This is a genomic window from Desulfovibrio sp. JC010, assembly GCF_010470675.1.
Classification (GTDB): domain Bacteria; phylum Desulfobacterota; class Desulfovibrionia; order Desulfovibrionales; family Desulfovibrionaceae; genus Maridesulfovibrio.
Map to the genome: position 1 here is coordinate 1 of NZ_VOIQ01000021.1, position 57671 is coordinate 57671.

Genomic DNA, 57671 nt, shown 5'->3' on the forward strand with positions numbered 1-57671 from the left:
CGGAAAAACGGGATGTGGCGGAAGCCATATCTCAAGCCCTCGGCGGTCCTGCCAGACCGACCGGAGCGGCTTTCCATGTCAACGGCGACAGCATCACATGGCTCTGGGGTCATTTGTTGCGGCTCACTGATCCAGAAGAACACGATGAGCGTTACAAGCTCTGGGATCTTAAAACCCTGCCCATGAAATGGCCGGTCAGCTATGTCCCGGAGCAAAAGCACGCCGCCCATCTGAAAAAAATCATCGAAATGGCCCATCAGGCTGACGAGCTGATCAACGCTGGCGACCCGGACCCGGAAGGTCAACGGCTGGTTGATGAAGTCATCGAGTTTGCCGGATTAACCGGCAAGCCGACCAAACGACTCCTGATCAACGACAACAACGGCCCGGCAATTCTGAAGGCCCTGAAAGTCATGGAGGACAACAACAGATTTCACGGGCTGTCCATGTCCGCGCTGGCCCGTGCGGTCTGCGACCAGCGTGTCGGCTATAACCTGACCCGCTGCTATTCCACCATGGCCCAGAAAAAGGGCTATCAGGGTGTTCTTTCTGTGGGCCGGGTCCAGACTCCAATTCTGGGACTGGTGGTTGCGCGTGACCGCGTCCATGAAGGCCACGAAAAGCAGGCTTACCACGTTGTCAAAGCCCGGATCGCTCTGGCGGATCAGGTTGTAGAAGCGGAATTTATTCCAGCAGCGGAAGCACCCGTGGACGATAAAGGACGGATCATTGATGCTGAATTTGCCAGCAAGATTGTGGGCGATATTCAAGACAAATCAGCAACAGTCCTTTCCGTGCAGACCACCGAGCGTAAAAACGATCCTCCACTGCCGTATAACCTGCTGGCTTTGCAGGCCGATGCCGCCGGGCTCTGGAATTTCAAGCCCAAAAAAGTCTTGGAAATCACCCAGCGACTGCGCGATCAGCACAAAGCCATCACCTACAACCGCAGTGACTGCCGTTACCTCAACGACGAGCGACACGCCGAGGCTGCGGAACTCTTGTTTTCCCTGACTCCGGCCTTCGGAGACATGGCTGAATACGCCACCCCCAAGCTCAAATCAAAGGCTTTCAACTCCAAGAAAGTCACCGCGCACCATGCCATAATTCCGACCATGAATGTGCCGGAGCTGGAAAAGCTCACGCAGGATGAACGGCGAATTTATGAACTGATCGCCAAGCTTTACATCGCCCAGTTCTATCCCCCGGCGGAGTTTGTAAGCACCAAGGTTGAACTGGAAATTGCCGGTCACACTTTCAGGGCTGAAGGCAGGGTCAACAGCTCACCGGGCTGGAGGATGCTGGATGAGCTGGCCCGCAAGGAATACGAAAAAGCTGAACGTCAACGGGATTTGTACCGGCTTCAGCAGGGTGGTTCCGGCCCAGTGAACTCCGCCGAATTCGTGCAGGCTTTCACCAAGCCTCCCGCACGCTACACCATGAAAACTCTGCTCAAAGACCTGACCTCAGTCGCCAAATACGTGACCGACCCGGAAATCAAAAAACTGCTCTTGGACAAAGACAGCGACAAACAGGACGAAGCTGGCGGGATCGGAACTCCGGCCACCCGTGACGCTCATATCGACACCCTCTTCAGGCGCGGCTTTCTGGGCGAGGACGGCAAGAAGGTCGTCAGCACCGAGCTGGGCCGCAATTTCCACAATGCCCTGCCGGAATTCGCTGTGAAGCCAGACATGACCGCGCTCTGGCATGAGAAGCAAAAGCAGATTGAAGCCGGAGAACTAAACCATCTCAAGTTCATTGAGGAAGTGGAGAGTTCGGTTGCTCAGGAAATTGAACGCGTTAAGCGCGAAGGGCTAAATATCAGGGTTCAAGGGGTGCAATGCCCCAAATGCAAAACCGGAATTCTGCGGTCCCGCAAAGGCAAAACAAAATTCTGGGGCTGCTCAAATTATCCCGACTGCAAAGCGACCTTCCCTGATAAATCCGGCCAGCCGGATCTCACGTCCAAACCTGCGCAGAAGCTGGAACCGTCCACGGAACACATCTGCCCGGAATGCGGTAAGGGCCTGATCCGCAGACCGGCCAAGCGCAAAGGGCTGTTCTGGTGGGGATGCAGCGGCTTCTCGGATTGCAAATTCCGCTGCTTTGACGAGAAGGGAAAACCAAAACTTGAAAAATAAACCAAGGAGAAAAAATGCACACAAACAATGAAATTAAAAAACACATGGACGCACAGGCCCGGCAGATTGACCGGGAACTGAGCGAAAACCCCGGTGCGGCCATGGAAGTGGATCAGGAGCTGGCCGACCACATGGGGGCTTTTGAGGAAACCGCGCTCAGCCTTGAGGATGCGGAAGATGCTTCTTTTGATCCTTTTGAGGAGGAATAGACATGGCAAAAGAAAAAACACCCTACTATCAGCGGTTTGCTGAAGAAATCATCGAGAAGTTGAAGGACGGCACAGCCCCGTGGATCAAGCCTTGGAAACCCGGTGAATATCAGCCCGCCTTCAATCCGGTTTCCGGCACTGTGTATCGTGGAATCAACCAGCTCATGCTCGGTTTGGATGATCTGAATGATCCCAGATTCCTGACCTATCGGCAGGCGGAATCCAAAGGCTGGCAGGTCCGCAAGGGTTCAAAATCCCGATCTATTGTTTTCTGGCAGATGTCCCGCCAGATTGCGCTCAAAGACGATAACGACAAGAACATTCTGGATGAGGACGGCAACGCCCAAACGCAGACAGTCATGCTTTCAAAGCCGATTATCCGCTTCTCCAATGTCTTCCACGCCAGCCAGATTGACGGAATCCCGGAATGGGATGGCCGGGAGATCACATGGAACCCCGACGACCGGGCTGAAGTCATTCTCCAGAACTCCGGGGCCAGCATCACCCACGACCAGCGCAACAAGGCATTTTACAGGCCGTCCTCGGATGAGATTCACCTGCCGCCGCATGCGGCCTTTGGCAACTCTGATCAGTATTACAGCACAGCCCTGCATGAGCTGGGACACTGGACTGGACATGAATCGCGCCTTGATCGGGAATTCGGGCCGTTCGGTTCCGAGATTTATGCCAAAGAAGAACTACGTGCCGAGATCGCAAGCTGGATGATTAGCGCGGAACTCGGCCTCAGCCACGATCCCGGCCAGCATCTCAGCTACGTTGATAACTGGGTCAAAGTGCTTGAGGAAGACCCTTTTGAAATTATCCGGGCCTGCCAGAGCGCGGAAAAAATCAAGGATTACACGCTGGATTTCGAAAAGGACCGCAGTCAGCAAAAAACAAAAGAAGAAGGCATATCCATCTCCACATCGGACAAGGCCAAGCTTGAGCAGCGGGAATCAATGTACGGACTCCCGGCAAAGGGGAGGACTTATCTCAAAGTGCCGTTCTCCGAAAAAAATGAAGCCAAAAAACTTGGGGCCAAATGGGATAAGGACAAGAAAATGTGGTTCGCTCCTGAAGGCACTGACCTTGACCAGCTCGCCCGCTGGATGCCCAATGCACAGGCTCAAGATCCTGCCACCAAACCTGAACAACAGAACAAGAACACCGTGAAGAATATTGCAACGGAAAAGACCTATCTGAACGTGCCGTATAAACAGAAGTGGCTGGCCAAAAAGCACGGAGCACGCTGGGATAAATCAGCTAAGCTCTGGTTTGCGCCCACCGGAACCGATCTCGGCCCGCTGGCTGAGTGGCTGCCGAAGGAAAGGATCATTGCGCCGGAAACAAACGCAGTTCAGGAATTCGCCAAGGCCATACAAGAGGCCGGGCTTGATCTTCAGGGCCAGATGCCGATCATGGACGGAACTCTGCACCGTGTACCGGTCATAGACGGCAAACCCAATTCAAAGGACGGCGCATACAAGGGCTTCCTTGACGGCCATCCCGCCGGATTCATCCAGAATCACAAAACCGGCCTGAAAATGAATTGGAAGGCTGAAGGCACCAAGCTGACCGAAGAGCAGAAAGCCCAGCTCAAAGCACAGGCTGCCCAGAAAAAGCTGGAACGCGAAAAGGCCATTGCCGAACAGCGTGAAAAAGCCTCAAAACGTTCCTACGCCAAGTGGACCAACGCCCAATGGGCCACCAAACAACAGGCATACTTGAGCAAGAAGGGAGTCCCCAACTACGCGGTAAAGGTCAACGAGCACGGTGATCTGCTCGTGCCGGGCCGTGACGTTGAAGGCCATATCCACACCCTGCAAACCATCACCCCGGACGGCAAGCTCTTTGAAAAAGGCGGCTTGAAAGCAGGCATGTTCCACACCATCGACCCCGGCGAAAAGATCGCCAAAGGCGGTCCGATCCTTGTTGCAGAAGGCTACGCCACAGCAGCCAGCGCACACATGGCAAGCAATATGCCCACTGTCGCAGCGTTCGACGCTTCCAACCTAGAACCGGTCGCCATGGCCCTGAAAACCAAATACCCCAAAAGCACCATCGTGCTGGTCAGCGACAACGACCATCACCTCAAAAACAATGTCGGGGTAGAAAAGGCCGAGGCTGCAGCCAAAACCGTCGGTGGTTTGTTGGTAACACCCAAATTCAGCGAGGCCGAAAAGTCGCAAGGCCTGTCAGACTTCAATGATCTGCACCAGTCTCGCGGACTTGGAGAAGTACAGAAACAGATCTCCCAGACCATCAAGATGGCGAAATCCATGAAGGCTGGAGAATTGCCGCTGGCTATGGCGATGTAAGAATTAATTAGATGGGCTCTGAGGGGGGACCATCTGTATTTTGAAAAAACTCTACATATAAAATATATACACCAACATAAATAAGTTTATTATTACTTACGTATAGTAAACAAAAAAGTGGCTCCATACTAATGAAGCCACTTAAGGTTTTAATTAATCATATTTCTTGGATTTTAAAAGCCTATACTCTCGCAGAATACGGGCAATCTTGTCCAAGCATCCAGAAACAGCGGTAATCAACGTAGCAATAGCAATGATCATTTCAACTTGGAGTTGCATATTGCATTTCCTCATTGAGATTTTGCCCGTCTTCTAGTCAGACTTTCTCTGCTGAGCTCTCATGGTCTCGACTCCGCTTCTTCTCTTTGTCCAGTATTTATCTGGAGGCTCAGTGCGGGTAATAGAATCTGAGTAGATTCTCTTTTTAATTTGTATAAGAAGGAGTTTTTTCTTCCGTTCTTAGAAGTTAACACAGGGATGCCTTTTTGAATAAAAAAGAGACCTTAGCTATCAGCTCAATTTCTGTCAGAATCTTTTAGCAGCCGCCATGGTCCTGACGCCACCACCCTACCTACCCCCTGAATCAAAGAAACAGGGCCTGTGGTCAGCATATTGAAATCTGCTAATGAAAAAATAAACGGACCTGAAGTCTTGGTCAATTTAAAATTCAAGATATTTTTGTCATAGCGAAAAAGGCACTGCCCGTTTCTGCAAAAGGATTATCACCCAAGCCAGCCGCTTGATGCAGTTCAACAATAATTTTCTGAGTATGCTTGATAGCCTTTTGAGCGTTCTCTTTCGTGGCATATTCTTCCCAGCTAGCCCCTAGCGTGAATCTATTTATTTGTTCGTTGGGAACGCATACATCTTTAGTTACGTCTTCAATAGTTGTTTTCCCATGAGCCATGGTGTCCCTAAAAGAGAATATTTCCTTAATCGTTGAATACGGAGCCACATCGAAGTTAACTTCAAGATTTAATTGATTACAAAATTTTTCATATTTTTTAAATTTTGGAATATTTCGTTCAATTTTATTCCATTTTTTATCTCTTAATGCTCCAAAATGATTGAAATATGCTTCAAGAGTAAATGCACAAAAGACAATGCAACTTATTCGGTTATACAAGGCACCTACATCGCTAGCCTGTGCCTGCTCAAGCATTTGCTTTGCGCCAATAAACATATACGCAAAAGTATTCGTTTCACGTTCCCCAACAACTCTATAATTCTCCATACCTGCCTCGAAAAAGATTGAACATGACCTATGTTTTAAGCTCTTATGCGGACTTTCCCCTGACCATGAGCCTATTCTTCAACGTGTATAGAACATTGCAAGACGAATCAACACGCCAAATCATTTTATCCAATTTCAACGAAAACGAAAAACGCAAGAGCTATCCGACTTCAATGACCTATACCAATCTCGTGAGATTGGAGAATTGCCGTTGGCTATGGCGATGTAAGGTTTAATTAGATGGACTCTGGAGGATTCTTGCTATTTACATATTTTTTAATTATCCACCGCAAATGTACGCATATAAAATATTCAATAGAGTCAAAAAAAAGAATATTTCATGGACAAACTGTATAAACGCTCTAGCCTCAATCGTCACAGTAATAGCCCTATGTATCTCTCTACAATTCAATAAAGAAGTAATCACCGAGATGAAACGAGAAAGGCTACTCACTAACACCCCTTTGATTTCCCCGGTCGATATTAATTATCTTGTCTCGAAACCAAACAGTTCATTTCCTGTTCCCGATGGGTGGAGCCTAAAGTTCGATTGGGAGCCCTTAATTTCACCAGAAAAAACAGACAGCAATTCTCATAGAGTCGCAAAAAAAGTTGGCAATAAATATAATTCAACAACTTTGGTCTTTAAAAATATTTCTGAATCCCCAGCACTAAACCTAGAAATAACAATGACATCCTATTTATTTAGGATCAAACCTATCGATAAAATATTTTATGGAGAGACGCCCGGACTATTTAGTACTGAGGACTATATTACTGAAAATGGTCAAATCATGTGGAAATATAGGACAAATGCCCTTATGCCACATGAAGCCATAACTATCCCAATTTCCAACATATACCTTCACTTTTGCTCTTCATACATATCTCAAAGACATAGAGAATACGTAGCCTCAAGGGCGTGTTCTATTAATCCTATAATTGAAGAACTTCCGCCAATAGATGTTAGTTTAATTTTCAGGGACTCTTCACAAGCAAATATGACCCAAGAATTTAAATTACAACATAAATTTGAAATAGGACGTCCTTCGTCAAATCCGTATTTTGACCCAAAAAACAAATCAAACAGCACAGATAATCCTGTCGCTGTTGGAAAAATATTTACAGAAGATCGTTTGTTAGCAACAGAATTTAAGCAATAAAAAGTGCCTTCAATGAAAACATGAGACTACAGATAATTTAATTCATATTTTTATCTAGCTCTGGAAAATCAATTTTAAAAAAAATATCACCAACATTTTCAGCAAGCTCAGCCAAAATCTTCATTATAGCAATATGATCTAGAGTCGGCTTTATAAGCAATAAATTTGTCGTAATATTCACCAAACTCAAAGCCGTCGAAGAAGCAGGGTCCGTCATTCCTGAATCGCTCGGACCTACAAGTAAAACATCCTTTTCTGACTCACACATACCCAATTGATTCCGCAAGGCCTTTGGCCCAGCATGGATATTTTGGCTTGCCCACTTATAATAAGGTCTAAAATGGTCTGACCCAACACTTTGCTCAATATCTGCAAAGTTCACTCTTCCTTTCTTAGATACAAATTTAGATGCCCAACCATACTGCCCCTTGAACTCTTTACCATACTCAGCAACAATTTCGTCATAAACTTTTTTACAGGAATCTATCTCGCCTTGTGTTGGCCCTTCAGCATTTAGCCGACTCTCAAATTTTTTTTGCTGAAGCATGCCTTTGTATGATTCTATCACATCATGGTCTAAATATCTTTTGGCGCATTCTTGACCATTGGCAGTTATAAATGATGAAGTAACAGCAACCTCATGAAGAGCACGCCATCTAGCATGAGCTCCGTCAGCATATCCTGACTTAAGTAGACAAAGAATTTCATTGGCTATATGACACGCTCTTGCATGGAGTCTTACTATAGTGCCAAAGAGGAAATCTTTTTGTTTTACAAACTCAGCCCCATACATTTTATTACATGTATTCCCAGCATCAATACAAATCAAAATCAAAGACTCTAGAGAATCGAATCCATCATCCCATTTACGATAGTTATTCTCTAAAAATTTAGTATTTTCCTTTCTTCTCTCTACTAATTCATCTGACACATAAGATATTATCGTTCCTTTAATTTCGTCAGCTATGTCATCCGTAACCTTTGACAAAAAATCTTTATCTTTTGCTTTTTCTAAAATTTCTTCGGCTTTTTCAGGATAATTTTCGACATGTTCCATTAATGCCTGTATTAACATTTCGTGACATTCTTTCATTCTCCCTCTCCTCGATAGGCAGTTACGGCGAATTCAATCACTATCGACTAAGACCTCGGTGCTGTCTAGCAATCCCATTCCCCTCAACCTTCACATTCCGCCCAAACATCATCCGCGCAAAACTCTGCGCCACTTGCCTTGCCCCAAGATCATTCACGCTGAAGAAAATTTTATCGCCATTGTCCTTAACCATTGCTCCGTTCTTCAGCGTGTAGAGAATATTACCAGACGAATCCACACGCCAAGTCACTTGATCCAAATTACGTTGATCAGGATCGTTTACGCGCTTGGCCTCTTCGGCCTGCAACTGAAGCATCTTGGAAATGGACAGCAGCCTGCGTTTGTCTTTCCAAGCCAGACTTAAATCTGATTTGAACTTACTCTGCTTGATCTTCAGATCTGAAACTTTTGAGGCCGTGCCAGCAAATTCTGGAGAGGAGTTACTTTGAATCGGCTCCTTCTTTGACCGCAAAACTTGCAAAGCTGTTTCATCGCCGTTTTCAGCCTTCCATTTCAAAAAACCATTCCAGCGATTAAAAGGTATTTTATGACGCAATTCCGCACGCTTCTCAGCCATTTCTTGTTTTAAAATTTCCATTGCCGCCGTCTTTCTGCCGGTAGCAATAGCAATTAAGCGGCTGCGGTCTTTGGGCCTCAGCTTGTTGTCTTTTCTTATGGCTTTGACCTTGGCATCCCAATCAGAATTGATCTGCTTCCAACGGCCATCCTGTTCTTCGCGCAATGCTTCATAAACCTTTTTCCTATCGGCTATAGCGGCCTTATACTCAGCGTAAAGTTCGCCACGCTGCTTATGCAGAGGACGGGCTACGTAGCTGTCTTTCTCCATCACCACGAACTCTGCGGGCTTTTGATAGTGGCCGAGTAGGGCTTCGAGTTTGGATTTGCTAAAATCACGGTCAAGTCGGCTGGCCTTGATGGCCGTTTTAGAATGAAGGTCTTTAATGATACAACCGTTGCCGCGCAACCGGACCTCGACGCCGATCTGCGCCAATGATTCATGAAACTCCTGCCAGCCATGCGAAGAACGCAAGGACTCCAAAATGAAATCCTTGCGCTCCTTTACATATGAATCAAAAGACTGCTGGCCGGAATGGGATTCATAAGTAGCCGCACGGTCGTTATTGCGTTTGGGCAGCAATTCTTTTTGCCTGCCGTTATCGAGCTTCAGACCGAACTTTTGTTCCAGCTCACGATGCAGCCGATCACGCTTATGAAAATCCCGGTACGGTTCATGTCGGGTCAGCTTCTCCGGGTGAATCATGTTATATGCGATGTGCATGTGCAGATTGTTGGTATTCTTATGCACTCCACAATGCCGCTGGTACTCCTCAAAGCCCAAAACCTTGGAAAACACCTGCTCAATTTCTTTAAATTTTTCAGCCGTAAGGACGGACTCATCTTCCGGCCTGAAGGACACGATTAAGTGATAGGTCTTTTCCTTACGGGTACGCTTATTCAGATCCTGAGTATCAAGCACTTCCTGAATCGCCAAATCATAGTCATCTCCGGCCCAACAACCTGCACACCATGACATGAGACTCTTTTCGCCCTTATGCTTGGCGTCGGCAATATATTGGGCCAGCCTCCGGTAATTATCGTTTTGCGGCTTACAAGCAATCCTGCGGCTAATCATATAGACCTCACCTTCTGGACTATTTGCCGTTGAGTCTGACCTATTTCTCTAAGTAGCTTCTCAGCCGCTTTTCGATTGTCGTCATCGTCCAAAATTAGCATTTTTAAAAGACCACCCAGACGGCCTTGATCTCCATTAAGCTTCAGAAGCTCCCGGCGAACCTGCTGGTCGGTGCTGCTTCTTATTTCATGGCCCAGACATGCTGCCTTGGCAAAGGCAGACAGAGACAAGCTGCACTGCTCTGCGCTTGAACAGATTTGCTCATATTCCTTTTCCGAAACATAGGTTTTGATAACTTTCTTTTTGCTGGGCACGGATCGCATTTCTCCACGGTTATCTTTTCAATTGCGTTGAACCGAAGGTGAATAAGCCAACCTCAGCCCAAGGCTGAGCAGGACGTAAGGTACACCGCTTTGAAAAAGTGGGCCTACCTTACCTGTCCTGCCTTCGGACTCCGTGGCAACATATGTCTTTTTTTGTCTTTTGAGAACGATTTCGAAGAAATCTATCATAATATCAATAAGTAACGCATAAAGACAAGGAGAGACAAAAAAGGACATGGAAAGACAGATAAAGACAAAATTTCTCAAAAAATATTACAGCCCAGTCTTTGGAGATTTATATGTAGTGGCGGTAAGAAAACATACAGGGAAGCTAACTTTAAAATAACAAGACCTCGAACCGAAGTCCGAGGTCTTGTCAATCATCTGCTAATTTGCCGGGTTTAAAAAATCAAATCAGGCCGAAAATCATACAGACTAACACTTCTCAAGCAATTTCTTCTGACTATCGGACCCACATTTCCGCGCCACATGAAACATCGCCTTAGACAATGGAAACTCAAAATAAAAATCCTTATATCGCTCAAGGAGATGAGGATACAAAGCAGTCATATAACCATTGCCCCGGATATATGGATGTAGCCATGCCCATGAAAGCATCCACCCTTCAGGAATATCTGAATATCGCTGCCCATAATCAAACTCCAGACATCCCATCACGTAATAAGAATGACGGTATCGTTCCTTCAAAAACAATACTAACTGGAGATTGTTATCGTGATACTCTATTTCGTATGGCGCAAAGTCATACCGGCTCTCCCTTTTAAAATAGTAGCCAAGAATTTGTGCGGCCTTTTTCAAGCTTTTTTGAGAATTATATTTAACGCATACTGCATACATATTACGATCATACCAGAGTACGGTAGGTAATTTTTTGAGGTAAGGTATACGGGGAGTAAGCATGTCATATTGGTTCTGCCCCCATGGTAATTTCATTTATATCTCCGTGCTCGTAGCTAAATCCTGTGCTGGACGAAAAATTATCTAACTCGAAAATTCGTATCATCTGAAATTGAACTTAATACATCTGACAATGACTCCACAAATTGCCTGAGTTCATTTCCAGTTAAACTTATATACCAAGGATCAGCGGGGAGCTTCCAGCAATTATTCAGCCCGAACTTTACGCCAGCGATGACCCCGGAGTTGCCTATAAGTTCAATATCAGAATGTGCGAGCGCGTTACGAAAACAGAACAGGAAATCCCTCAAACTGAAACCTTCTGGGCCAAAATTACGCACGCATTCAGGCCATATTCTTGGATCTAAACCAGCTAAAGGAGTATCGTCGATCAATTCATTAAAATCTTCGTATTGAAATACAACCAATCCCAGCAGAGAATTAATTATCTGGGTTATTTCATATACATCACGGTCGTAGCTAACTTTAGATGCGACGACATAATCCATATTTTTTCTTGTACGCCGTGCATACTCCTGAAGCATTTCGTTGTCTGGATATTCAACCACAATCTACCTCTTTCTATTTGTGTTTCATCCAATCTGCTTGCTGTAGCAATTCTAAAACCCCAAAAAGGCTGGAAACGACTTGGTGCAACAATTGAAAACCTTGCTGAACATAGGGGGATGATCTGTCTATCTGTATCAGGCTAAATGCTTCTTCAATCTTGCTACTTGGCAGGTGAGCATCTGCATGCCGCAATTCATACACCCCCACAAGTGGTGCAGTAATTTTTCGAACCAAATCTCTATCATACTCCGAAGCCAACAAATTTTCTAAAGATTTCAGAGATCCCCAGTTTACTTTTTTCGGTGGTGTTACAATTGTCTGCATAGCTTGGGCGTCAAGACTGTCAGCAGTCAATCTAGCAAGAACCTTAGCTAAAGCATAAAATGATTGTTCATCAATTGATCTAAAGCGATGAATCCTTGGCAACAGTTCAGGAATCAATTCATGTTTTCTAAATAATTGAATCTTCATTTTTTCTTGAGCAAGTGAATTTATTAATTCAAACACCTTAGGCAAAAACTCTTCTGGAGCTTTGGTATCGGCAGGAATAGCTTTGACTTGTGAAGCTAAAAGTTCACTAGAAACACCTCCTTCCGGTACCAAATTATATCCGGCCCATATTTGCTGTTGCCATTCAGGAAGTCGTCCAATGTCTTTGGCATAAACATTTACATAGGCAAGATCATTCACTCCAAAATGGACACCATAACCATAGGAACATGAAACTCTTCCTGTTTGAGCAGTAAAAAAGGATAGATTACCGCCTCTCACGTGACTTAATGCCATTATGACCTCAGGTTTAAACCACAACCATTTTCCCGCATCAATAAGATCTTGCCCACAAATCTTGTTGCCTTCGGCATCAATGACAAAAAAAGTTGTTGGAATAATACTATCACCTCGAACCCTCGGACTGCTTGCGCTGGGTAGAATAATTTCATTTCGCCACAATTCTCCCACTACCCTAAAAAGACTTCTCCCTTCAAATCCTCTTTCCCAAGATTCACTATACGTATTCTCTTCCGTTGGAGGACCGGATATGTCTGGAACATCATCTGATTCATCTACATCTGTGCGGGACATATGAAATACAGCCATTTTAGCCCCAATTGGCTCACCTCCTTCATGAATCTCAATAACTCGACCTTCCCATTGGTCCAGTTCAGCCGTTTCGCTGCTAGATCCATCCGGCCATGAAATATGTGAAGCACCATCACAAACTACATCCCTTTCAAAATAGTGAGTCATGTATAAGGCCATCCCCCTAGCGCAAAGGTAATCCTTTAAATACTGAGATTTAATTTCTAGGGCTACGGGTGCATCCTCGTCAGAAGTCCTAAGTCTTGCAACTTCTGTATAGCCTTCTTTTGGACACACCCAAGAGTTACCTTCACGAACTAAACTTAACGAAAGAACCAAATCTTGGTTTAAATGCCATATATTAGGGGTTTCACCATATGTATTTTGATCTAAGACTAAATGAACACCTTCAAGATCATTCCCGTATCCCTTGTACACTTCAGCAGGGATATACTTATCTTCATCAATCCATCCAGAATGTTCATTGCTTATGCCAATATCCATCCAACCAAGTTTTTTTGCGTCTTCAATTTTATTTTGAGGAATAGCGATAGAGCCGCTACCAAAAAACTCTTTCTTATACCCAACGTACCCGTATTCCCCTTCGTCTACTTTGGTCTCAATAGCCCTTAATGGAATCCACACAGATTTACTAAAATTCTTGCGGCGGATGTCTTTCATTTCAAACCAATCTTGATTCATCATCTACTTCAACTTTTGTTTTTTCATAAAAATAATTTCAGAATTATTGCATTGTTCACTGATAAATACATGGCATTGATGGGACCATAAAAAATTCACCTTACTGATCCTTTCATTCCCTTGCTTCGTTTCAAAAGACAACCATGATTTAGCTGTCAATAAAATATAAACCATATACTTTTAGCAACTAATATTTTATCAATATCACCCAACAATGGGAAATTCCGTACCCCTAAAAGAAACGGGGATGCTTATTTGATTTAAGCATCCCCGTTTCTTCGTTTTATCTCGCAATGAGGTATTTTCAAGATTATCAGGCAGCACCGGATAAGTCCTGCCCCAAGTTTTTTCGCTCATGAAAATCAAACCTCACCCATCTAAAAATAATTATTTCAATCCCCAGCAAAATAAATTAATTTTTTCTTAGGCAAAAAGTCTGCCCATTTTAAAAAAAATTTACTTTTTTTCCCAAAACCGGGAGAGGACCGGGAGAGACCCGGAAAAACAAAAAGTAAAAGGGTGCTAGACTAAACGTCTAACACCCTGTATTTACTGTGGTAGGCCACCAAGGACTTGAACCTTGAACCAACGGATTAAGAGTCCGCTGCTCTACCAATTGAGCCAGTGACCCGCGTGTGAAAAAGGGTTTAGAAATATTCACTGCGGATGTCAATCGGTTTTTTATTTTTTTCTTTAAAAAAGGCAACTAAATGCGCTTTAAGCTAATTTGTTTAATTTTATTGAGTTTCATTACAACCTTTGCGCTTATCACCCCGCAAACGGCTCTCAGTGCCCAGAATCAGAATCCCAATCTCGATACAAAGTGGAAAATTTTCAAGCTCAGCAAGGATGACCAAAAGGAAAGCGGGCTGAAAACAGACATTCTGGCGGCACTCATACTTGAACCTAAAAACGGCTGGTATACATACTCCCACAATCCGGGCAAGCTGGGCATGCCCACGACCTTGAAAATCACCCTGACCCCGGACAACACCATTCTCCCGGCTATCTACATGCCGGGTAAACTCAAGAATGATCCCTTGAACAAAGGTAAAAATGTCGCCACCTATTCGGAACCGACCCCGATTCTGATTCCTGTTCCGCCGTCCATAAAATCTTTCACCCTCAAGGCCAGACTCTCCCTGCTCATGTGCTCAAAGACGGCCTGCCAGCCTTTTAAGACCGATCTTAAATTCTTCGGCATGGCTCTTTCCCCGGACAAACTGCCTCAGGCCAATCTGCAGCCGTGGTGGCCTGAATTCGTAAAAATGCGCAAGGATGCCAAACCCATCAAAATTTCCCTGAAAAATATCGCAGCCAAGGTCGAGGGGAAAAATACAGCCAAGACAAAACAATCACAGCCGCAGAAAACTGCTCCACCTGTGCAGGAAGTAAAAACAGCGGCATCAAATGAGACCGTGTCCGAATCAACATTTTCATTTGATTCACTCACCCCCCGCTCTTTTACTCCGGGCCTTGAAGTGACCGACCTGACCACCGCCATTCTTTTCGGGCTGCTGGCCGGTTTCCTGCTTAACTTCATGCCCTGCGTACTTCCGGTGATAAGCCTGAAACTCTCCACTCTGCTGGCCGGGGCCGGGCACGCAAGCGCGGAAGAACAAAAACGTGGTTTCCGGGAACACAATATTTTCTTTGCGCTGGGAATCCTGCTCTATTTCGGTGTCCTCAGCGGAATCCTCGGTATGACCGGGATGGCCTGGGGGCAGATTTTTCAGAAGCCCCCGGTAGTCATCGGGCTGACCGGAGTAGTCTTTGCCCTCAGCCTGAGCCTTTTCGGACTGTTCAATCTGCCCATTGTGGACCTCAAGCTCGGTTCCGAAAACAGCGGCCCGCGCAGGCAGGCCCTGTTCACCGGAATTCTGGCCACCTTGCTGGCCACCCCTTGCAGCGGGCCGTTTCTCGGCGGAGTGCTCGGCTGGGCCATGATTCAGCCGCATTACGTAATCAGCTCGGTATTTCTAAGTGTCGGCGCGGGTATGGCTCTGCCATATATATTGATGGCAATCTTTCCGGCTCTGGCAACCCGCTTTCCCAAGCCGGGCGCATGGACCATCTGGATCGAACGGGCCGCAGGATTTTTCCTTGCCGGGACCTGCATCTATTTGTTCAGCATCCTGCCCGAAGATATGTATATCCCGACCTTGATTTTCCTTTGGTTCACCTCTGTGGGCGCATGGATGTGGGGGCTTTCAGCCGGTGCGGACAAAAAATCTGTCATGTATCTGCTGCGGATCGGCGCACTGACAATCTGCATTGGAGCAGGATTCTGGGCCGCAACACCGCAGGAACGCACCACCCACTGGATCGGCTTTGAACAGGTCGATTTCACCGCCCGTATTGGCGATGAACCGATGCTGGTGGAATTCACAGCAGACTGGTGCCCGTCCTGCAAAGTACTGGAGCAGACAGTATTGACCCCGGCCAACCTCAACCGCTGGCAGGAAAAATACAACCTGACCTTCATCAAGGTGGACCTCACCGCCCCGGACAAGGTGGCCGATGAATTCCTGCGCGCGCTTGGCAGCCGTTCCATTCCGCTGGCTGCAATCTTCAAGCCCGGTAAGGACTCTACATCACCCACGGTAATCCGGGACCTCTACACCACGGGGCAGATGGATGAGGCATTGAGCCAGACTTTGAAATAAACTTTACGGAAGCCGCACAGTCAGTTATCAGGTGGCTCAACAGCAACATTAAAAACTACATATATAAAGGAAGCACATGCTTAATTTTCAGATATTCATTCCCACCCGCATTGTTTTCGGTCCCGGCAAGCTGGCAGAACTGGGAACCCTGCCTCTGCCCAAAGGCAAGAAAGCTATGGTCGTCATCGGTGAATCCGGGGCCATGATCGAGAACGGATACCTCGATAAGGTTCAGGCCGCCCTTGCCAAGCAGGATGTATCCACCGTTGTTTTCGATAACATCTCCCCCAACCCGAAATCCGATCAGGTTGACGAGGCTGCTAAAATCGCCCGCGAAAAAGGAATCGACTTCATTGTTGCTCTCGGCGGCGGATCCACCATCGACGCATCCAAGGCCATCGCACTTCTGACCACCAACGTGGGTAAATGCTGGGATTACATGCAGTCCGGTTCCGGCGGAGGAGTCAATCCTGAAAACCCCGCAGCACCGCTCATCGCCATTCCCACCACAGCGGGAACAGGCACTGAAGCGGACCAGTGGGCGGTAATCAACAAATCCGGCGGCATTGAAAAAATCAGCCTCGGCAATGATTCCACGTTCCCGGCCATCTCAATTGTAGACCCGGAGCTCATGGTCAGCGTGCCCCCGCGCACCACCGCCTACACCGGCATCGATGCATTTTTCCATGCGGTAGAAACCTTCCTTTCCACCGCGCACCAGCCCATGAGCGACATGCTCGCCCTTGAAGCAGTGCACCTGAGCAGCCACTACCTGCCCATGGCCATTGCTGAAGGCGACAACATTGAAGCCCGCACCGTCATGGCCTGGTCCAGCACCGCCGCAGGTATGTGCGAGACTCTTTCTCGCTGCATTTCCCAGCATTCACTTGAGCATGCCTTAAGTGCAAAATACCCGGAACTGCCGCACGGTCTCGGCCTTGCCAAGCTTTCCATCCCTTATTTCAAGCGTCTGATCCCGGAAAGCCCGGAGCGTTTCGAAGATCTGGCCATGGCCATGGGTTACGATACCCAGCAGTTTGATGAGAACCAGCGCGCTACCGTTTTCCTCGAAGGCTTGCGCTCCCTGCTCGAACGGGCCGGATTCAACGAGGAGTCCCTCAAGGATTACGGCGCAAAAGAAGAAGACGTTGCCGAGTTGGTGGATATCGCCGAGCAGACCATGGGCAAACTTTTTGAGTTCACACCTGCGAAAATGGAACGCGAAGATCTCGAATGCATCATGTCCGAAGCTATCGCGGGGTAGAGGGAGTGATTGACATTTGAGTGTGGTCTTTTATAAGTATAACCACAGACAATTAAAGAATTTTGATAAGCTTCAAAGTGTAGGTAGATGGGGATCGGAGGAAAATACCGCACAATGACTAAAAAGCAGAAACAAATCGTTCAGTGTCCATTTTGTGATAGCAACCGTCTCTACTTCAGGCGGGGGCTGGTTTCTGACGTGCTCATTTCCCTGATTGTTCCGGTCAGATCATACACCTGCGGCTCATGCAGCCGCAGCTTCCGCCGCTATGGCAATTACTTCACCAGCAAACAGGCCCTGATCCATATTTTCGGCGCGCTGGCAATACTCGCTTTCATTAATCCGCAACTGCTGCTCCCGGAAAGCTGGCTGCTCAAAGAAGAACAGGTTGAAACTGTTCCTGTTGAAGAAGCTGCTGAGATTGAAATAATTGAAACCCAGCCGGAAAACGAACTTCCCCTGCTTTCCATGGCTATTGCCAATGCCACCAACAGTACGGTTCAGCTGGAAAACGGAACTGTTGCAGTTGCAACCTCAAATAGCACTGCCAATGCTACGCTTGGAAATGCGACACAGGCTAATGCCACCGCAAAGACCATTCTGGCTTTCAACGGTACGGACGTAAGCAACGCCACAGTTGCAGCCAGGCAGCCCGAAGAAAAAGCCAAAGAACCGGAAAAAGAAATCCACGGTTTGCAGGAAGGCAAGCTCAAATCCATCTATTTCAAGGAAGTGGACGGCAAAACCAGAATCAGCCTTGATCTCGGTGGTGCCCCCCTTTCCTACACGTCCTTTTTCCTGAAAGATCCCAACCGCCTTGTGGTGGATATTCAGGGTAAATGGGATTACTTCGGCCCCACTGTACTCAAGCCTGAAAACCCCATCTTCTCGCGCTTCAGGATCGGCATCTATGACGAAAAAATCCGCATGGTCATGGACCTCAAAGGCCAGACCCCGGCCCCGGTCATCACCAAGACCGCAAGCGGACTTGATATTGATGTGAAATAGAATTTTCAAAATAAAGAATCTCAAACTCCCCGTGACCATCAGGTTGCGGGGAGTTTTTCATGCGAAACTTCTGCTAAATCCTACTCAATACAAATAATATCGTAATCATCCCCGGTAATGCACTCCGCTCCGTCAGCGGTCACTTCAAAAGTATTCTCCACCCCGACCATACCAATTCCGGGAATGCCCTGCTTCGGCTCAAGAGCGAAGACCATTCCTTCCTCGATGGGTATGTCAAAGCCCTTGGCAATGGGCGGAAAACCGTCAATGGTCAGACCGATGCCATGCCCGATAAAAGGCACCTTGCATTCCCCGATACCCATAAAACCTTCCATGAACCCTTCTTTTGCAGCCTGCTCCATGACCTTGGCGTAAACTTCGCTGACAAGGTTTCCGGGATAAAGGTGATCAGCAGCAAGGGCCTGCATGTCCTGACAGAAATACTGGGCATCCAGCACCCCCGTGGGAATGGAGCTTTTGGGTCCGGACCAGTAAACCTGTGTTTTATCGGTGTGATACCCCTCCATGACGAATCCGCAGTCAACTGAAAGAGGCGCGCCTTTTTCCCAGAATTTATCACCGCTGCCCATAAAAGGAGAAGCGGGATGCACCCCGCGTAAACCGAGGGGGCCATCAAAGGAACTGGGATAGATGCCGGAATCACCGGCGGAAATATGGCCGAGAAAAATCTCCGCGCCAAAAGTCTGCATGCGCATATGCCCTTCATGCCCCAGCTCAAAAAAGATATTCCAGAGATATTTGGATATCTCCATTTCACTCATGCCCGTCTCAATAAGTTCCGGCAGAACTTCCACCAGCGCGGTATTATGCAGGTGCCCAACTTCACGCATGATTTCAAGTTCCCATTCAGACTTCAGCGCACGCGCGCGGGCCATTACCATATCGCCGGGAACGAACTTATATCCGGACATGCGTGAGGTAAGCATTTCGCCAAGCTGCCATGTCAGCCCTGCAGTATCCGCCGCGATAACCTCACTCAAAGGCTGCCCGGCCTGCTTTGCCAGCGGAGCGAGATCTTTAAAAGACCTGAAACCGACAATATTTTTAATGGCACTTTCGATATTTGCCCGATCGCATGATTTACGCACAAAAAAGACAGGCTCGCCTTCCAGCGGAAGCCAGACCGCACCGTTGACAAAGGAACCGGAGAGGTAATAAATCTGCAAGCGCGAAAAACAGAGCATCCCCCCGGCCTGCGGAGCTACTTCGGGAAGGAAACGGCGGCATTTTTCCCAGCGGGCTTCCAGCTCACTGCGCGGCACAACCACATTGGATTCGAACTCAGACATGGGAAATACTCCTTGTATGTATCGATTTCATATAAAAAGAGGTAAAAGAGAGCTTTGCAAGTAACCGGGCTTTACTGTAGCATGCGAAAATCAATTGGACGGAGAGACCAAAAACATGCTTATATTTGACGAAAAAAAATTAGCCGCACTTCTTGACGAGGTCAAGGTCATAGCCGTAATCGGCGCGGTAGATAAACCCGGACGCCCGGTGGACCGGGTCTGCCGTTATATGATTGATGCAGGCTACGAAATCATCCCCGTGCACCCTAAAAGGGAGAATGTCTGGGGACTTAAGACATACAAATCCGTTACCGACATTCCCGTTCCGGTTGATCTCGTGAACCTTTTCAGGGCTTCCCAGTTCTGTGCGGATCATGCCCGTGAAGTACTGAGCCTTGAAACCCTGCCCAAATGTTTTTGGATGCAGGAAGGAATTTTCAGCCCCGAAGCACGCGAACTGCTCGAAGGCAAAGATATCACAGTAATCGAAGACCGTTGCATAATGGTTGACCATAAAAATTTAGCAGGCAATAAATAATGAGCAAGGCTTTTGAATGCCAAATGTGCGGCCACTGCTGTCAGGGCGAAGGCGGCATCATCATGACCGCCAAGGACCGCAACAGACTCGCCGACCACCTCGGCATATCCGAACAGGAACTGATTGAGAAACACAGCGAAACCGTTAACGGTAAAATCCGCCTTAGGTCCCGCGAGGACGGATACTGTGTATTTTATAATGAAGGCTGCGGAGTCCACCCCGGCCGCCCGGACATCTGTAGAGCATGGCCCTTTTTCCGGGGCAATCTAATTGATGAAATGAGCTGGGAGATGATTCAGGAATACTGTCCCGGCGTGAACAATGAAGCCGGCCACGCCAAATTTGTTGAAGAAGGCAAGGAATACATCCGCGCTGAAGGCTTGCGCCAGCACGATCCCGATGTGGCCCCAAACGCACTGATTACTGACGAAGACTAATTTCCGCTATGAACACAAGACAGGCACAGAGCATCTTAAAAGTCGGCCCCAATGCCAGCGAGGAGGACATCAAACGTTCTTTCCGCAAGCTGGCATTCAGCATGCACCCGGACTTGAACCCCAGCCCTGATGCCGCCAAAAAATTCCGCCAGCTCAACGAAGCCTACGTATTCCTCAAAAACGTTGCCGGAAACACAGGTGCCGGAAAAGCTTCGGCGAACAACCGTTCATACACCCGCCGGAAACCGGACTTCAAATCTCAATCGGACCGCAAGACCGCCCGCGAAGGAGCCAGCGCCTACCGCGCCCAGCAGTCCAAAGCCAAGACCGAAGCACGCAGCGACAACGGCACTTCCAATGCCCAGCAAAGTCGGTACTTTTTCCAGAAGGAAGAAGACGTGCTCAAGGATATTTTAAACGATCCATTTGCCCGTCAGGTCTTTGAAGATATCTACAGCCAGATCAGCAAGGATAAACCTTTTCAGAAACCTTCCGCCCCGGTCAAAGAGCGCAAACTCAATCTGAACTGGGGTGACAAGACCGCATCCGTGGATGTCTCATCCGGTCTCGGATCAGGTGTAAAAGCATGGTTCAAAGGTCAGCTGGATGACGAGCAGACCATCTATTTCCCGGCCTCAGCCTTGCATCCGGGCCGCAGCGTACGCATCACCCTGCAACAGGGCATCCGCAAAAAAAGCAAAACCCTTGAAATCACCCTGCCCCGCGATTTCGTCATCGGCAGGCCCATCCGGTTGAAAGGACAGGGTCGCAAGCTCGGTCCGTTCAAGGGCGATCTTTATCTGCGGATTATGGCCAAATAGGAATTTTCTGACATGTCTTATGAGAATAAAACGTTACAGGTACTAAAATTCATATACAGATTTACAACCACCTATGCCGTTACCGGGTATTGCCTTTTTCGATTCTTTGTTACTGGAGATGTAACGCTTGACTATTGGTGGATTTTTTTGATGGGTATTTTCTTGGGCCTGTTGGCAGATTTTTCATTCTTTTGCAAAGCCCGTCTCGAAAAGCTTAATGTGGATAATTATCCCAGCAAGAATGCAATGGTGTCGGATAATTTAAAAATGTCACGACATTATTTCTTCAAACTAGGCGACGGGCTTGAGGATAAAGATTTTTTTGATGGCTTTAAATAAATTATCAGTCCTATTTCCGGTCTTATGACGGCAACTAATACTATCCGTCTCATGTAAAAAAACTCTCCATCTTCTGATCTTTTCACTTGTTTTCCCTCGATTTTTTGACTAGCTCCTATATATAGAACAGAACCGTTATATACTGCCCTGTTATGGCAGCCGTTCTTCTGGGCTCAACTCTGTGCCCGGAAAATATACCCTCATTAAAAGTTACAGACTTCTGCGGTTCAATAAGTATTTAACAAACACAAGGGGGCCCCTCTCATGCTGGCTATTCTTGATTACAAGGCCGGAAACCAGACCAGTGTACAGCGTGCACTGAATAAACTCGGCATTGCCAACGAAATCACCAACGACAAGGATGTGCTGTCCAAAGCAACCGGCATCATCTTTCCCGGCGTCGGTGCTGCCGGACAGGCCATGGATGAACTAACATCCGGCGGACTGGACGAACTTCTCAAAGAACTCGTGCAGCAGAAGAAACCGCTGCTCGGCATCTGTGTAGGCTGTCAGATTCTGCTGGACTACAGCGAAGAAAACGACACGCAGGCTCTTTCCGTCATTCCCGGTGAATGTCGCCTATTCAACCCCTCATGGGAAGATTACGAAGGCGTGCCCATCCGCGTACCGCACATGGGCTGGAACACCATCGAGCTCAAGCAGGACTGCATCCTGTTCAAGGACATCGATCCCGATGCGCATTTCTACTTCGTACACAGCTACTACCCTGCTCCCGAAGACAAATACATCATCGGTGAAACCACCTACGGCCGTCCCTTCTGCTCCCTGCACGGGCGCGAAGGACTCTGGGCTGTTCAGTTCCACCCGGAAAAGTCCGGCAACCCCGGCCTGAAGCTGCTTTCCAATTTTTACGAATACTGCAAGGAGGCAACCGATGCTTAGTAAAAGAATCATCCCCTGCCTCGATGTCAGGAACGGAATCCTCACCAAAGGCATTAAATTCAAAGGCAATGTCGATATCGGCGATCCCGTGGAAACCGCCCGTCTCTACTACGAGCAGGGTGCGGATGAAATCGTATTCTACGACATCACCGCATCTTCCGAAGGACGCGGAATTTTCCTCGACGTGGTCGAGCGCGTTGCTTCCGAGATTTTCATCCCCTTTTCCGTGGGCGGAGGCATCAACTCCGTACAGGACATGCGCGATGTTCTCCTTGCCGGAGCGGAAAAGGTTTCCGTGAATTCCGGTGCGGTCAAGAACCCGGACATCATCAGCGAAGGTGCCGCAGCTTTCGGTTCCCAGTGCGTGGTGCTCGGCATGGACGTCAAACGTGTTGAAAAGTCCGAAAAGATTCCTTCCGGTTTTGAAATCGTCATCAACGGCGGCCGCAAGTACATGGGCATTGATGCCCTTGAATGGGCCAAGACAGGCGAATCCCTCGGTGCAGGCGAAATCTGCCTCAACTCCATTGATGCCGACGGTGTAAAGACCGGATACGATCTGGAACTTACCCGTCTGGTATCCGAGAGCGTACGCATCCCGGTTATCGCATCAGGCGGCGCAGGCAACCCGCAGCACATGGTCGAGGCCGTAACCGAAGGCCGCGCTACCGCCGCGCTCATTGCCTCCATCGTTCACTACGGTGATTATACCATCCCGCAGCTTAAAGAGCACATGGCTTCCAAAGGTGTACGCGTACGCGGCAGCTGGTAATTTTGCCTTCGGCGACCCTGCCGGGGGCCTTAAACCCTTTTTGAAAAAAGGGTTTAAGAATCCCAAAAACTTTTAATAGTTTGGCTAGTTGCTAGCTTGGCAGATAGTGCTACTAAAAGATTAAAAGGCGAAGTTGATTTCTCAACTTCGCCTTTTCTTATTTATTCAGGAACTCTTCTACCAGTTGTAGGTACGGTTCAATGCCGCATGGCACATCATCCGGCCATTGGAATGGTCGGCCTTGATCCTGTGTAGCTGTCGTTTGGATCATTTCAGCCATCTTTATGTAATCAGACGGATCATCAATGATCTGCTCTTCGGGCAGGAAGTAGCTGCTGCCGTTATCACGGGAACTGATTACCGGGGTTCCGCAGGCCAATGCTTCGAGCACGGAATTGGAACAGGCATCATAGAATGACGGAAGCACAAAAACGTCCGAACGTCCGTAAAGTGCGGGCATATCTTCCACTCTTCCCAGAAAATGCACACGCTCGGCTACGCCTAGTTCTTCAGCGAGCTTCACATATTTGGAAGGGTTGCGGCCGCCTGCCACCTGCAGGTGGTAATTGGCGGGCAGTTCCGCCAAGGCTTTGATCAGGAATGAAACACCCTTAAGCGCAAAATTTGTGGTTGCAGTGGAGATGAGGATATCTTTTTTGGACAGGGAAAATTCCCTGCGAGCCACGTTCCTTTCCTCTTCGCAGGGCTGGCTGAAGAGTGAAAGATCCGGCTTATTATAGATGACATCTATTTTGCGCCCTGCAAGAGAGGGATGTGATTCCACCATCCAATCACGCACCCGGTGGGAAACACAGACCATGCGGCAATCCGATGCAGCCTGTTTACGTTCGATATATTTAATGAGCAGATTCACCAATGCAGTGCGGCGACGAAACATCTTGAAGGAACGGGCAAATCCCGCAGGCCATGCCCGCTGCGATAATGCCCAGAAGGATTCCAGCGGCCCACCGCCGATACGCAGTATATCCTGATTCAAGGATTTACCAAGACTGATGGTCAAATCGTAGTTGCCATTTTTACGGGCCTTTTCCGCAGCCAGAACAAACCAGAGCAACTTCCCGGCCCGGCAGAATCCATAGCGTCCGACTTTGACAATATTTACGCCCTGCGGCGGTTCATCTTCAGAGCGGGCACAAATAAAATCCACACCGTATCCGGCATCGGCAAGGGCCGCACTCAGGTTGTATCCGAAACGTTCCACCCCGCCGTAACGACCGAAACGGGGCAAAATCAGGGCTATTTTTTTCATTGTAATCTATGTGTAATGTATAGCCCTTGCAGGCTTTTACTTTTATTTATATTGATACTCGCAGACAAACAACACGAGCCTGAAATCATTGCAACGGACGGGCATGTTATTCGGAAACAACCGTCTTGCCAAGGAAAACGGACATACAGGAGAAATAAGTGCCTTTTTATACCCAACCGCTGGATATGCAGATTTTCATTCTGGTCAACCAGATTTTCCGCAAGCACTGGCTGGACATTGTCATGCCCCTGCTTTCATCCGCCGCCCTGCTCTGGGCTATTATCACGCTGGTAACTGTATTCGGAGTCTGGAAAAAAGGCCCGAAATTTCTGGTCATCATCCTGCTGATCTCCGCCACCATGGGACTGGCCGATTTTTCCACCAACCTGATCAAAAAATCCATCGGCCGGGTCCGCCCGCTCAACTCCATCCCCCTGACCTATTTAAAAGAAGACGGCATCTGGCAACGCCGCCCGCTTGATTATCAGCAGACAAAAGAACGCGGCAACTCCTACCCCTCCGCACACGCGGCAAACTCCATGGCTTTTGCGGTCATGCTCATGTTCTTTTTCCGCAAACTGCGTCCATGGATGCTCTTCCTGCCCATCGGGGTAGGCTATTCCCGCCTCTATCTGGGCAAGCACTTCCCCACTGACGTCATGGCCGGATGGGCACTGGGAGCCTGCATCGCCGTTTCAGTCTGGCTGCTTTGGAGCTACTGGTTGAAATTTAAGTTACCGGAAAAATACAGGCCGTAAATTTAAAATCCCCCTTGGAATGTTCTCCGAGGGGGATTAAATTTTACTGGTTATACCATATGCCAAGGAGCCACTTATTTGAGCTCATTTGCATAAAGCTATGCCTGTTCGTTTTTGTAATGGGCACAGGACTAGTAATCTCCATCCGGATATGTTGAGGACTACTGAATATAGTTTTAACATTTACTGTTCCGGCAGCTTGCCCCTGATTGCCATAAATGGTGCCGAGAAAAAAACCTGTACCCAAAACAAATGCGAGCATTACAGCCCGTAATAATTTTCCCTTCATTGCTATTCTCCTTGTTTAGCCGTGCTCTTAATTATTCAATATATAAACAATCAACTATTTCAAACAAAAAATCGACTTGCTCCATCAGGATCAAGTCGATTTTTTATAAGAGGCAAGGCTGTGACTAAAAAATTTCCGGGCTGGCTGATAAAGTCGTTACCCACAAGACAATTTACAATAAATCTCAGCCAACCCGGGAAGAAATATTTGTCCGGGATTTCAGGGGATGAGTGAAATCCCGGACACATGGAAAGGAAGGAGTGTTGCTAGATTCCCGGAACCGGAAACCTTGAGCAGAAAGATTCAATTTCCGACCGGGTGGTAGCGGCCAGAGCTTTATCTTCAGGATTTTGGAGGATGGTGGTGATCCAGCCCGCCAGCTTGACCATGTCGGACTCCTTCATGCCGCGTGAGGTTGCAGCGGGAGTACCGATTCTGATGCCGCTGGGCTTCAGAGGCGGATTGGGGTCATCGGGGATGATCTGCTTATTGGTGGTGATGGAGACCCCATCAAGAAGCTCTTCAGCAACTTTGCCGTTGATGCCGTAGCTCTTCTCAGTATCAAGGACCATCATGTGATTGTCTGTTCCTCCAGTGACAAGGGAAGCACCGGATTTCAGCAGCTCATCAGCCAGAGTTTTTGCATTGAGCAGCACCTGCTTACCGTAATCCTTGAATTCCGGCTCAAGTGCTTTTTTGAGAGTGACCGCGATACCGGCAATGGTATTCATGTGCGGTCCACCCTGCAGGCCGGGAAAAACAGCCTTGTCGATCTTGGGTGCGAATTCCTTTTTGCAAAGGATCATACCGCCACGGGGACCGCGCAGGGATTTGTGGGATGTGGAAGTGACAACATCAAAACCGAAATCAAAGGGGTTGCGGATGACATCGGCAGCAATGAGTCCGCCGTAGTGCGAAGCATCGGTCATGGTGATGGCCCCTACTTCGTCGGCAATTTTCTTGAAAGCAGCGTAATCCAGATCGCGGGGGTAGGAGGTGTACCCGCAAAGGATCATTTTCGGCTTGTGCTCAAGGGCGGTTTTGCGCAGCTCGTCAAAATCAATGCTACCGTCTACAGGGTCGGTCTTGTAACGAATGAAATTGAAAAGCTTGCCCATGAAGGAAACCGGGGCACCGTGAGTAAGGTGCCCGCCATGGGAGAGATCCATGGCCAGAATGGTATCGCCGGGTTCAAGAAGTCCGAGATATACAGCCTGATTCATGGGAGAACCGGAAAGCGGCTGCACATTGGCGTGCTCACAACGAAAGACCTGCTTTGCCCGCTCACGGGCAATGTCTTCGATGGTATCGGTGAATTCCTGACCGCCGTAGTAACGTCTGCCGGGGTAACCTTCGGAGTATTTGTTGGTGAAAACACTGCCGAGGGTGCAGAGAACTTCGGGGTAGGTATAGTTTTCAGAAGGGATCAGTTCAATACCGACTTTCTGGCGGGATTCCTCGCCGGAAAGAGCATTGAAAATGTCGGGATCATTTGACTGGAGAAGATTTCGATATTCCTGCATGGGCACTCCTTGTAGATCGCCTCACGGAGAGGCAAGGAAGCACGTCTTGAAGAAGACGAGGCCCAGGCGAGCGGCAGGTAATATAAATTCCGTGTTTCCCTGTGGTTAATTCCACATTACATCGCCAGTTGCACGGAATGTGTATTCAAAAACTGAGTAAAACCTAGCAACAGATTTCAGCTCTGTAAACAAGTTTTTCAAATTTATCTTAATTTTCCGGTTCACCGAGCTTGTAACGGATGCGCAGTACGCCATCATCAAAGCTATGCGAAACCATCTTGAATTCACCGATTTCATTGGAATTATCAACATGATCACCAATACAGGGGCAATGATCAAAATCACCGATATTTACCACCCGCACCTCGGTCACACCTTCAGGAAGCCGGGTCAGATTGAAGCGTTCATCGGCCTCCTTAAGACTGATCATCTGTTCAGTCACAATCAGATCAGCTGAAATAGCCTCATTCACACCCTGCTCGATTTCGGAGGCTTCGGCATCGGTCAAACCGCGCTCGAATTTGTAATCGCACTTGGATTTTTTCTTGTTGATATGCGCGCTGAAGCAACGGTCACAGCCGAACTTACGCACCATCACCTGATTAAGAATATGTTCTGCGGAATGCATGCGGGGCTGGTATTGTTTTGCCATTTTGGGTGGTCCTTATATGCTTGATTAATTCTTTTTGAGGCAACTTAAGCCAGTTGGATGCATATCTCAAGTCATAACCACAAAAGCGGTCTCTTAACGAAAAACAAAAAAACCGGAACCACGACCAAACAGGCCGCGGTTCCGGCTATATTTTCAATTTCTAATTATCCGGCTAAAAGAACTTACGCCGCACAACACCTACCACGCCGAGTCCGCCGAGCATGATGAATGCAGCACCGGGAATGGGAGTGGGGGCAACATTGGAGATATTGGTAATCTTCAAATTGCTGGTAGCAATCTGGGTATACCCCCAGTTTTCATTAAAAGCGGCCTCAAAAATCTGATTAACGGTAGAACCGATGGTCAAATCACCGAACCCGGAACTCCAATTACTGATCTCCAGATAAGTCTGCTCGTTCCCGGTCTGGGAATAAAATCCACCGTTATGGGGATTCAGATAATTGTAATTACGGGTAGTCATTCCGTTCAACGTTCCAGAATATAAAGAACTGTAATAAGAACCCTTTACATCCTTATTCTTACCATTGTTCTTAGTATAAAACCCGGTCCGGTCAGTATCGATTTCGATCACATACCTAACCGTATCACCGACAGAAATACCGGCAGCACTTGCCAGCCCTCCGCCGTCACTTATGGACCCTACTGTCCCTTCAAGAGTATAATAGTATGATGCTGATGCCTGTGCCGGAATAACCAGTATAACCAGCAAAGCAAGAATGGATAAAATATTCTTCATGAGGAATCACCTCCACCGATTTTCCCTAGATAGAAAATAACCAGAATAAAAATTTCAGTCAAGAAATCCTTAAAAAGCCCCGCCCCGCCTAACTTAAAGCCAAGCTGTTAATATCTTGCATTTTTAATTATGTGCACAAAAACATATAAAATAATAATAATTACTAATTATCAAAATACAAGTTTTCCAGACACAAAAAAAAGACTCCACCCAAGATATCTGCAAGCCCGTTGCCAAATACGAAAAAAACAAAAATCCCGGTTGACCGAGGATCAACCGGGATTTTCAACCTGAATATTTTTCCGGGAAATAATTAAACCTGAAACTCTCCGGACTTGTAGATGACCACTTCGCTTCCGTCCTTGAGGGTAGCGTAGACAGTCTTATCCTGAGTGTTGACCAGATCCCAATGCAGTGCAGAGGTATTGTAACCCAGCTCTTCCTTCATGCGGGCATCAAGCTCGGCCTGATCTCCGGCATAGGTATCGGGATAGGAGGACCCCACGGCAACGTGGCAGTTACCGAATTCCCCGCCATAGTTCTCATCGTAGAGAGTGTTGGCCATGAACTTGTCAATACGGGAGAAACGGCGGTCGGTCAGGGAAAACTCGCCCAGCTTGGACGCACCTTCGTCCATTGCCAGCTGCTTTTTAACGAACTCCTCACCTTCTTTGGCGGTGATCTCCTTGGCCACACCGTCCTCAAAGACAATGCGCACACCTTCCACATAGTTACCGGAACGGTAGGAAGGCTGGTCCGCATAGTATACGCCGGAAGTCCCGCGCCAGTCAGGCGAGATAAACAGTTCAAAACTGGGGATGTTGTGCCCGGAAACCCCGATCCACTGACGCAGGTCGCCATGCTTTACGGTCAGGTCCATGTCATCGGAAACAACACGGTAGGACTCGATCCCCAGTCCGTTAAGCCAGTTTTTAACTTCGGAAGCCTTGTCGAATACGCCCTTCCAGCAGGAAGCCGGATCATCTTCATCGAGGTAACAGGCCTTAACGATCTGGGCGGTGAAGTCCTCAAGGGAAAGCCCCGCGGATTCCGCAAGGGCCTTGGTGGGATAAGAACAAAGGGTCCAGCCCAGTTCGCCCTGCTGCTCACGCCCTTCCATGATATCACGCAAAAACTTGCGGGCCACGGCACATTTGCCCATTCGTGAAGGATCAACCCCGGCCAGATGGGTCAGGGATGAGGGTGCCAGCAGTACGATGAGCCCGTTCAGCCCTTTGGTGAATTCCTGCTCACCGGGAGCAATATAACGAAGCTGGTCATCATCGCCGTCACCGTAAAAACTTTTTTCCATGGCCGGAGTCAGGGTCATTCTCGGGACCGGGTTAAGCCCCTCATCAATAAGCCGCTTGAAGACAGCCTCGGCCAGAGGCAGGGCTTCCGCTTCATAACGGACCATAATCAAATCGCCTTTTTCATAAGGCTTGGTACGTGCGGTGGTCAGTCCCCACCACAAGGCATCCACATATTTATCAAGCTGTTCTTTGGTCAGCATATAAATTACTCCTAGATAACCATATCTATTTTGAATTAAAGCCACCTATTAATTCAATGTTCCGTTAAAGTCATCCTCAATAAGATAAAAAATATCAGGCTGGACTGAAAATCATAATCCCTGCTTGAAAATCATAATCTATATAATTAGGATGTTTCTTGTACTTTTTGTACCTGCCTTCTTGACATGAGGAGGGCTTGTGGCTATCCACTTTTCAATAGCCCTGAGTCGGGGGTCTAAGCTGGAACCAATCCGGCTCAATCCTAATTGTTAAAGACTGCGTAGCCTGTCGGCTTATGTACGCAGGCTACCAGAGGCTAAAAAATCAATCTTTTTGGAGGGTAACTCTATGAGCTACATTATTACCATTGATAACGACAAATGTAACGGCGACGGCGAATGTGTTGATGTATGTCCTACCGAAGTTTACGAACTTCAGGACGGCAAAGCAGTAGCTGTTAACGAAGACGAATGTCTCGGTTGTGAATCCTGCATCGAAGTATGTGAGCAGGACGCTATCACCATCGAAGAGCAGTAGAAAATTCTTCATTAACGAAGTTTTAAAGGCGGGAATCAGGGTCAGCCCAGATTCCCGCCTGCTCTTTAATTAACGGTCAACGAATTTTCAAATGTTCAGCGGACCAGCCAGCCGGAGCCGGATTTCTTTTTCTTCTCCCCCCTCTCCTTTCCAAATTTTTTTATGCGCCATCCCCGGCATACTGCCTGTGCCGATTGTTAGAACCGCCATGCGGGGCGGCTTACAGAAAATTCAGTAATTATTTTCATATAAACAATTGACTGCTGAACAATAAGACTTAGCTTATACGAGTTTAGGCGGAACTTTCCGCCAAAGCTCTGAACATATTTTTCACGGAGGTTTTGCTTTGGAGTTCAAAGAAATTTTTCAAAAATATGAAGCTCTTGTCGCTGAAGTGGACAAGACTTTCGATAAGATATCCGACCAGACTGATGCAGGCATCAAATGCGAAAAGGGTTGCAGTGACTGTTGTCACGCCCTCTTCGACCTGACCCTTGTGGAAGCGATTTATATCAACCGCAAGTTCAATGAAGCTTACAGCGGATTGGAACGTTCCGAAATCATGCAGGAAGCAGATAAAGCGGACCGTTTGATCCACAAGATCAAAAGAAGGGCTTTTAAGGCCAGCCAGTCCGGAGCCTCCACAACTGAAATTCTCAAGGAAGTTTCCCTTGCAAGGGTAAAATGCCCTTTCCTCAAGGAAAGCAACCTCTGTGCCCTTTATGATTATCGCCCCCTGACCTGCCGCATCTACGGCGTGCCCATGAATATCGGCGGACAGGCGCACTCATGCCAGAAGTCAGGCTTCACTCCCGGTAAATCGTACCCCACCATCAATATGGACACCCTGCAGTCCAAACTGATGCAGCTGAGTGAAGAGCTGGCCGCTTCCATCAACTCCTCCCTGAAGGAACTGCCGGAAGTACTGGTTCCCCTCTCCATGGCACTGGTTACCGAATACACACCGGAATACCTCGGCGCCAACACCGGGGACAAGCCGGAACCCAAAACTCCTGCTGCTGCACCCTCTGAAGCCTGCGGAACCTGCGATAAAGACAAGTCCGCATGCGCTGACTGCAACTACTCTGTAGAGCTGGGCGCAATGCCCGGTAAAATAGAGTGAGGAGATAAAAGTGGGCACCCTTACTCCGGAAGAAATTGATGAACAAAAGCGATACATGTACGAAAAGCTTTCGCCGCGCAGGCGCAGGTTTGTCGACAAGATCGGTTATGATGAATGGGACCCTTTTGCGAAACCATTCGATCCCATTGACCTGCGTCAGGACGTAACAGGAAGAACTTCGCAGCAGCTCTGTGAAGAATTCATCCGCGAGGTCCACGTGAACAGAAACTCCGAATACGCGCAGGCTGCTGCCGAATTCGGGGTCATGCTGGTCATGAACTTCGAAAAGGTACGCCCCATTTATGACTTTTGCGTCTGGTACGAAGAACTGCTGAAAAAAGAAGGCAAGCACGTTTAACGTGAACCGGGAACATCGGCAGCACACCAATAACGACAAAAACTTTTTTGTAAATATAAGAGGTTTTTCCCATGCAGAAATTTGATAATATTGATGATTATATTGCGGATCTGAAAAAGAAAAAAGAAGCCAGCCCGACCTGCAGCAACACCCGCTACAATCTGGCTGTTGCCCATCTGGCCAAAAGGGATTTCATGGAAGCTGAGCGTGAACTGCTCGTAGCCATCGACGAATCCCCCAAAATGGCGGAAGCATACGTACAGCTCGGTGGTATCGCCATGCAGCGCGGAGACCTTGAAGGCTGCCTGCGCTACAACATCACCGCAACCCAGCAGCGTCCCTTCTTCGCAGTACCCTGGGGCAACATCGGCTACGTGTACATGGAACAGGGTGAAACCGACAAAGCTATCGGAGCACTGAAACGCGCCATCAAGTACGATCCCAACTTCGTACAGGCCCTTTCCACCCTCGGAGCAGCCTACTTCAACATAGGCGAACTGGATGACTGCATTGAAGTCTGTGAAAAAGCCATCAAGCTTGCAGACAACTTCGGTCCGGCATGGAACAACCTCGCTCTCTGTTACACTGAAAAAGAAGACTACAAAAAAGCCATTGAGTGCGTGGACAAAGCCATTGAAAGCGGCTTTGACGTATCCGCTGACTTCCTCAAAGAGCTTGAGCAGCACCGTTAATTGTTTTTATAAACAAGACCTTAAAAAGCTCCCTTGCTTGAACGGCGAGGGAGCTTTTGTTTTTTCACACAGACAAAATCACGCCCACACTTCCTCTCGTAAATAAAAACAAACTGTGCTAGTGTGCCGTAAGATTAATTTAATGAGAAAAACACGGCACGCTGAACTCGCCTGCCCCGCGGTACATTTCCAAACGTCACAACCGGATTCATATGCAAAACGCAGCTGACTTACTCTCCTTCAGTGGCATCGTCTGCTTCCTGATCGCCATCCTGCATATCGTGATAATTATTGCCGGCCCCAAGGCTTACCGTTATTTCGGTGCCGGGGAGGACCTGACATCTCTGGCGGAAAAGCACTCGATTATCCCGCCCCTTTTAACCGCATTCATCGCCACAGTATTGGCAGTCTTCGGGCTTTACGCTTTTTCAGGAGCCGGGGAATTTGCGCGTATGCCCATGCTCGGCCCGGTTCTGATCCTGATCGGTGCCATTTTCAGCCTCAGGGGCCTGGTTCTGCCCGTGCAGCTTTTTAATTTACTGCGCAAACCGCACAAGACCGATACAAAAGAAATTTTCTTCTCATTGATCGCCCTGCTTACCGCCATATGCCTTTTGTACGGGACATTCCTGAACAGGGATTTTATTTTCCAATAATTATCCAGACCTACCGAGAATCATAGACAAAGCTGACTCCAAGCTGTAAATTGTTGTAAAAGAATTCCCCGTTGAAAAGCAGGTTACAATCAGCTGAAATAAACTGTTAACTATTGTCTTTTTATATTTCTTTGATATTCTTTATCGGCACACACTAATTCGGAGGATTAAATGGCACTCAGCAAATTCGCGGGACAACTGGCTCCGGCAGACATCCTGGAAAATATACCCAGACTCGTATCAGCATACTACACAGTAAAACCTGATCCTTCCGTAGATTCCCATCTCGTGGCATTCGGAACCTCAGGGCACAGAGGATCCGCTCTGGACGGTTCTTTCAACGAAGCCCACATCTTCGCAATCGCGCAAGCCATCTGCGAATACCGGAAATCAAAAGGCTATACCGGGCCTCTTTTCATGGGCAAAGACCCCCACGCCCTTTCGGAACCGGCCCAGATGTCAGCTCTGGAAGTCTTTGCGGCAAACGGCGTAACCGTACTGCTCAACGATAAAGGCTACACCCCCACTCCGGCAATTTCCCACGCCATTCTCGCCTACAACAAAAGCAGAAATGACGGATTCGCCGACGGCGTGGTCATCACCCCGTCCCACAACCCTCCGCGCGACGGCGGCTTCAAATATAATCCGCCCAATGCCGGACCGGCAGGGACTGCGATCACCCGCACCATTCAGGACCGGGCCAATGAGATTCTCAAAAACGGACTCAAAGACGTTAAGCGGATTCCCTTCAGCCGGGCCATAAAAGCGGATACGACCAAAGAATTTGATTTCATCACCCCGTATGTGGATGACCTTGAAAATATTGTGGACATGCAGGCCATTGCATCTGCAGGCCTGAGCATCGGGGTTGATCCTCTGGGCGGTGCGGCCATTGATTTCTGGGAGCCCATCGCAGACAGATACGGCCTGAACATCAATGTGGTGAATAAAAAAGTCGATCCGGCCTACTCTTTCATGCATGTGGATAAAGACGGCAAAATCCGTATGGACTGCTCATCCCCTTACGCCATGGCCGGACTCATCGAACTGAAATACCAGTACGATATTTCATTTGCCAATGATCCTGATACGGACAGGCACGGCATCGTTACCAAAAGCCGCGGTTTGATGAACCCCAACCACTATCTTGCCGTTGCCATTGAATATCTTTACAAACACAGACCGCAGTGGAGTGAAAAACTTACCGTGGGCAAAACCCTTGTTTCCAGTTCCATGATTGACCGGGTGGCAAACTCCATCGACCGTCCGCTCATGGAGGTTCCGGTAGGTTTCAAATGGTTTGTGGACCCGCTGCTTGACGGCACCTGCGGCTTCGGCGGCGAGGAAAGTGCCGGGGCATCATTCCTGAGAAAAGACGGAACAGTCTGGACCACCGACAAAGACGGGATCATCATGAACCTGCTGGCTGCGGAAATCACAGCCATCACGGAAAAAGATCCGGGAGAACATTACACCTCCCTTGAAAAGAAATTCGGCCATCCGGTATACAAACGTATTGATACCCCGGCCACAGATGAGCAGAGAAAAGCGTTCAGCATCCTGACCCCGGACATGGTTCAGGCCAAAACCCTTGCCGGAGAAAAAATCGAAGAACGGCTGACAGCCGCCCCCGGTAACGGAGAAGCCATCGGCGGACTCAAAGTCGTGACTGAAAACGGCTGGTTTGCTGCCCGTCCTTCCGGTACGGAATCAATCTACAAAATCTATGCGGAATCCTTCAAAGGACTTGCCCATCTGGTAGCAATTCAGGAAGAAGCAGCCAAAATAGTCAATGCAGCGTTTGAAGTGGCGTTGAAGTAAAAAACGACACCCATAGCACAATAGAAAAGAGCAGCATGTTTTCGCACATGCTGCTCTTTTTTTTTACAAAAATAATCTTGAACGTTTACTGCTTAAGCTCTTCACACACCCTGAACGCTTCCTCTTCAAAGCGGACAAGATTTTTTTCCACCCCGTCCGGGTCTTCATTGATCAGAGTCTTCTCAAGAAGCACAGCCGCATCCCGGGCGCGAAGAGCGCAGATAGCGGCACAGCTGCTTTTCATGGTATGGACAATACGTTTCGCCACATCCCGGTCTTCCGTAAGAGCCTGCCTGAAATTACTGATCTCGGTATGGATATCATTTACGAACATGGAACATAATTCGTCATACAAAGACTGATCGCCCTGATACATGGACTCAGCTTTTTCGCGGTCAATAATTCTCTCCACACAAGTGACGGGCTCAACAAACGGATGTGCGTTCCCGCTGCAATCATTCATGGTCCGCAGGATTGCCTCCTGCAGGGCTACATACTGGATAGGCTTGGCAATGTAATTATTCATCCCCGCCTTAGCACATCTCTCCCTGACCCCGGCCATGGCATGGGCCGACATAGCCACAATGGGAATATTGCGGGCTGCGTCTCCGGACTGACCTTTGCGGATAGCTGTTGATGCGCTGAAGCCGTCCATTTCCGGCATTTCAAGATCCATGAGCACAAGATCCACTTCAAGACCGGACAGCATGCTGACCGCCTCCAGACCGTTTGAAGCAACATGAACACTGTGTCCCATCTTCTCCAGCAGACTGGTAGCAACCAACACGTTGATGGGATTATCCTCCACCAACAGGATGGAATACTCCGCAGAGGGGGCCGGTTCTTTATAAAATTCACCGGGCTGCCCGGAGACCATTCTCTCCGGATCTCCTTTTTTAAGAACCACGGAAAAAGTAAACACGCTACCGCAACCTTCAGAACTTTTAACCCCGATACGGCCTCCCATCATTTCCACCAGCTCGCGGGAAATGGCCAGCCCCAGTCCGGTCCCCCCGAACTTACGGGTTGTGGAGTTGTCCGCCTGCCGGAAACTTTCAAAAATCAGCCCCTGCTTGTCATCGGGAATACCTATCCCGGTATCACGGACCGCAACCTGAATAATCACTTCACCGGAATCTGCGCGTTCCTCAAGCCGGCTGACCTGAACAAAGACCCCGCCATGACCGGTGAATTTAATGGAGTTACCCACAAGGTTGAACAGAACCTGCTTCAGGCGGACCTGATCCCCGCGCACAGCTTTCGGAACATCTTCGCCAACGTCTATATTAAGGGCCAAGCCCTTATCCCGGGCCTGCTGCTCCATGCTTTTAACCACGTCATGCATGGCTTCGCCCAGGCAGAAATCATTCTCTTCCAAGGTGAGCATACGGGCCTCAACCTTGGAAAGGTCGAGGATATCGTTGATGAGGGTCAAGAGCTGGTCAGCGGAAACCTTTACAAGATCAAGATTCTCAGTCTGCTTTGCGGAAAGTTCGGAACGCAGGGTAAGATCGGTCATACCGATGATGGCATTGAGCGGAGTACGGATTTCATGACTCATGGAGGCCAGAAAACGGGACTTGAAACGATTGGCTTTTTCAGCTGCATCACGGGCCCTGATGATTTCCCGTTCCATTTCCTTACGCTCGGTTATCTCGATAAAAGAAGCCACGGCACCGCCGGATTCACCCTGCATGGGAGTTACTTCCAGCATGTACCAGCAGGGCCGCCCTTTGATCTCGAAAGAATATTCATAGGAAAATTTTTTGCTACTCCCTTCCACAACTGAGCGGACACCGTCCACCAGCTCGTTCAAGGAGCCGCGCAGACACCCGGAAGTAAAAATTGCGTCTTTAAAATCAAGTCCGTCCAGACCTTCTTCGGTTATGCCGGGAACAAAAATCTCCCGCCATGAGTCATTGGCAGCGATGATTTTCATCTTCGGGTCAAGAACGGCAATCTTGGCTGACATGGAGGCCAGCACAGAACTCAACTGTTCTTCACGGGCAAGCAGCTTGCGGTTGGCAACATCAAGCTGCCGTGACTGCAGAAGGGTATTTTCGTAGGTAGCCAGCAGCAGGTGGAAGACCTGACTGAAATCAGCTTTCAAGACATGTTTAACGCCTTGGAATTCAAAATCAACTTCCTGAAGCGAGCTTTCTGAATCAAAATTCGTATTCTTCAGAACCGACTCAATGCGCGAAAGCAGAAATTCTTCATCATAGGGTTTGGTTACAAAGTTGGTCGCTCCGCTTTTCAACCCCCTGATAATATCACCCGGATCTGAAAGACTGGTCAGCAGAATAACCGGTAAATCTTTATAGCGCGGATTCTCCCTGATCTTTTCGCAAAGCTTGTAGCCGTCCATGCCGGGCATTACAACATCGCTTATGACCAGATCAACACCCTTCTCTTCCAGAAATTCAAGGGCGTTTTCCCCATTGGGGACAAGGGAAACCCGAAATCCCCTTTCAAAAAGAATGTATTCCAGCTTGACCGCCTGTGTCAGGCTGTCTTCAACAACCAGAATATGATTTTTATCCACTACTTACCCTCCGGCAATCCCAAAAAAAATCTCCTTGAGATGCCCCCCGACCTTTTCAATAGGCAAAACAGACATTGCAGCCCCGAGCTTCACTGCCTCACCGGGCATTCCGAATACGATCGAACTCTCTTCGTCCTGCGCAATAGTGTATCCTCCATTGCGCCTGATCTCAAGCAGGCCGTCCGCACCGTCGCGCCCCATTCCGGTAAGGAGCACCCCCACCACGGAACGCCCCAGATTCCGCGCAGCAGAAAGAAAAAGAACTGAAGCCGAAGGTCTGATCCCACTCACACTCGGCGCGTCGGTAAGCACTATCTTTCTTTCCGCCGTAACTTCCATATGCGAACCTTCTGGCGCAAAATATACAATCCCTGATTTCAGAACATCACCGTGTTCCGCAAGCCGGACATCGTGACCGGTGTGATTTTTCAGCCAGCTGACCATACCGGAAGTAAAACCTTCGGACATGTGCTGGACAATTAGTACAGGAGCGGGAAATTCGTGCGGCAGTGACACGAGGAGCTGCTTGATAGCCTGCGGCCCCCCGGTGGAAGCACCTACACAGACAACCTTACCCCTTCCGGAAGACGGGGTAACACAGCAGTCACGATCAACAGACGGAGGGCAGGGCAGACCTGTCTCATTTCTGAACCTGCTCTTGCGGCGGACCACCCGGACTTCGGACATCAAACGAACCGAAATGATGATCTCCTGCATCTGCTCTTCGAAATTTTCGCTCCTGAGCGCCGGTTTATTATGAAAAGCAAGGGCACCAGTATCGATAAGCCGGAAACCGATCTCAGCATCGGAGGCACTGTATACAGCACTGATGATGACAATGGGTACCGGATTCTCCTCCATAATCATCCGGGTAACTCTGAAACCGTCGCAATCAGGAAGGTTGACGTCCATAGTGACCACATCCGGTTTCAACTCCCGGACCATACGCAAGGCGGAGTAGCCGTCTTCGGCACAGCCGACCACTTCAAAATCTTCCTCGCGCTTAAACATCTCCGCAAACAAAGTGCGCACAGATGCCGAGTCATCTACTATCAGGACCTTGATCACTTAAACCTTACTCCAGTCAGAAAAAAACAATATTCACATACGGAGGTATCACCTACACCCTAATTAGCCTGTCTGCAAATTCACGACTATTATATTTTAAACAACGACACAACCGCAAGAAAACATTATACATTATCAAGCAAGTCGATTGATAACCTCTAAAAGATTACCCTGATCAAAATTGGACTTGACGATGTAAGCATCCGCCCCGGCCTCAACTCCCCTTTCCCTGTCTTCAGGAGAACCGAGTGAAGTAACCAGAATAATGGGCAGGCTGGAACTGCCGTCCATCCCCCTGACCTTGGCAGTAAGAGTGAAGCCGTCCATCTGAGGCATTTCCACATCCGAGACAAGGACATCCGGCATGGATTCCTCAAGTTTCTGCAGGGCATCAAGGCCGTTCACAGCAGTCAGAACATTATACCCCGCAGCTTCCAGAACATTTTTAAGCAGCATGCGTGAGGTGATGGAATCTTCAGCCACAAGCACAGTCTTGACTTCAGCCTCTCCCTGCCTGTGCACAACGGCCCGTACCCTGCCTTGCGAATGAATCCCCAGAGCAGTGCGGGACATATCCGGCGTATGAAGGATAGGAGCCAGTTCACCGGAACCCAGCATGGAAAATCCTGAGACATTGCGGACCCTTTTCAGCAACGGTCCCATCCCCTTGGCCATTACGTCCTGCTCTCCGGCAAGATCGTCAACACTGACGGCGACCGTCCTGTTTCCCTTGCCGATAATCAGTACTGCAATGGCATTGCCTTTGACCTTACTGCGTTCCTGTTCCAGAATATCCGCCAGTCCGACCAGCGGAAGCGGCCTGCCGAAAACAAAGACGGTTTCTTTTCCGCCCGCCGTAATAATATCATCCTGCCGAACGAGCATAACCTTGCGTATACCCGACTTGGGAACCACGTACTGCTTTCCGCCGGACTCAACAACAACCCCTCTGAACGAGGTAAGTGCCACCGGGATATTCAGGACAATCCTGATTCCCTTGCCCTCAGGACTGGCGATAACGATGCTGCCCCCCAGTGATTCCACCTTGTCGCGGACAATTGCCATACCCAGCCCGCGCCCGGAGATATCGGTAATAATTTCGCTGGTGGACATACCTGAAAGAAAAATCAGTTCCAGAGCGGCGCGGCGATCCATCTTATCCGCTTCATCTGCGGAAAGGACTCCCCTGCTGACTGCAACAGCCTTGAGCCGGTCCAGATCGATCCCACGCCCGTCATCACCGTAAACAATTTTGACCACATCCCGGTCTGTCTGGGTAATGGAAAAAAATATGCTGCCCACGGGATTCTTACCCTTGGCAATGCGCTCACCCTTATCCTCAATACCGTGGTCAATGGAGTTGCGGATCATATGCATGAGCGGATCATGAAGCATTTCAAGAATTCTGCGGTCGATTCGCACATTCTCACCACTGGTTTCCAGCCGGCACTCCTTGCCCTGCTCCATACCCAAACTCCGCACCATACGCGGAAAAACTTCCAGCAAAGATGAAAACGGCAGCAGCATGGAATCCTTGAAATCATTCAGCAGACCGTCGACCTTTGAAGTAAGCTCCCATTCCGCCTTGCGTGCAGAAACCGCAAGCGCACCTGCTTTTTTGGAGAAAGCTTCCAGCTTTTCAGCCATCAGGGCATTAACCTTGAGTTCCTCTTCCGAGAGGCTGTCTACCCGGCGATCATAAACTTCATGAAAAAAACGAATATAGTCGGCAAGCATCTTTTCCAGTTCAGCAACATCCCTGACCCGGGCCCGTTGTGAATTTCGCGATGAAATCAATTCCTCTGCCTGCAAAAGAAGTCCGGTAAGAAAAGAAGAGCTGACCCGCACGGTATCGCCCATGGCGTTATGTACTGCACTGTTTTCATGCTTAAGCGGTTCTTCGGCATCCTGCGGCTGCTGGGTACTGATATCCTCAGGTTCATCTTCTAATATGGGGGCAACTTCACCAGCAGTTTCTTCTACTGGAATATGCCCGGACTCAATCTGCTGCGGCGAATCGGTCAATTCCTTCATTCTGGAAAGGGCCAGCATCACCTGCGCTGAAGCAACGGCCTCCACGGAATCATCCTCCTCTCTCAGGAGATCTTCCAATATATCGAGCCAGCCCAGCATAAGAGAACAGGTCACAGACGAAGGAATAAGTTCCTGTTTCTTAAGTACGGAAAAGAAGGATTCAAAACTCTGGCAGAACTCCTCCACCACACCGAGCCCAACAGCCCGTGCCGCACCTTTAAGGCTGTGCAGTTCCCTGTAGGAAGACTCGACAACCATGGCCAGATCGTCTTTTCCGCACCCTTTATCCAGCCGCAAAAAATCTGCGGAAAGAACCCTCATCCGGTCTGCGCTTTCACCCCGAAACGCGGCCAACAGCCTTTGCTTCAGATCACCACCGATCATGGACATACCCAACTCCCAGGATTATCCCGATAAGACAGCTACATATGGTCACTGCCCACAAATTCATTGACTACCAGCGATTCGTCACTCAGAAAAGCCGCCCCGTCCAGCACGGTCTTCCTGTCCTCTGTGACCCCAAGGCAATAGCCGGAAATCCGGTCATCAGCTTTGGGCAAAGCTTTGAGAGAGTGCTCCGGAATCCGGCTGACCCCGAGGATCTCATCCACGGCAATGCAAAACTCCGACTCCCCGCCGGAAAGCAGAACCACACCGGGATTTTCGGAAGTCAAACCTTCACGGGTCCCAAGAAAAACACACAGATCAATAACCGCCCAGAGATGACCGCGCACACTGAGCACCCCGAGATGAAAATCCGGTGTACACGGCACAGCAACAATCTCTTCAGGAATCATAACCTCTTTGACCACAGAGGTCTCCAGGCCGTAAACATCCGGTCCCAGACGAAAAAAGACATAATCCCGCGCCCCGGCATCTCTTTCCTGTGCGTCTGTCTCCCCGGAAATCTGAAGGGCCAGCTTTTCCGCCCTTTTGCGGAGCAACTCCCTGTCGCTTTCCCTTTTGAAATAATCCAATGTGTTGCCTTCCATGCTTCCACCTTTGAGAAGATTTCACTAAACCAAATTATCCTGCACCAGCCGCACCATTTCCAGCAGCCGTCCGGCAGTTGTTCCGTCGGAAAAAGGGACAGCTTCGTCCTGCTCCGCCTTTCCCAGCTCCTGAAGGGCGATCCGAAAATGTCTCATGGCTCCATTCTTATCACTGTTTTCCTGATAAATATTCCCCAGCAGCACATGGGCCATGATAAAACCGCTGTCCAGAAAAACAGCATTGCGCATTTCAGCAAGAGCCTTGTCCCGGTCACCCTGCTGCAGACTTATCTGTCCAAGCAGAAAATGGGCACCGGGATCAACCCGGTCCAGTTCAATGGCCCTCCGGCACCACACGGCCGCTTCATCCGCCAACCCTGAATCCGCCTTTATTCGCGCAATTCCCAGAGACGCAGCCGCACACACATCCCGACCATGGTCCTGACCAAGGATCGTTTTATACATGTCCACGGCCCCGGAAAGCTCCCCCTGAGACCGTAAACCGCGGGCTTCATCCAACAAACCAGCTCCATCTGTCCCGGCTTCGGAAACCGGGCCCTCCGTCAGCGGCTCCGCATCGCCAGCCATATAAATATCTTCAGCCGCAAGAATATCCGCAGCCGTATAAGACTCTTCCTGCTGCTTATTCACAAAAGAGACATCGGAATCGGAAAAAGCTGCCGGAAAAACCGATTCTTCCGGCATTACGGTATCCACAAAAAGTTCGGCCCGACGAGGCTCCCACTGCTCATTTTTCCTGTAAAAAAGACAGCCGTCCAGATTGACCGGTTCAAACCTGCCATGGGTGGTCAGCAATGCGGATTCACTGGGCGTGGCAATAAGCCAGCCGCCGGTATTCATGCAGTCCCAGAGCTTGTCCAGCACGCCATCCACACCCTTTGATGAAAAATACATAAGCACGTTACGGCAGAGAATAACATCCATTCTCTCAAACATGGCCGGAACTGCCGCCTCTATAAGATTGAGCCGGGAAAGAGTGACCATATTTTTAATTGCGGGATCGAGCAGATAGGAATTGGCACCCACCTGCCTGAAAAAGACATCCCTGAACGCGGTATCTTCTGAACGGAACGACCACTTGCGGTAGACCCCTTCACGAGCCTTTATCAAAGCACGGCTGTCTATGTCCGTTCCGAAAATTTCAGATTTCACCCCGGCCCGGCGGCAGATCATGGCCAGCGTATAAGGCTCTTCTCCGGTAGCACAGGCAGCGGACCAGATTCTGATGGCTCCATTTACGCCGCTGCCCATTCCGCTGAGTTTGCGCAGGACTTCATACTCCAGCACCTTCAGGGCTTTACTGTCCCGGAAAAAAAAGGTCTCACCGATGGTCAGCCGGTTTATAAACTGCTCAAGGTCCTTATCTTTGACCGCAGGGGAAAGAATATAATCAAGGCATTCTGTGGCTGTATTGAAACCGGTATCTTCCTTATGAAAACGGAGCACAGCTGTGCGCAGATCCTTCCAGCGATCCGATCCGAAATCCAGACCGAACCTTTCGCGGACCATATTCACAAGCAGGGCTATCCTGTCTTCAGTCAAGGAACTAATCATCAGCCGCGGACTCCCCGGCCATGGCGGCCAGAGCCTCAGCTAAATCCCGTTCCTGCTCAGGATCAAGCAACGCCCCCATATCCTGCACCAGCACCACATCCGTACCCAGCCCGGCAAATGATTTGAGAAAAGAGACACCGGGCCAGATTTCATCAGCAGCACGCGCAGCATCAGGACCGATATCCAGAACATCACTGATACGGTCCACCAGCAGGGCCATGCGCCGCCCGTTGGCAGAACTGAAAACCAGCCTGTCACTCAAAACGACATCGCGCTCCTCAATACCGAGCCTGCCGCGCAATCCCAGCACGGGCACCACATCCCCGGCATCATTAACCACCCCGAGCACCGCAGCAGGGGCCTCGGGGACAGGAGTAAGCATCACCGCGCGCTCCACCCGGTCCACCGCCACGGAAGGAAGTGCGAATTTTACGGTATCAACCTCGAACACAACGTAATCATTTTTCATAAAACATCACTTTCCGGCCCTACCGGATTTTTCCATCAGCGCATTATATTTCTTCATCACCTTCACGGCATAAGCTCTTGAGCGGCCCGGCAGATTTTTCGGTGACCCGGTATGGTAGGCTCCGATGGCCCGCCAGTTGTAGCCGTAACGGTCAAGACAGTAACGCAGAATCCAGGCTCCCAGACGCAGGTTTTCCTCCGGCTCCAGAGCTTCCGCAGGACTGAGGTCAAATTTCCTTATCCAATAGGAATTCACCTGCATCAACCCTACATCATAACTCTTGCCTCTATTTTTTTCGATTATGGCGAGAGCCTCTTCACGGGAATCAGGATACACGCTTCTGCCCTCAATATTCAAGGCCCAAGGATTGTACCCGCTTTCATGGTCCGCAATAGCGTTCAGAATCTCCGGATGCAGGGAGAATTCATCAGCCACCTGCCCGAAAAGCGGAGGAACCGGAACACGCTCCCGCTCTGCAACCTTCATGCGCTGCTGCACTTCATGACGCTCGGCAGGGGCAAACTCACGTTCCACATCAAGGGGAATAATCGCACGGAAGAATATGGCTCCGCAGAGAATCAGATAGAGAACGATTATGAATCTGGACATAAATTTTTATATGCCTTCGGCATACTTAAAATCTTGATCTTACCTGTTCGGCTTCTTCGAACTTCTCCTGCACTTCTAGGGCCTTGGCCAGCGTTTCCCAGAACTGTTCTTTTGCGGGCTTGAGAGCCGCACTCTGCCGGGCCAGCACTTCCGCAACCTGCGGATCTTCTCCGCTTTCCAAGTAGATGCGGGCCAGCATATTCATGGCTGCGGCGTCGTTATGGTTGGCATTAAGGGCCTGATGCAGGTATTCGCGGGCCTTGTCCATGTCTTGGCGCACGTAGGAAATGCGGGCCAAATGCCGCATGGTCAGAGCATCCCCGCCATTAAGCTTAGCGGCCTTGAGGTAATACTGCTCAGCCTCGTCCAGCCCCTTGTCCTGTTCGGCAAGCACTCCCAGCCGCACGAGGGAAAAGACATTCTCCGGCTCCAGCTCAAGACATTTTTCATAAGCCTCGCGCGCTTTGTCCATACTGCCCAGCATCTGGCAGGTCCAACCGAGGTTGTACAGGGCCATGATATTCTTGGGGGTGATGTCGAGCACTTCTTCGAATTGCTTGCGGGCCTGCTCCGGCTTGCCCACCTGCGCGTAGCAGATACCCAGCGAGTTGCGGGCAAGTATGTTGTCGGAATCAGCCAGCAGAGCGAGACGAAACTCCTCAATTGCGCCGTAAATATCGCCGTCAACGTAAAGTCGGTCAGCGGAAATATTCAGTGATACAGAATCAAACTGGGCCACCATGGGCTTTTCGAGCATAAGCGAATGGTCCAACCCCTTGCGGCAGTTATCAAGAATTTCACTGCGCCGGTAATTAAGGAAAGGAAAAGAAGCCACCCCGGCTCCGAGTTCGATCTCAAAATCATCAGAACATTCACGCACCAGCCGCAGCACATTTTCCATCACTGAATCGGATTCCCCATCCGGGAAAAAGTAAATCAGGCTGTTCAGGCTGTATCGCCCGCCCATGCAGGATTCATCAAAAAAAGTATCCGCCCGTGAAGCAACCTTCTGAACCTGCGCGTCTGTCAGCTTCTGGAAATTACCGCCCTGCTCCGCCGGGTTGGCGACGAGACGCAATACAGCCACGGAAAACTTATCCAGATTCTGACGCATACGGCTGTAGCGTCCGATAAATTCCTTATAGCTGTACAGCCCGGTGACCATATCCCGCTGCGGGGAAGCATTGGCCTCCGGTCCGGCCTGCGCATCAAAAAAACTGTCCTTCTCATTGAGCAGAGTCAGACGGTCTCCCTCGGCAACAGGCCACGCCGGGTCGCTGAGATGCAGAATTTCAGCAAAGGCAATCTCCTCCTGCACCTCGATGATGACCACCTCGGCCTTGTACATGGTCGGATAAGAACCGGAAATCCGCTCATCCTCAGTGATACGGGCCTGTGTTCCGGCCTGATAATCAGGTGACCAGACCAGAAAGCGCGCACCTTCGCGGGCATCGACACTCTGCCCGATGGACAGGGCCAGACGCTGCAGAGGCAGGACTTCGAGCACCTTGCCGCCTTTCTGCAAAATATCAGAGTAAGCAAAAACGCAATTACGCCCGAAATCCTTGGCAGTTGCCACGGCTTTGTGGGCTTTGCGCATGAGGATACGGGCCTGCTCGTCTGCTGAACGCTTGAAATGCGGCCCGGACAAAGACTGCGGATAGTTGGCGTACCCGGCACTGACGCTGACCTTGATCACATCTCCGGTAACCGGATCTGCCACCGGAAATCCCTCCACCAGCGCACGCAACTCTTCTGCCAGCTTGGCACAGGCTTTGGGCCGTCCGTCCGGAATCAAAAAGGCAAACTTATCATCAAAAATACGTGCGCAGATGACAGACTCGACCACCACTTCATTAATCCGCGCGGCAAGGTCGGCGATGATGGAATCACCAAGCCCGTAACCGTAACGGTCATTAATGCGCTGAAAATGATCCATATCGAGGACAACCACGCCCACAGAACCGCTGAAAGTGGGTATGCCGGGGTCCTTGCAGCCACCCGTGGTCGGCATCATGCAGTTCTGGATCAGGTCCAGCTCCTTGTTCAGCTTGGACATGAAATAATCACGGGTAGCCATTCCGGTCAGCCGGTCGGTGATGGAACCTTTGTAGAGCAGAATCTTTTCCAGCGAACAGGCAGCCAGAGCCTCAAGATAAGGCGGCAAAGCCTCCGGTGCCTCAAGCTCTACCCCTCGCGCAATGAAGTAGCAGAGATCGCGACCGCGCAGACGCAAAGGAAGCATCAGCTGTGCTTCTTCGACATTATAGCGGGCTTCAAGCTTGGCCCGAAACTGCCCCTTGGGCGGCTTGGGAAAATAAAGGCTGTAGGATTCAAAAGGCAGGAATTCCTGAATGAGGTCCTTAAGGGTGTGCTCGTAGAGGATCAAATCCTGCGGAGAAAGACTGATTCCGGCGGTGAAGAGATTATCCTTATTCATAGGCAGGGACATAACCCGCATGGAGATTCAAGACAAGCAGGGAGTTGGGGAGATGCAGGTTGATTAATGCCTATTCATAAAAAACACCACAGCCACCCCCTTATACATTTTTGTAAAATACAAAAATCTCTACAAATTAAATATCACAAATCTGCCATATTTTGTATTATATTTTGCAGATTTCAAAACTTTTCCAACCCTAATTCCATACCCCCTCCTGCCTTACTTTGACTACTCGCTCAACCATCAACTACATTTTTGAACTTAAATAACACCTCACCCACACCCACTTTGCACGTTAATTGCAAATCTTACTAGCAAAATACAAATTTGAAGATCAATTTTACACATTTTTGGAAACCATAGTTCCAGAACAGACCTACAAGCGAGAGACTGATGAACCACACTTTGACCGAAAAACACTCAAAACAGCTGCTTCAGGTTATGCCGACCACCTCCAACTGCATGTCACGCCTGACCCGTCTGGACAGACAGTGGACCATGGCTACCATGACCGGAAAAATCAACTGCAGCCGCATTGCCCAGACTCTCATTGATTTTATTATCAAAACTCAGGAAAACTTCTCCGGCCTCCGGCAGAACCTGATCGAAATCCTGATCAAGGAAAACACCCACAAGGTGGTTCAGGAAATCTCCGCTGTCGCACAGGTTGTGATCGACATCCTCAAACGAAACCTTTTCGAAAGAACTGCGGATGTGGGATTCCTTGCCACCGATGACGATCTGGTCCGCTTTCTGGATAATCCGGAAAGGACCCTGCACGATGTATCTATAATTGAAGACAGACTGCGTGAATACCGGGACAAATATACAGTATATAATGAAATTGTTATTCTGGACACAGCAGGACAGGTCTGCGCCCATCTTGACCAGAACAATCACATCACAAGCTCCCGCGATCCGCTGATTACAGAAACCCTTGCTGCTGCAGACTACATCGAAACATACAGAACCAGCGATCTGGCCCCGGAAGAGGGAGAGGTCCTGATATATTCACAGGCCATTAAATCCCCGGACACCGGAGCTAATCTCGGAGTGCTCTGCCTGATATTTGATTTCGCAGGTGAAATGGACGGGATATTCAAGCACCTGAGCGAATTTTCCAAAGACACAATTCTCATTGTGCTGGATGATCGGGGACAGGCAATCGCATCCAGCGATACAGACACTGTCCCCACAGGGAAAAAAATTATTATGAATCTCGAAGAAGACTTCCAGATCATTAATATTAAGGAGACCCCGTATCTTTCCAAAACAGTGAAGACCAAAGGGTATCAGGGCTTTTTCGGTTTGCCGTGGTACGGTCATGTTTTAAAAAAACTGGATACAGCCTTCAGCGAAGACAGCGATAATTCATTTGATGCAGCGGCAATCCGGGAAAAAGCACACTTCTCAGCCCGGTTGACCCATGTGGAAGAAGCTTCGGAAAACGTGCTTTCAGACCTTGAGCTTGTTGTACAGAACGGCGAGATCATGGCTGCCAAGAAATGCATCGAGCCTAATCCGGTCGAGCAGATGGAAGGACGGGCTTTGCCGCACATCCTCAATGAGATCAAAAAAATCGGAGATCAGGTCCAGCATGTTTTTCAGCATTCCACTGATGAACTCCTGCAGCTTGTCACAGCTTCACGCTTGCATGACACCCAGTTCCTTGCCCAGCTGGCCATCGATATCATGGACCGCAACCTATATGAGCGGGCCAACGACTGCCGCTGGTGGGCACTGACCTCGGACTTCAAAACAATTCTCGCAAAACCGGAGAAAAACGAAGCAGACCGTGATCAGATGCGTAAGATTCTGGGTTATATCAACAGCCTTTACACGGTCTACACCAACCTTTTCATCTATGACCGTTCAGGCAAAATACTGGCCTGCTCCAATCCCGGAGAATACGACAAGGAAGGCCGGATACTGAACGCAGGCTACGTAGGCGAAGCGTTGAGAATCACTGATTCTCAGCTCTACTGCGTCTCCGATTTCTTCAAAACCGACCTCTACGCCACAGAAGGAAGAGACAGATATACATACATATATAATGCATCTATCACCTCGCATGAAGATTCATCCCACGTACTGGGAGGCATCGGCATTGTATTTGATTCCGAACCGGAATTCGAGGCCATGCTTGGAGATGTCCTCCCTCAGGACGGTCAGGGCAGAATCATAGAAGGCGCAGAGGGCATGTTTGTGGAACCGGGCGGCAAGCTGATCTCATCCACCAATCCGGAACGTGATACAGGCGAAATCATCACCCTTGATCCGGACTTCACCCAGCTCAGCGAAGGCGAATCCGCAGTAAAGCTGATCGAAGAAGACGGCTCATTATACGCCGTAGGCTGCGCCCATTCTGCCGGATACCGGGAATACAAACGGGACGGCAGCTATAAAAATGATGTGCTTTGTATGGTGCGGGTGCTGATTTAGATCAGCCCCGCCCCAAAGACTGCTTGCTTTTCACCATCCACAGATGTAGCGTCCGCTCATCAATTAAAATCGCCACAGCAATACTGCCTACTTTTTTCAGGATTTTCTCTAATGAACCTATCTCATATCCGGGCGGTAGAAGTCTGTTTATTCAATTCACACAATATGTCACATGCTGTCCGCAGAGGCGGCATGAACGTTGTCCGGTAAGCCATGCGTAGGATGCGGATGGTGCTGCATTTCCGACCAGTGTGAAGTTTCACACCGTAAATACGGATACATGAAAAGATGCCCGGACCTGTTCTGGGACGAATCCATGAATCGTTACATCTGCCTGCTGATGAGCGATCCCGACGAAGGAGAGGACGCAAAACGCCAGCTTTTCGAAGGGCTGGGCTGTTGCGCCCCGCTCATGACATGGCGTGACGATGTGCGGAACCGGGATGGGGATTAACTATTTCTTTGCGCGCTTTTTTTTGGCCTTCTCATACCACGCCTGCCCACCGTACATCTCATCTGAGCAACTCTCGCAGACACCATGCGTAAACTCGGAGTCTGTATGGTTGACGATATAAGCTTCCAGATCCTGCCAGTAGCCGTCGTCATCCCTTATTTTTCTGCATTTGGAGCAAATGGGCAGCAGACTGTTCAACTCCTTGATATTAGCATCCTGACGTTGAATTATTTGCTTTTTTCCCGACAGAATTAAGCCAAGATATATGATGGAGACCAAGGAAAGTATTGTAACCACAAAACCGGGAAGCTCGCTAAGAGTATTAAACCACTGAGTCCTCTCGATAGCACCTGTCCAAATAAGCAGAGTCAACACTTGCCGCGAAGCCATCAGAAAAAACATGGCTGCCAGAAACAAAATTTTCCACTCATCACATTTTACGGCAATATAGACAGCAGCACCGCAGGCAACCATCCGTATCAAAATCGAAACGATCAACTCCGGCTTGGGCACGACAAACCACAGGCCGACCATTACCACTGAAAACAGCACCACAGCACCAAAACACTTATTCCACAAACAACTCACAATCACCCCCGGACCCAAGGCATATTCAGAATTTAATCCAACAGTTCATTGAAGACATAGAACAGATTATAACAGATTATGTTTTCCAGGTAGCTTATTTGCCCCCTTACCCCATCGACACCAATTCCCCCAGCATGCTATAGACAACAAATATCAATCAACGTAAACGGATTCCCAAATCTTCCATATATTAATGATGGCTTCCGCCGCTAAAATCGAATCATCAGGGTTTATAAAATGGAAACAATCAGTAATCCGCAGGAACTTCAGAATCTTTGCCTCATGCTTCGCAGCGAGGGTAAAAAAATCGGTCTAGTACCGACCATGGGCTACTTTCATGAAGGACATCTGAGCCTCATGGACGCCGCCCGCAAGCAGTGTGACGTACTTATCGTCAGCCTGTTTGTAAACCCCACCCAGTTCGGGGAGAACGAGGACCTAGACGCCTATCCCCACGATCTGGAGCGCGACTCCAAACTTGCTGAAAAGCGCGGCGTGGATATTCTTTTTACACCGGTGCGTGACGACATGTATTTCGATGACCACTGCACATGGGTGGAAGTCCCGGATCTTGCCGCCAACCTCTGCGGCCAATCTCGCCCGGTGCATTTCCGGGGCGTGGCAACTGTGGTCACCAAACTCTTCATGACCGCGCAGCCCCACGTAGCTGTATTCGGGCAAAAGGACTGGCAGCAACTGGCAGTCATCAAAAGAATGGTCCGCGACCTGAATATCCCCGTGGATGTGCAGGGCCATGAAATCGTACGTGAAGAATCCGGGCTGGCTATGAGTTCCCGCAATGTCTATCTCACCGACGAAGAAAAATCCGCAGCCCCCAACATTCAGAAAGGGTTGCAGAAAATGCGCGATCAAGTGGCTGACGGCGAATCTGACGTTGTAAAACTCAAGGATGATCTTGCTGATTTTTATGCTGAAACCATTCCGGGGAGCCGCATTGATTATATCGAAATTGTGCACCCCGAAAATATCAATATCCTCAATAAAGTGTCTGAAAGGGCACTTTGTGCGGTAGCAGTGCAAGTTGGCAAGGCAAGATTGATAGACAATCTGCTCATAAAAGTGTAAGGTGACTTCATTCTTATATGCAAATTTATTTATATAGTGATTTTGAGCTATATATTCCGGGGAGTTACCGAAAAACGGTTTCGAATAACATTTACCCCGCCAATTAATTCCAGGAGGAACTTTTAAATGATCAGCAGCAAAGGCAAGTACTTTTTTACCTCTGAATCAGTAACCGAAGGTCACCCCGATAAAGTGGCTGACCAGATTTCCGACTCAATTCTTGATGCCATTCTCGCTCAGGATAAAGATGCCCGTGTTGCATGTGAAACACTGGTAACCACCGGTATGGCATTCATCGCAGGTGAAATTTCCACCACCGGATACGCAGACTTTCAGTCTATCGTTCGCGACACCATCCGTGAAATCGGCTACGTAAACTCCGACATGGGTTTTGACGCTGATACTTGTGCTGTTATTTCTTCTATTGATAAGCAGTCTGTGGACATCGCACAGGGTGTTGACCGCAACACCCCCGAAAGCCAGGGTGCCGGCGACCAGGGTATGATGTTCGGTTTCGCATGCAAAGAAACTGAAACCCTCATGCCTGCTCCCATTCACTACGCTCACAAGCTGTCCCGCAGACTCACTGAAGTTCGTAAGGACGCAACTCTCGACTACCTCCGTCCTGACGGAAAAACCGAAGTTGCTTTCGAATACCTCGATGGCAAGCCCGTCCGCATTGCTGACGTTGTTATCGCTGCCCAGCACGATGACGGCATCGAGCAGGAACAGATTTACGAAGACATCAAACGTGAAGTTGTGCTGGCTTCCCTGCCCGCAGAAATGATCGACGATGCTACCAAAATCTACATCAACACCACCGGTCGTTTCGTAATCGGCGGCCCCATGGGTGACTGCGGCCTGACCGGTCGTAAGATCATCAACGACACCTACGGCGGTATGGGTAACCACGGCGGTGGTGCTTTCTCCGGTAAAGATCCGTCCAAAGTGGACCGTTCCGGCGCATACATGGCCCGTTACATCGCCAAGAACATCGTAGCTGCCGGCCTTGCCGAGCGCGCAGAAGTTCAGGTTGCATACGCAATCGGTGTTGCAGAGCCCGTATCCGTTCTGGCTACCTCCCACGGTACCGGCGAAGTTTCCGATGAAACCCTGACCGCAGCGGTCAAGGAAGTATTCGACCTGCGCCCCTGGTACATCTCCGAGCGCCTGGACCTGCGTCGTCCCATCTACAAGCCTTCCGCTTGTTACGGACACTTCGGTCGCAACAACCCCAACTTCACCTGGGAAAAGACCGACGCTGTAGACGATCTCAGAACTGCCTGCAAAATCTAAGCAGTACTGAATCAATAAGACCTGAAAGTCCCCGGAAGTATTTTGCTTCCGGGGACTTTTTTTGATCTGGACTTTTAGACTTGAGGCTTTATGTTTTAGCGGGTAAAGAAACTGTTCACCAACCCAGAACGTAAGTCAGGAGATATAAGGATATGAGCACTTTTAAAATCGTCGAAGCAAAGCCGACCCCGGAATTCAATATTTTCTATTTTAGCGAACTGCACGGAACCACCCGCTTTGAGCATTCCCTCATGGAAAGCCTTGAAAAATACTGGAACGAATGGGAACCCCATCTCAAAGCCTACACCCTGAAGCAGCCCGAGGGCGGCAAAGGCACTGACTTCCTGCTTCTCTTTCTTGAAAAAGAAGTGGAAGATGCTGTTGAGGAAATCTGGCAGGAAACCCCCACCGAGGGACTTGCCCACCACAACCTCGCCATCACCCTCGTCATGTCCGCAGCACAGTCCCTGATTCCGCAACTGGAAGAAGGCAAGTGCGCACCGCTGCCCAAGCCCGGCGAAGAAGTGCTTAAAGCCTTCGAATCCCTCGGCCTGACCTGGAATCAGGAAGGTACCGTAAACCGCCAGTACGCGGTATTCACCCCCTTCCCCTACTCCGGCGGCTGCGAAGTCTGTTACCTTGAAGACACCTGCCCCAAGAGCCAGACCCGTCAGCATTAAGAGTGCCTCCGGCGGCCCTTCGGGGACCAGAGAAACTTTTTGAAAAAAGTTTCTCTGGACTCTTCAAAAACTTTTATTAGGCTTCGCCGGATTACAATATAAATTTGTGCAAAAAAATAGCCGCAACATCGGTTGATGTTGCGGCTATTTTTTATGAGAAATTAAATCCTAAAAATTCTAGTAATAAAAAGGCTCTTTGGTATTCCAATAAGTAATGTACAATTGCTCCGGAGCACTGACTTTCTCGACCTTGCTGGCAGTAAATATCCAATTCTTTTCTACATCAACATTGGGTGCCAGATTAATTCTTTCCATTTCTTCAGCTGAAGGCATTGCCGCCTCAGCGTCCAATGCACCCTTCTCAAGCTTTCCGTAAACCTTCACCCATTGCCCATTCCTTAATGATTCAGCCTTATCAAAATTAACCCTGAATCCGAACGAAATAGAATGATCCGGGCAACACCATAAGTTGTGCCTCATGAGCACAAATGAAGTATCCTTTCCAAGCTGTTTTTCATTATATACAACCCCGCGCATGACATAATTGCCGCCGATCAATGCATTATCCTTGCGCTCGCAAATATCATAAAGTTCGTAGACATTGATCTTTGTATAAGTGATGCCGTTGAGAGACTCCTTAATATCGGAATCGCTTCTTTGCTCCTGACCATCTTTTTTCTTATCTGTAGTTATTTTGAATTCAGCCAGACCAGCTGTATCGGTGTCAGATTTTGAAATATCCTCTGCAGTGTTCGCCTTTGGCTGAGTGGATTTTAGAATGAACAGTCCGGCTGCGGTTGCTACGGAAAAGAGCAGTGCGGCTGCGAGGATTTTTTTGAGCATCGCCCCACTACTCCACAAAAGCCACACTCTTCAAAAGAGTACGCTCGCCGAAGAACTGCTCCAGTCTCTCTCGTTCGGACTCGAGGATACGTATTTCAGACAGACCGACCTCCTCTTTGACCCCGCCGTATATCTTCAGGGCCTGATCAATGAAGCCGGACTCCACAAAACAGACATTCATGGCATATGAACGATCATTCCACTTCATGCGGATTTTGATGATCGGATTGCGGGTTTCCTGATCGGTGACCAAGTTCCCGGTGCGCACCAGAGTGTCACGCACGTTTTTGGGCAGCATGACCGCAAAGCGGCTCAGATTCTCGGAAAATGCGGGTTCAAAAGCCACGTAATAATAGGGGTCCACCTTTAGAGCGATGGATTTGCCCGGAATGTTCAGGATAAACGGATTCTCAATAAAAGCCTTGCCAAGGCCTTCCTGAAGGCGATCAATTCGAACTTTATAATCTTGTAAGGACATTGGTATAATCCCCCTTTAATCGAGTTATTACACCAAGATGATCCCAATCACCAGAGGGTAAGTGCTATTTTTGCACAAAAGGGCCGCAGCAGAAGACTTTAGGCCCCGCTGAATAAGGCATGATATGCAAAAAACATAAAACACATAAACGCGAAGACTTCATTCACCGTAACCATTGTATACCCCGCACTATTTTTAAATAGTCATAAGGTCATCATAGATCTACAAAAGATACGACCCAAACTCCAGATAGCGACCATGGTAAATGCAACCAGCATAACCAGTCCTCTGAAATTGTTTCCAACCATGCCGTCATCAACAACGCCCAAAACATCTTCTATAGCACTGTAAAAATTCATTTCTGACCTCAGTACTCAAACTAATGCTTTATATAATCGTAAGGGCAATCTTCCGTTGTAATTTCACCATGACGCTTTTTAACAACATAAAATGAAGATGAAAATTCGAACTCCTCAACGGACTTCCTGAAAATTCGGACAGCCAAAGCAAAAAACAGCACAAACAACACCAGCTGTATCAACAGCATCCAGACAATAGTCCCGGCCGTCCCGGAAAAAGTGATTGCTTCCTGAAGCTCAGCACCAATTTTAAATAATTCCATTTCACACCTCGTGATTTTTCCTGATCAGATTTCACGCGGCATGCCAGAAATAAAAAATTGTTTGATACTTGGCTTTTAAAAACACCTCTTAACAAGCTGTTAACATTGACTAAATATTTATATATGCAATTATTTGCACCAGTTAGACAATTTTGTGCAACTTAGAAAATGAGTATGTGCAAAACAAAACCCCGCAGCATTGATCATGTTGCGGGGTTCAATCTGAACAGATTTAAGTTAAGCGGAAAGATGCTAGTCGTTAAAAGCCTGCTTCATAAGATGCTTGCCCAGCCCGCCTAAATCCTTGGGGGTATATCCGAAGACATCCTGCCAGTTTTCAGTAGACTCCATGCAGAAATAGAGCTGCTTGCCCATGCCGTGCTTACGCAGACGATCCACAATGAACTTGAACTGGCGCAGACGTAAGGGCCGCAGCAGACGCATTTTATTATCATTCCCGGTGATGAACTCATCGTAGATGTAGGTTGTTTCCGGGAAATTCTGCTCAATGATGGGCTTCAGATGCGGCATATGCCTGAATGAACCGAGACTGAAATAGGCAATCTGTTCCGGCTTCACATAATCAAAAATCATATCGATGATTTCCGCATAGCCCTCGCGCCAGCCATCAAAACGGATGATGGGGTCAAAGTGCAGGCAGACCCGGAACCCGGCTTCAGCACAGGTACGGGCAGCTTCAAGCCGTTCCTTGAGGGTGGAAACACCGAACTCCTCGTGCTCGTTGACGAACGGCGCATTGAGAGACCATGCCGGAAGTAGACGATCGGTGCGCTTAACCACATCCATCCATGAAAGATCGATAATCTTGGACTTGAGTTCCAGACACACATTGGGGTGATCTCCGAGAAATTCCACCAGATCACGGCTGTATCCGGTTACCGCCTCAAGGGCGAGGGAATCGGTAAATTCCCCGGTTCCCACGCGGTAGCGGGTAGAAATATCAGTGGAGAAAGCCTTACCCAGTTCATCAAAAAGATCATTCTGGTTGGCCCAGACTTTAAGCACATTATCCTGAAAGTAGGCCTGTAAAATACAGTAGGAGCAGGCCATGGGGCAACCCTCGCCGATGTGGATAATCCGGTACCCGCAGCAGTGATAGTAACGGGTGCCGGGGCAGAAACGCAGAAACTTGCCCTTGTATTCTTTTAAATACAGGGACTGCTTGCCGCCCAGTTCGCCGTGGGGAAAATTCTCCGGGTCAACGATTTCAACCGGGAGATCAGGCATGCGCGAAAGCACCCGTTCGGTAACAGGAGTTTTCTGCATGGAGCGATCAATATATATTTTTTCTATTCTCTTCAGATGATCAGGAAGAATGAATTTATTATTCATGTATGACTATGCCTCCGGCGGCCCTCCGGGGCCAAAGAAACTTTTGGGAAAAGTTTCTCTGGACTCTTCAAAACTTTTTACTAGGGCTTCGCCGTGTTGATTAATTCAAAGATCGTATTATTTGTCTCGACCCAATTCAAACAACTCTTCCCAGCCGCTGAATTTGGCGATTGATTCCAGATCGTCCATGGCTTTTTCCATCATCTCACGACTCTTAAAACGGGTCTGGATCATGACTTCCCCGGTCTCGAAACTACCCACAGGCTCAACCCGCCACTTGGTCCCGGCACAAATTTCAGAAACGATCTTGTTGTGGGTCTTTTCAAGCTCGCTCAGTTGCGGATAGCGCAATTCTTTTGCTGCCTTGCAAAACCGGGAAACTGCATCCTTGGGCGATTCACTCTCACCTGCTGCTGCAAATACAGGGGTGGAAATAAGTTCAGTGACAGACTTGTTCTCACGGCGGGAAGTCTCGTAAAGCCAGGTGAGGAAATTTACCGCATTGGAGCGGGACCAACTCAATTTTTCAAAGAACCGGACCAGTGAAGCACGGTCAGTTTCATCAAGTTTGGAAAGCACACCGACTGCCGCCAAGGGGATGTGACCGAGCCCCAGCAATTCATCGTATTCCGGTTCCAGTTCCATCCAATCCAGCCAGAATTTCATATCCCGCGATTT

At 48.8% G+C, this 57671-nt stretch carries 53 protein-coding genes, 1 tRNA gene and 1 riboswitch (1 of these 55 running past the window's edge); of the genes, 25 read left to right on the forward strand and 29 right to left on the reverse strand.

Annotated features, from left to right (window positions below; translation table 11 throughout):
• The 3 genes from FMR86_RS18770 to FMR86_RS18780 form a co-directional block, all read left to right on the forward strand.
• Nucleotides 1–2144: DNA topoisomerase (locus FMR86_RS18770; RefSeq protein ID WP_163352939.1), on the forward strand; the 2144-nt coding region annotated here is incomplete at its 5' end.
• A gap of 14 nt (nucleotides 2145–2158) precedes the next feature.
• Nucleotides 2159–2353, forward strand: coding sequence for a hypothetical protein (locus FMR86_RS18775; RefSeq protein ID WP_163352940.1), 195 nt, complete (start codon nucleotides 2159–2161; stop codon nucleotides 2351–2353).
• 2 nt (nucleotides 2354–2355) lie between these two features.
• Entirely contained in the window at nucleotides 2356–4671 is a 2316-nt protein-coding gene (locus FMR86_RS18780) for a zincin-like metallopeptidase domain-containing protein (protein WP_163352941.1), read from the forward strand.
• A 667-nt stretch (nucleotides 4672–5338) separates the two neighbouring features.
• Here FMR86_RS18780 and FMR86_RS18785 read toward each other — a convergent pair.
• Nucleotides 5339–5905, reverse strand: a complete 567-nt coding sequence (locus FMR86_RS18785) for a hypothetical protein (RefSeq protein WP_163352942.1) — start codon at nucleotides 5903–5905, stop codon at nucleotides 5339–5341.
• 431 nt (nucleotides 5906–6336) lie between these two features.
• Here FMR86_RS18785 and FMR86_RS18790 point away from each other — a divergent pair, with 431 nt between their 5' ends.
• On the forward strand, nucleotides 6337–7068 hold the full coding sequence (locus FMR86_RS18790; protein WP_163352943.1) for a hypothetical protein: 732 nt from the start codon (nucleotides 6337–6339) through the stop codon (nucleotides 7066–7068).
• A 37-nt stretch (nucleotides 7069–7105) separates the two neighbouring features.
• On the opposite strand, the gene FMR86_RS18795 is transcribed toward FMR86_RS18790, so the two are convergent.
• From FMR86_RS18795 to FMR86_RS18830, 7 genes are all read right to left on the reverse strand, one after another.
• A complete protein-coding gene (locus tag FMR86_RS18795; RefSeq protein ID WP_163352944.1) occupies nucleotides 7106–8161 on the reverse strand; it encodes a DUF5677 domain-containing protein in 1056 nt (351 codons plus the stop codon).
• 40 nt (nucleotides 8162–8201) lie between these two features.
• Nucleotides 8202–9815: a TraI/MobA(P) family conjugative relaxase gene (gene traI, locus FMR86_RS20640; protein WP_239057293.1), complete on the reverse strand. Its 1614-nt coding sequence runs from the start codon at nucleotides 9813–9815 to the stop codon at nucleotides 8202–8204.
• Nucleotides 9812–10129: a conjugal transfer protein TraJ gene (locus tag FMR86_RS18810; protein WP_239057294.1), complete on the reverse strand. Its 318-nt coding sequence runs from the start codon at nucleotides 10127–10129 to the stop codon at nucleotides 9812–9814. Before FMR86_RS18810 ends, traI begins: the two co-directional genes overlap by 4 nt.
• A gap of 444 nt (nucleotides 10130–10573) precedes the next feature.
• A complete protein-coding gene (locus FMR86_RS18815) occupies nucleotides 10574–11092 on the reverse strand; it encodes a hypothetical protein (protein ID WP_163352946.1) in 519 nt (172 codons plus the stop codon).
• A 44-nt stretch (nucleotides 11093–11136) separates the two neighbouring features.
• Nucleotides 11137–11625: a HEPN family nuclease gene (locus FMR86_RS18820; RefSeq protein ID WP_163352947.1), complete on the reverse strand. Its 489-nt coding sequence runs from the start codon at nucleotides 11623–11625 to the stop codon at nucleotides 11137–11139.
• A gap of 13 nt (nucleotides 11626–11638) precedes the next feature.
• Nucleotides 11639–13411 (reverse strand): hypothetical protein, encoded by a 1773-nt coding sequence (locus tag FMR86_RS18825; protein ID WP_163352948.1) that lies wholly within the window; start codon nucleotides 13409–13411, stop codon nucleotides 11639–11641.
• Between the two features lie 552 nt (nucleotides 13412–13963).
• Nucleotides 13964–14039 (reverse strand) — tRNA-Lys (locus tag FMR86_RS18830).
• A gap of 109 nt (nucleotides 14040–14148) precedes the next feature.
• Between FMR86_RS18830 and FMR86_RS18835 the strand changes: the two genes are divergently transcribed.
• From FMR86_RS18835 to FMR86_RS18845, 3 genes are all read left to right on the forward strand, one after another.
• A complete protein-coding gene (locus FMR86_RS18835; RefSeq protein WP_239057295.1) occupies nucleotides 14149–16074 on the forward strand; it encodes a cytochrome c biogenesis protein CcdA in 1926 nt (641 codons plus the stop codon).
• 76 nt (nucleotides 16075–16150) lie between these two features.
• Nucleotides 16151–17338 carry an iron-containing alcohol dehydrogenase gene (locus tag FMR86_RS18840; RefSeq protein ID WP_163352950.1) on the forward strand — a complete coding sequence of 396 codons (1188 nt, stop codon included), beginning with the start codon at nucleotides 16151–16153 and terminating at the stop codon, nucleotides 17336–17338.
• 114 nt (nucleotides 17339–17452) lie between these two features.
• Nucleotides 17453–18346, forward strand: a complete 894-nt coding sequence (locus FMR86_RS18845; protein ID WP_163352951.1) for an AMIN domain-containing protein — start codon at nucleotides 17453–17455, stop codon at nucleotides 18344–18346.
• 80 nt (nucleotides 18347–18426) lie between these two features.
• Here FMR86_RS18845 and FMR86_RS18850 read toward each other — a convergent pair whose 3' ends face one another.
• On the reverse strand, nucleotides 18427–19656 hold the full coding sequence (locus FMR86_RS18850; RefSeq protein ID WP_163352952.1) for a Xaa-Pro peptidase family protein: 1230 nt from the start codon (nucleotides 19654–19656) through the stop codon (nucleotides 18427–18429).
• Between the two features lie 115 nt (nucleotides 19657–19771).
• Between FMR86_RS18850 and FMR86_RS18855 the strand changes: the two genes are divergently transcribed.
• The 6 genes from FMR86_RS18855 to hisF all read left to right on the forward strand — a co-directional run bounded on the left by FMR86_RS18855 (nucleotide 19772) and on the right by hisF (nucleotide 23466).
• On the forward strand, nucleotides 19772–20194 hold the full coding sequence (locus FMR86_RS18855) for a CoA-binding protein (RefSeq protein ID WP_163352953.1): 423 nt from the start codon (nucleotides 19772–19774) through the stop codon (nucleotides 20192–20194).
• Nucleotides 20194–20631, forward strand: coding sequence for a YkgJ family cysteine cluster protein (locus tag FMR86_RS18860; RefSeq protein ID WP_163352954.1), 438 nt, complete (start codon nucleotides 20194–20196; stop codon nucleotides 20629–20631). The genes FMR86_RS18855 and FMR86_RS18860 overlap by 1 nt, the downstream gene beginning before the upstream one ends.
• An 8-nt stretch (nucleotides 20632–20639) precedes the next feature.
• Nucleotides 20640–21452: a J domain-containing protein gene (locus FMR86_RS18865; protein ID WP_163352955.1), complete on the forward strand. Its 813-nt coding sequence runs from the start codon at nucleotides 20640–20642 to the stop codon at nucleotides 21450–21452.
• A 12-nt stretch (nucleotides 21453–21464) separates the two neighbouring features.
• Entirely contained in the window at nucleotides 21465–21791 is a 327-nt protein-coding gene (locus FMR86_RS18870) for a hypothetical protein (protein ID WP_163352956.1), read from the forward strand.
• A gap of 264 nt (nucleotides 21792–22055) precedes the next feature.
• Nucleotides 22056–22694 (forward strand): imidazole glycerol phosphate synthase subunit HisH, encoded by a 639-nt coding sequence (gene hisH / locus FMR86_RS18875; protein ID WP_163352957.1) that lies wholly within the window; start codon nucleotides 22056–22058, stop codon nucleotides 22692–22694.
• Nucleotides 22687–23466, forward strand: coding sequence for an imidazole glycerol phosphate synthase subunit HisF (gene hisF / locus FMR86_RS18880; protein ID WP_163352958.1), 780 nt, complete (start codon nucleotides 22687–22689; stop codon nucleotides 23464–23466). Before hisH ends, hisF begins: the two co-directional genes overlap by 8 nt.
• A gap of 157 nt (nucleotides 23467–23623) precedes the next feature.
• On the opposite strand, the gene FMR86_RS18885 is transcribed toward hisF, so the two are convergent.
• A complete protein-coding gene (locus FMR86_RS18885) occupies nucleotides 23624–24736 on the reverse strand; it encodes a glycosyltransferase family 4 protein (RefSeq protein ID WP_203545012.1) in 1113 nt (370 codons plus the stop codon).
• Between the two features lie 158 nt (nucleotides 24737–24894).
• On the opposite strand from FMR86_RS18885, the gene FMR86_RS18890 reads away from it, so the two are divergent.
• A complete protein-coding gene (locus tag FMR86_RS18890; protein ID WP_163352959.1) occupies nucleotides 24895–25494 on the forward strand; it encodes a phosphatase PAP2 family protein in 600 nt (199 codons plus the stop codon).
• Nucleotides 25495–25537: 43 nt separating this feature from the next.
• On the opposite strand, the gene FMR86_RS18895 is transcribed toward FMR86_RS18890, so the two are convergent.
• The 5 genes from FMR86_RS18895 to FMR86_RS18915 all read right to left on the reverse strand — a co-directional run bounded on the left by FMR86_RS18895 (nucleotide 25538) and on the right by FMR86_RS18915 (nucleotide 30228).
• On the reverse strand, nucleotides 25538–25783 hold the full coding sequence (locus tag FMR86_RS18895) for a hypothetical protein (protein WP_163352960.1): 246 nt from the start codon (nucleotides 25781–25783) through the stop codon (nucleotides 25538–25540).
• Nucleotides 25784–26049: 266 nt separating this feature from the next.
• On the reverse strand, nucleotides 26050–27306 hold the full coding sequence (glyA, locus tag FMR86_RS18900) for a serine hydroxymethyltransferase (protein WP_163352961.1): 1257 nt from the start codon (nucleotides 27304–27306) through the stop codon (nucleotides 26050–26052).
• Between the two features lie 53 nt (nucleotides 27307–27359).
• Nucleotides 27360–27448, reverse strand: a riboswitch (ZMP/ZTP riboswitch).
• A gap of 66 nt (nucleotides 27449–27514) precedes the next feature.
• Nucleotides 27515–27958 carry a hypothetical protein gene (locus FMR86_RS18905; protein ID WP_163352962.1) on the reverse strand — a complete coding sequence of 148 codons (444 nt, stop codon included), beginning with the start codon at nucleotides 27956–27958 and terminating at the stop codon, nucleotides 27515–27517.
• Between the two features lie 172 nt (nucleotides 27959–28130).
• Nucleotides 28131–28715, reverse strand: a complete 585-nt coding sequence (locus tag FMR86_RS18910) for a hypothetical protein (protein ID WP_163352963.1) — start codon at nucleotides 28713–28715, stop codon at nucleotides 28131–28133.
• Between the two features lie 313 nt (nucleotides 28716–29028).
• Entirely contained in the window at nucleotides 29029–30228 is a 1200-nt protein-coding gene (locus FMR86_RS18915; RefSeq protein WP_163352964.1) for an aminopeptidase, read from the reverse strand.
• A 349-nt stretch (nucleotides 30229–30577) separates the two neighbouring features.
• Between FMR86_RS18915 and FMR86_RS18920 the strand changes: the two genes are divergently transcribed.
• The 6 genes from FMR86_RS18920 to pgm all read left to right on the forward strand — a co-directional run bounded on the left by FMR86_RS18920 (nucleotide 30578) and on the right by pgm (nucleotide 35416).
• Nucleotides 30578–30766: a ferredoxin gene (locus tag FMR86_RS18920; protein WP_136675049.1), complete on the forward strand. Its 189-nt coding sequence runs from the start codon at nucleotides 30578–30580 to the stop codon at nucleotides 30764–30766.
• Between the two features lie 346 nt (nucleotides 30767–31112).
• Nucleotides 31113–31889, forward strand: a complete 777-nt coding sequence (locus FMR86_RS18925) for a YkgJ family cysteine cluster protein (RefSeq protein ID WP_163352965.1) — start codon at nucleotides 31113–31115, stop codon at nucleotides 31887–31889.
• 55 nt (nucleotides 31890–31944) lie between these two features.
• Complete coding sequence (locus FMR86_RS18930; RefSeq protein ID WP_203545016.1) at nucleotides 31945–32247, forward strand: hypothetical protein; 303 nt, start codon at nucleotides 31945–31947, stop codon at nucleotides 32245–32247.
• 71 nt (nucleotides 32248–32318) lie between these two features.
• Nucleotides 32319–32939, forward strand: coding sequence for a tetratricopeptide repeat protein (locus tag FMR86_RS18935; RefSeq protein WP_163352967.1), 621 nt, complete (start codon nucleotides 32319–32321; stop codon nucleotides 32937–32939).
• 212 nt (nucleotides 32940–33151) lie between these two features.
• Nucleotides 33152–33595: a hypothetical protein gene (locus FMR86_RS18940; protein WP_163352968.1), complete on the forward strand. Its 444-nt coding sequence runs from the start codon at nucleotides 33152–33154 to the stop codon at nucleotides 33593–33595.
• 171 nt (nucleotides 33596–33766) lie between these two features.
• Nucleotides 33767–35416: a phosphoglucomutase (alpha-D-glucose-1,6-bisphosphate-dependent) gene (gene pgm / locus FMR86_RS18945; protein ID WP_163352970.1), complete on the forward strand. Its 1650-nt coding sequence runs from the start codon at nucleotides 33767–33769 to the stop codon at nucleotides 35414–35416.
• An 85-nt stretch (nucleotides 35417–35501) separates the two neighbouring features.
• On the opposite strand, the gene FMR86_RS18950 is transcribed toward pgm, so the two are convergent.
• From FMR86_RS18950 to FMR86_RS18985, 8 genes are all read right to left on the reverse strand, one after another.
• A complete protein-coding gene (locus FMR86_RS18950; protein ID WP_163352972.1) occupies nucleotides 35502–37961 on the reverse strand; it encodes a response regulator in 2460 nt (819 codons plus the stop codon).
• Between the two features lie 3 nt (nucleotides 37962–37964).
• A complete protein-coding gene (gene cheB / locus FMR86_RS18955; RefSeq protein ID WP_163352973.1) occupies nucleotides 37965–39029 on the reverse strand; it encodes a chemotaxis-specific protein-glutamate methyltransferase CheB in 1065 nt (354 codons plus the stop codon).
• 135 nt (nucleotides 39030–39164) lie between these two features.
• Nucleotides 39165–41453, reverse strand: a complete 2289-nt coding sequence (locus FMR86_RS18960; RefSeq protein ID WP_163352975.1) for a response regulator — start codon at nucleotides 41451–41453, stop codon at nucleotides 39165–39167.
• A 32-nt stretch (nucleotides 41454–41485) separates the two neighbouring features.
• On the reverse strand, nucleotides 41486–42055 hold the full coding sequence (locus FMR86_RS18965) for a chemotaxis protein CheW (RefSeq protein ID WP_163352976.1): 570 nt from the start codon (nucleotides 42053–42055) through the stop codon (nucleotides 41486–41488).
• A gap of 24 nt (nucleotides 42056–42079) precedes the next feature.
• Nucleotides 42080–43630 (reverse strand): protein-glutamate O-methyltransferase CheR, encoded by a 1551-nt coding sequence (locus FMR86_RS18970; RefSeq protein WP_163352977.1) that lies wholly within the window; start codon nucleotides 43628–43630, stop codon nucleotides 42080–42082.
• Entirely contained in the window at nucleotides 43623–44099 is a 477-nt protein-coding gene (locus FMR86_RS18975) for a chemotaxis protein CheW (RefSeq protein WP_163352978.1), read from the reverse strand. Before FMR86_RS18975 ends, FMR86_RS18970 begins: the two co-directional genes overlap by 8 nt.
• Nucleotides 44100–44105: 6 nt before the next feature.
• The gene (locus FMR86_RS18980) at nucleotides 44106–44708 is read right to left on the reverse strand and encodes a lytic transglycosylase domain-containing protein (RefSeq protein ID WP_163352979.1); all 603 of its coding nucleotides are present in this window, start codon (nucleotides 44706–44708) and stop codon (nucleotides 44106–44108) included.
• 25 nt (nucleotides 44709–44733) lie between these two features.
• Nucleotides 44734–47148: a tetratricopeptide repeat protein gene (locus FMR86_RS18985; protein ID WP_239057296.1), complete on the reverse strand. Its 2415-nt coding sequence runs from the start codon at nucleotides 47146–47148 to the stop codon at nucleotides 44734–44736.
• A 396-nt stretch (nucleotides 47149–47544) separates the two neighbouring features.
• On the opposite strand from FMR86_RS18985, the gene FMR86_RS18990 reads away from it, so the two are divergent.
• Both FMR86_RS18990 and FMR86_RS18995 read left to right on the forward strand, forming a co-directional pair.
• Nucleotides 47545–49593, forward strand: coding sequence for a chemotaxis protein CheW (locus tag FMR86_RS18990; RefSeq protein ID WP_163352981.1), 2049 nt, complete (start codon nucleotides 47545–47547; stop codon nucleotides 49591–49593).
• 199 nt (nucleotides 49594–49792) lie between these two features.
• Nucleotides 49793–50047 carry a hypothetical protein gene (locus tag FMR86_RS18995; RefSeq protein WP_163352982.1) on the forward strand — a complete coding sequence of 85 codons (255 nt, stop codon included), beginning with the start codon at nucleotides 49793–49795 and terminating at the stop codon, nucleotides 50045–50047.
• On the opposite strand, the gene FMR86_RS19000 is transcribed toward FMR86_RS18995, so the two are convergent.
• Nucleotides 50048–50635, reverse strand: coding sequence for a hypothetical protein (locus FMR86_RS19000; protein WP_163352983.1), 588 nt, complete (start codon nucleotides 50633–50635; stop codon nucleotides 50048–50050).
• A gap of 237 nt (nucleotides 50636–50872) precedes the next feature.
• On the opposite strand from FMR86_RS19000, the gene panC reads away from it, so the two are divergent.
• From panC to FMR86_RS19015, 3 genes are all read left to right on the forward strand, one after another.
• A complete protein-coding gene (panC, locus tag FMR86_RS19005; protein ID WP_163352984.1) occupies nucleotides 50873–51721 on the forward strand; it encodes a pantoate--beta-alanine ligase in 849 nt (282 codons plus the stop codon).
• A 126-nt stretch (nucleotides 51722–51847) separates the two neighbouring features.
• Nucleotides 51848–53017, forward strand: coding sequence for a methionine adenosyltransferase (gene metK, locus FMR86_RS19010; protein WP_163352985.1), 1170 nt, complete (start codon nucleotides 51848–51850; stop codon nucleotides 53015–53017).
• A gap of 152 nt (nucleotides 53018–53169) precedes the next feature.
• Complete coding sequence (locus FMR86_RS19015; protein WP_163352986.1) at nucleotides 53170–53697, forward strand: hypothetical protein; 528 nt, start codon at nucleotides 53170–53172, stop codon at nucleotides 53695–53697.
• Between the two features lie 177 nt (nucleotides 53698–53874).
• Here the strand turns inward: FMR86_RS19015 and FMR86_RS19020 are convergent, their stop codons facing one another.
• The 5 genes from FMR86_RS19020 to FMR86_RS19040 form a co-directional block, all read right to left on the reverse strand.
• Nucleotides 53875–54540 (reverse strand): hypothetical protein, encoded by a 666-nt coding sequence (locus FMR86_RS19020; RefSeq protein WP_163352987.1) that lies wholly within the window; start codon nucleotides 54538–54540, stop codon nucleotides 53875–53877.
• 7 nt (nucleotides 54541–54547) lie between these two features.
• Nucleotides 54548–55018, reverse strand: a complete 471-nt coding sequence (locus FMR86_RS19025; RefSeq protein WP_163352988.1) for a hypothetical protein — start codon at nucleotides 55016–55018, stop codon at nucleotides 54548–54550.
• Between the two features lie 379 nt (nucleotides 55019–55397).
• Nucleotides 55398–55640 carry a hypothetical protein gene (locus FMR86_RS19030; protein WP_163352990.1) on the reverse strand — a complete coding sequence of 81 codons (243 nt, stop codon included), beginning with the start codon at nucleotides 55638–55640 and terminating at the stop codon, nucleotides 55398–55400.
• 252 nt (nucleotides 55641–55892) lie between these two features.
• Entirely contained in the window at nucleotides 55893–56993 is a 1101-nt protein-coding gene (locus tag FMR86_RS19035) for a spore photoproduct lyase family protein (RefSeq protein WP_163352991.1), read from the reverse strand.
• A gap of 117 nt (nucleotides 56994–57110) precedes the next feature.
• A protein-coding gene (locus tag FMR86_RS19040) for a ParB N-terminal domain-containing protein (protein ID WP_163352992.1) crosses the window boundary here: on the reverse strand, nucleotides 57111–57671 show its 3' portion. The gene runs 393 nt beyond the window's last position; only the last 561 of its 954 coding nucleotides appear in the window; its start codon lies off the right edge, out of view — the gene reads right to left on this strand; the stop codon is at nucleotides 57111–57113.

Bases quoted from the DNA above. Each gene is read 5' to 3' on its own strand.
- FMR86_RS18775 (WP_163352940.1), top strand. From the start codon at position 2,159: ATGCACACAAACAATGAAATTAAAAAACACATGGACGCACAGGCCCGG.
- FMR86_RS18780 (WP_163352941.1), top strand. From the start codon at position 2,356: ATGGCAAAAGAAAAAACACCCTACTATCAGCGGTTTGCTGAAGAAATC.
- FMR86_RS18785 (WP_163352942.1), bottom strand. From the start codon at position 5,905: ATGGAGAATTATAGAGTTGTTGGGGAACGTGAAACGAATACTTTTGCG.
- FMR86_RS18790 (WP_163352943.1), top strand. From the start codon at position 6,337: ATGAAACGAGAAAGGCTACTCACTAACACCCCTTTGATTTCCCCGGTC.
- FMR86_RS18795 (WP_163352944.1), bottom strand. From the start codon at position 8,161: ATGAAAGAATGTCACGAAATGTTAATACAGGCATTAATGGAACATGTC.
- traI (WP_239057293.1), bottom strand. From the start codon at position 9,815: ATGATTAGCCGCAGGATTGCTTGTAAGCCGCAAAACGATAATTACCGG.
- FMR86_RS18815 (WP_163352946.1), bottom strand. From the start codon at position 11,092: ATGAAATTACCATGGGGGCAGAACCAATATGACATGCTTACTCCCCGT.
- FMR86_RS18825 (WP_163352948.1), bottom strand. From the start codon at position 13,411: ATGATGAATCAAGATTGGTTTGAAATGAAAGACATCCGCCGCAAGAAT.
- FMR86_RS18840 (WP_163352950.1), top strand. From the start codon at position 16,151: ATGCTTAATTTTCAGATATTCATTCCCACCCGCATTGTTTTCGGTCCC.
- FMR86_RS18845 (WP_163352951.1), top strand. From the start codon at position 17,453: ATGACTAAAAAGCAGAAACAAATCGTTCAGTGTCCATTTTGTGATAGC.
- FMR86_RS18850 (WP_163352952.1), bottom strand. From the start codon at position 19,656: ATGTCTGAGTTCGAATCCAATGTGGTTGTGCCGCGCAGTGAGCTGGAA.
- FMR86_RS18855 (WP_163352953.1), top strand. From the start codon at position 19,772: ATGCTTATATTTGACGAAAAAAAATTAGCCGCACTTCTTGACGAGGTC.
- FMR86_RS18860 (WP_163352954.1), top strand. From the start codon at position 20,194: ATGAGCAAGGCTTTTGAATGCCAAATGTGCGGCCACTGCTGTCAGGGC.
- FMR86_RS18865 (WP_163352955.1), top strand. From the start codon at position 20,640: ATGAACACAAGACAGGCACAGAGCATCTTAAAAGTCGGCCCCAATGCC.
- FMR86_RS18870 (WP_163352956.1), top strand. From the start codon at position 21,465: ATGTCTTATGAGAATAAAACGTTACAGGTACTAAAATTCATATACAGA.
- hisH (WP_163352957.1), top strand. From the start codon at position 22,056: ATGCTGGCTATTCTTGATTACAAGGCCGGAAACCAGACCAGTGTACAG.
- hisF (WP_163352958.1), top strand. From the start codon at position 22,687: ATGCTTAGTAAAAGAATCATCCCCTGCCTCGATGTCAGGAACGGAATC.
- FMR86_RS18885 (WP_203545012.1), bottom strand. From the start codon at position 24,736: ATGAAAAAAATAGCCCTGATTTTGCCCCGTTTCGGTCGTTACGGCGGG.
- FMR86_RS18895 (WP_163352960.1), bottom strand. From the start codon at position 25,783: ATGAAGGGAAAATTATTACGGGCTGTAATGCTCGCATTTGTTTTGGGT.
- glyA (WP_163352961.1), bottom strand. From the start codon at position 27,306: ATGCAGGAATATCGAAATCTTCTCCAGTCAAATGATCCCGACATTTTC.
- FMR86_RS18905 (WP_163352962.1), bottom strand. From the start codon at position 27,958: ATGGCAAAACAATACCAGCCCCGCATGCATTCCGCAGAACATATTCTT.
- FMR86_RS18910 (WP_163352963.1), bottom strand. From the start codon at position 28,715: ATGAAGAATATTTTATCCATTCTTGCTTTGCTGGTTATACTGGTTATT.
- FMR86_RS18915 (WP_163352964.1), bottom strand. From the start codon at position 30,228: ATGCTGACCAAAGAACAGCTTGATAAATATGTGGATGCCTTGTGGTGG.
- FMR86_RS18920 (WP_136675049.1), top strand. From the start codon at position 30,578: ATGAGCTACATTATTACCATTGATAACGACAAATGTAACGGCGACGGC.
- FMR86_RS18930 (WP_203545016.1), top strand. From the start codon at position 31,945: ATGTACGAAAAGCTTTCGCCGCGCAGGCGCAGGTTTGTCGACAAGATC.
- FMR86_RS18935 (WP_163352967.1), top strand. From the start codon at position 32,319: ATGCAGAAATTTGATAATATTGATGATTATATTGCGGATCTGAAAAAG.
- FMR86_RS18940 (WP_163352968.1), top strand. From the start codon at position 33,152: ATGCAAAACGCAGCTGACTTACTCTCCTTCAGTGGCATCGTCTGCTTC.
- pgm (WP_163352970.1), top strand. From the start codon at position 33,767: ATGGCACTCAGCAAATTCGCGGGACAACTGGCTCCGGCAGACATCCTG.
- FMR86_RS18960 (WP_163352975.1), bottom strand. From the start codon at position 41,453: ATGTCCATGATCGGTGGTGATCTGAAGCAAAGGCTGTTGGCCGCGTTT.
- FMR86_RS18965 (WP_163352976.1), bottom strand. From the start codon at position 42,055: ATGGAAGGCAACACATTGGATTATTTCAAAAGGGAAAGCGACAGGGAG.
- FMR86_RS18970 (WP_163352977.1), bottom strand. From the start codon at position 43,630: ATGATTAGTTCCTTGACTGAAGACAGGATAGCCCTGCTTGTGAATATG.
- FMR86_RS18975 (WP_163352978.1), bottom strand. From the start codon at position 44,099: ATGAAAAATGATTACGTTGTGTTCGAGGTTGATACCGTAAAATTCGCA.
- FMR86_RS18980 (WP_163352979.1), bottom strand. From the start codon at position 44,708: ATGTCCAGATTCATAATCGTTCTCTATCTGATTCTCTGCGGAGCCATA.
- FMR86_RS18985 (WP_239057296.1), bottom strand. From the start codon at position 47,148: ATGAATAAGGATAATCTCTTCACCGCCGGAATCAGTCTTTCTCCGCAG.
- FMR86_RS18990 (WP_163352981.1), top strand. From the start codon at position 47,545: ATGAACCACACTTTGACCGAAAAACACTCAAAACAGCTGCTTCAGGTT.
- panC (WP_163352984.1), top strand. From the start codon at position 50,873: ATGGAAACAATCAGTAATCCGCAGGAACTTCAGAATCTTTGCCTCATG.
- metK (WP_163352985.1), top strand. From the start codon at position 51,848: ATGATCAGCAGCAAAGGCAAGTACTTTTTTACCTCTGAATCAGTAACC.
- FMR86_RS19015 (WP_163352986.1), top strand. From the start codon at position 53,170: ATGAGCACTTTTAAAATCGTCGAAGCAAAGCCGACCCCGGAATTCAAT.
- FMR86_RS19020 (WP_163352987.1), bottom strand. From the start codon at position 54,540: ATGCTCAAAAAAATCCTCGCAGCCGCACTGCTCTTTTCCGTAGCAACC.
- FMR86_RS19025 (WP_163352988.1), bottom strand. From the start codon at position 55,018: ATGTCCTTACAAGATTATAAAGTTCGAATTGATCGCCTTCAGGAAGGC.
- FMR86_RS19030 (WP_163352990.1), bottom strand. From the start codon at position 55,640: ATGGAATTATTTAAAATTGGTGCTGAGCTTCAGGAAGCAATCACTTTT.
- FMR86_RS19035 (WP_163352991.1), bottom strand. From the start codon at position 56,993: ATGAATAATAAATTCATTCTTCCTGATCATCTGAAGAGAATAGAAAAA.